Below are 55,670 nucleotides of genomic sequence, written 5' to 3'. Positions count from 1 at the left end.
AGATGTGCCCGGAACGCCCGGAAGTGTCGGTGGTGCCGTCTAGATTCACCGGTGTGGTGGCACAGCTGGTGAACCTGGTCTTCGACTCGGCCCTTCCCAGAGATCTGGCGGGTTTCTGGGAAGGGCTGTTCAGCTGGGACGCCCCGTTCCAACCGGCGTTCCGCTCCGAGGCGGGCCCCAAACGGGGCAAGAACCGGCTGCACCTGGATCTGGCGAGCCGTTCGCCCGGGCACCAGGCCGAGCTGGTGGACCGTGCGCTGTCCCTCGGCGCACGGCACATCGACATCGGCCAGGGCCCGCCGGAGGAGAAACGGGTGCCGTGGGTGGTGCTCGCGGACCCCGAGGGCAACGAGTTCTGCGTCCTCGAGCCACGCGAGCAGTACGAGGGCACCGGCGCGATCGCCTCGGTCGTCACCGACGCGCTCGATCCAGAGCGGCTCGCGCGGTTCTGGGCGGCCGCCCTGGGCTGGGAGGTAGGCGTCCGGGAGAAGACGATCGTCGGCCTGCGGCCACCGGACGGCCGCGGCCCGTGGATCGAGTTCCTCGCCACGCGAGAAGAGAAGCGGCACAGGAACAGGCTGCGGTTCGAGATCGCGCCCCGGCGGGCAAGGGCCGGGCGGCCGAGATCCGGCGCCTGCGGGAGCTGGGCGCGTCAGGGGAGCGTGGCGAAGCCATGGTGGATCCGGAGGGCAACGAGTTCAGCGTGCTTCCGCCCCGCTGAGTGTTTCGCCGGGGTTGCGCGGTGGCGTCGAACGCTGACGTGAGCGAAACACCCGCGCCGTTGGCAGGCAACAACCGGCCGGGACCGTGGAGTCATGGAGACCTATCGAGCCCGGCCCACCCTGGTCCATCCCCGCGAAGAGACCGCCGCCGCGTCGGCCTGGCGCGTCCGGATCCGCGTGGACGACCGCCCCGGCACACTGGCCAGGATCGCGATCCGGCTCGCCGACCTCGAATGCAACATCCTCGGGCTGTCGGTGCTCCCGGTCCCCGGCGGCGTGCTCGACGAGATCGTCCTGCGGCCGGCCACCGGTCTGCCTCGCCAGCTGCTCGTCGACGCGATCCGCGACGAAGGATGCGAATGCTCCGCCGTCATCGACGCGGATCTGGCCGAACTGGTCGACCCGGCCACCGCGACGCTCACCGCGGCCAAACGGGCCGTCGAGGAGCCCGGCGGCCTCGCGGAAGTGCTCCGCGGCGTCCTCGCGGCCGACGTCGTCACCAAGGTCCCGTCGATCGAAGCGAACCCGGCCCGCACGGAAGGCGGGCACCGCGCGGTGTTCCCGGCGGGGGACGGCGCCGCGTTCGTCGCGCGCCGCCGGTGGTCACCGTTCGTCGAACTGGAACTGAGCCGCGCCGTCGCGCTGACCGGCCTGATCGCCGCCGTCCGCGACAACGTGACCGGTCCGATCGTGCTCGACCGGGCCGACGGCGCCGCGATCGTCCTGCGCAAGGGTGTCCCCGGTGACGCGGAAGCGGTGTCCGCGCTGCACCAGAGATGCTCGATGACGACGCTCTTCCACCGCTACCACACCGGAATGCGCGCCGTGCCGCGTCGCTGGCTGCACCGGCTCCTGATGCCGCCGCGCGGGATCAGCCTGCTCGCGGTCTGCGGCCGGGACGTGATCGGTCTCGGCCAGCTGATCCCGTCCGCCGACGGCGGCGCGGCCGAAGTCTCGCTGCTGGTCGAGGATTCCTGGCAGCGCCAAGGCATCGGCACCGCTCTGCTGACCCGGCTCGCCACGCTCGCCATGGCCAAGGGAGAGCGCGAGCTCACCGCCGTCTGCCTGCCCGGCGACGACTCCCTCCATCGCACCGCCACCCGCGTGGGGCTCCGCCCCGAACGCGCCCCCGGCGACCCGGGCACCCTGCGCTTCCGGCTCCCCGACGCCCGCATTTAGTCCTCTGGATGCGGTAGTCCGGGATGCCAACCACCGCATTCAGAGGACGAAACGCGGGAGGGGGTCAGCGGTTCCAGAACCAGTCTTTGCCGCGGGCCTCGCCCAGCGCGCGCTTCTTGCGCTCGGGAGTGAGGCGCTCCAGGTACAGCTTGCCGTCGAGGTGATCGGTCTCGTGCTGCAAGCACTGGGCGAGCACGTCGACGCCCTCGACCTCGACCGGCTCGTTGCGCAGGTCGACACCGCGCACCACGGCGTGCTTCGCGCGGACGACCGGGAACCACAGCTCGGGCACCGACAGACAGCCCTCGCCGATCTCGTGCGTCTCTTCGGACAGCTCGACGATCTCGGGGTTGATCACGTACCCGCTCAGGCCCCCGACGTCGTAGCTGAACACCCGCAGCCCGACCCCGATCTGCGGCGCCGCGAGACCCGCGCGCCCGGCCGGTTTCACCCCGTCCATCAGATCGGTCACCAGCGACTCGATCTTCTTGTCGAATGTCGTGACCGGGTCGCATACGGTCTTGAGCACGGGATCCCCGAAATAGCGCAGGTCGCGCATCACCATGTTCGAACGTCCTTCTCCGCAGGTCTGAGCGGTGATTCTAGGCCCGCAGGCGCAGACCCTTGGGAGTCGCCCGGAAACCCGCCTCCTGGAGGACGGCCGAAAGCTCCGAGGTGAGCGCCACCTCGCCGTCGGCCTTCTGCACCGCGAGCTGCCCCAGCCAGCCTTCCCGCACCGCCGTGGACAGCGCCCGCGCGGCCGACCGCAGCGCCTCCTGGTCTTCGGTGAAGCTCAGCAGCGACCGGCCGCCGCGTTCGACGTACATCGCCGGGACGCCGTCCACGAGCACCGCCAGCGCACCCGCTTTCCTTGCCGGACGGTGCTTCGTGTCGCCCGTCGCGGCGGGCCACGGCAACGCGGCGCCGTAGGGCTGGGCCGGGTCGGCGGCGGCGAGGACGACGGCGCCTTCCGCGGTGGTGCGCTGGTTCCCGGACTGCGCGCGCAGCCTGTCGACGGCGCCCTTCGCCGCGAACTGCGCCGCGCCGAGCCCCTCGACCACGTACCCCCGGACGACCTGGCCCGAATCCTCCATGCCACGCAAAACCTTGTAGATCCCCGAAAAGCCGCCGGTCACGCGTTCGGTGTCGAGGGCGCCGCGGGTGAGGACGCCGTGCCGTTCCAGGAAGGCCTCCGTCCGCGCCAGCGCGCGCCTGGTCGGATCCGCCTCCCGCCCCGGGGTGAGTGCCCAGCGGCCGGCCACCGTCGGCGGACCGGTGCGCGAAGGCATCGCCGGGCGCCCGGCCCGAAGCCGCGCGTACCGGCCGCGAGGAGCCTGACGGCGTGGCTTGTGCGCCGCGCCGGAACCGGAGACCTGCGCCCGCAGCGGGCCCAGCGTGTCCCCGGTGACCAGGCCCGCCCACACGAGATCCCACAGCGCCGCCACGACTTCACCGTCGTTGGGCGGGGTTTCGACCAACGGCGACGCCCGGTCCACGAGCTGGCGGAAGAACTGCGCTCCACCCTCCAAAGTGGACAGAATGGCCTGATGGAGCGGGCCGGAGGGCAGATCGTCGTCGAGATCCGGCAACAGCAGATCGGCGACGTCCGTGGGCGCGAGCGCCAGCCAGCCGTCCCCGCCGGACAGGGAGCCGCAGCCGCACCAGGTGACCTCGCCAGCCGTGGTGAGTTCGTCCAGCAGCGACGGGGTGTAGCCGGGCAGCCTGCTCGGCAGGATCAGCGACTCGACGGCGCTCGCCGGGAGCGGGGCGCCGGCCAGTTGCTCGACCACGGACAGCACGTCGTCCGCCGTCGGCGCCGACCGTACTCGCGCCCCGATGCCGTGCCACGAGGGCAGGAATCGCCCCAGCGCGGCCGGTTCGACCGGCTCGACCTCGGCCCGCAGCCTGGCCAGCGACGCCCGCCGGAGCCTGCGCAGCACCGAAGCGTCGCAGAACTCCATCCCGACGCCGTGGGTCTCCGGATGCCCGACGGGGCTCAGCTCGCCCCGGACCAGCCTGCCCTGCGCGGTCAGCCTGTCCAGCACGCCGGTGACGACCGCCGTTCCGAGCCCGAACCGCTCGGCCGCCTGCCGGGCGCTGAACGGGCCGCGGCTGCGCGAATAGCGCGACAGCAGGTCGCCGACGGGATCCTCGACCGGCTCGGTGAACGCCTCCGGCACCCCGACCGGAAGCGCGGTGCCCAGCGCGTCCCGCACGCGGCCCGCGTCTTCGATGGCGATGAAGCGTTCTCCGCCGCCGATACGGACCCGGATCACCCGCCGCGCGGCCTCCAGCTCCTCCAGCCATTCCCGTTGGATGCCGCGCGCGGCGGCCTCCTCGATCGAGAGATCCCCGAGGAACCGCAACAAATCCGCGGCGTCCTCGGCGTTGCGGGCGTGCCTGTCCGGGTCGAGGCGTTGCAGGGAGCGCTCGACTTCGGCGACGACTTCGGCGTCCAGCAGCTCGCGGATCGCCTCGGTGCCGAGCAGTTCGGCCAGCAGCGTCGAATCCAGCGCCAGCGCCGCGGCGCGCCGTTCCGCGAGCGGGGCGTCCGTCTCGTACAGGAACATCCCGACGTAGCCGAACAGCAGGCTGCGCGCGAACGGGGACGCCGACGGTGTCTCGACCTCGACCAGTTTGACCTTGCGGGAGCGGACGTCGGACATCAGCTCGCGCAGCCCGCCGACGTCGTACACGTCCTGCAGGACTTCCCGCATCGCCTCCAGCACCACGGGAAACCGCTCGTACTTGGCCGCGACCGAAAGCAGCTGCGACGCGCGCTGCCGCTGCTGCCACAGCGGGGTGCGGCGGCGCGGATCCCGGCGGGGGAGCAGCAGCGACCGCGCCGCGCATTCCCGGAACCGCGCGGCGAACAACGCCGAACCGCCGACCTCGGCGACGATCAGCTGCTCGACCTCTTCCGGATCGAGCAGCACGTCCTCGACGCCGATGGTGACCTCGGCGCCGTCCATGTCGAGCGCCTCGGGCAGCCGCAGCACGATGCCGTCGTCGGAATGCGCGACCTGGGCGTCGACCCCGCGGTTCTCCCGCAGCCGGGCCGCGATCGCGAGTGCCCACGGCGCGTTGACCTGCGCGCCGAACGGCGAGTGCAGGATGACCCGCCAGTCGCCCAGCTCGTCGCGAAACCGTTCCAGCAGCACGGTTTTGTCGTTCGGCACATGTCGCGTGGCCGACTTCTGCTCCGCCAGGTACGCCAGCAGGTTGTCGCAGGCGTACTCGTCCAGCCCGGCGACGGCGGCGCGTTCCCTGGCCACCGACGGCTCCGAAGTGGACAGTTCACGGACGAACGCGCCCAGCGCCCGCCCCAGTTCCAGCGGGCGGCCGGGGGCGTCACCCTTCCAGAACGGCATGCGGGCGGGCTCGCCCGGCGCGGGGACCACGATCACGCGGTCGTGGGTGATGTCGGTGACCCGCCAAGAGGAGGTGCCGAGCAGGATCGTGTCCCCGACGCGGGACTCGTAGACCATCTCCTCGTCGAGCTCGCCCACCCGCGACCCGGGTTTGCCGTCGGAACCCGGCGTCATCACCGTGAACAGGCCGCGGTCGGGGATCGTGCCGCCGGAGGTCACCGCCAGCCGCTGCGACCCCGGACGGCCGTGCAGCTCGCCGGTGACCCTGTCCCAGGTGATCCGGGCGCGCAGCTCGCCGAACTCCTCGCTGGGGTACCGGCCGGCGAGCATGTCGAGCACGGCGAGCAACGCGTCGTCCGGAAGGGACGCGAACGGCGCCGCCCGGCGGGCGAGGGCGGCCAGCTCGTCGACCGTCCACGATTCGAGCGCCACCATCGCCACGACCTGCTGCGCCAGCACGTCCAGCGGGTTCCGCGGGTACCGCACCGCCTCGATCGCCCCGGACGCCATCCGTTCCGCGACCACCGCGCAGGAGACGAGGTCGCCCCGGAACTTCGGGAACATCACCCCGCTCGACACCGCGCCGACCTGGTGCCCGGCCCGGCCGACCCGCTGCAGTCCCGATGCGACCGTCGGCGGTGCCTCGATCTGCACGACGAGATCGACGGCGCCCATGTCGATGCCCAGCTCCAAAGAGGACGTCGCCACGACGCACGCCAGCCGCCCGGACTTGAGCTCCTCTTCCACATGGGTGCGCTGCTCGCGCGACATCGAGCCGTGGTGCGCCCGCGCGATCACCGGCGCCGCCCCGGTGGTGAGCCCGGACTGACCGATCGCCTCGGCCGGATACCGCTGATCCGGCTCCAGCTCGGCCTGCTCCGCGACGAGTTCGTTGAGCCGCGCGGTCATCCGCTCGGTGAGCCGCCGCGAGTTGGCGAACACGATCGTCGACCGGTGCGCCTGGATCAGTTCGAGGACGCGTTCCTCCACCGCGGGCCAGATCGACGGCCGCCGCGGCGCGCCGTCGATGTCCTCCAGCGACCCGGGCAAACGCGCGAGGCCGGCGTCGAGGTCTTCGTTCTGCTTCGGCCCTTGAGGACCGTCGAGATCGGACATGTCCTCGACCGGGACCTCGACGCGGACCTCGATCGTCTTCGCGAGCTTCGGCTGGACGATGGTGACCGGCCTGCCGCCCGCCAGGAAGGAGGCGACCTCGTCGATCGGCCGGACCGTCGCCGACAGCCCGATCCGCTGGGCGGGCTTTTCGAGAAGCGCGTCGAGCCGCTCCAGCGACAGGGCCAGATGCGCGCCGCGTTTGCCGCCCGCGACCGCGTGGACCTCGTCGATGATCACCGTCTCCACGCCGCGCAGCGAATCGCGGGCGGAGGAGGTGAGGATCAGGAACAGCGACTCCGGCGTGGTGACCAGCACGTCCGGCGGGGTCTTGCCGAACGAGCGCCGCTCGGCCGCGGTGGTGTCGCCCGTGCGCATGCCGACGCCGATGTCCGGCACCGGCAGCCCGAGCCGCCGCGACGCCTGCGAGATCCCCGCCAGCGGTGCCCGCAGGTTGCGCTGGACGTCGACCGCCAGCGCCTTCAGCGGGGAGACGTAGAGGACACGGCAGCGTTTCCTCGGCTCGGACGGCGGCGGCTCGACCGACAGCCTGTCCAGCGCCCAGAGGAACGCCGAGAGCGTTTTACCGGAGCCCGTGGGGGCCACGACCAGCGCGTGTTCCTTCGCGTGCGCGGCACGCCACGCGCCCTCCTGCGCGCGGGTGGGCGCGGCGAAGGCCCCGGTGAACCAGTCCCTGGTCGCGGGGGAGAAGAGGTCGAGTACGTGTGCCACGCCCTCCATACTGCGCCGGACCACCGACAGTTTCGCCCCGAGGCTGTGACGAGGCACCCGCTCGGGGACGAGTTCGGCGGGTTCCGCACGTGCGGTGACCTCGCTCATGGGAGCATCACCGCCAGCGCGACCGGATCAGTGCTGGGGCGGTCGCCGTTCGTCTGTGAAGGGGTATGAGCTGTGCGGATCCTGTCGGTGGACCTCGGGACGTCCAACACCGTGGCCGTCCTTTCGGCGCACGGGAGGCCTCCGCGCGTGGTCGAAGTCGACGGTTCGGCCAACATGCCGTCCGCGGTGTTCGCCACCGAGGACGGCACGATCATGGTCGGCCGCGACGCCGAACGCCGCGCCCGCCTCGACCCGACCCGCTTCGAGCCCAACCCCAAACGCCGCATCGACGAGCAGACGCTCCTGCTGGGCACCGACGTCATCCCGGTCAGCGAGGTGCTGGCCGCGATCCTGCGCCGCGTCCTCGACGAGACCACCCGCCAGCTCGGCGGGGACCTGCCCGACGAGGTCCGGCTCACCCACCCCGCGCAGTGGGGCCCGACCCGCCGCAACGTGCTGCTGTCCGCCGCCCGGCTCGCCGGGATGGGCGGCAACCTGGTGCTCGTGCCCGAGCCGGTCGCCGCGGCCGCGCACTTCGCGTCGTTCCCCGGCAAGACGCTCGCGCCCGGTCAGGCGCTCGCCGTGTACGACCTCGGTGCAGGCACCTTCGACGTCGCGATCGTCGGCGCGACCCCGAACGGCGGCTTCACCGTCGTCGCCGAAGACGGCCTCCCCGACCTCGGTGGTCTCGACGTCGACCAGGCGCTCCTGGTGCACGTCGGCCGCGAGGTCTCGCACAAGGATCCCCAGCGCTGGCAGCGGGTCCTGCGGCCCGAGTCCACTCCGGACCGTCGTACGCGGCGTGCGCTGCAAGAGGACGTGAAGGCGGCGAAGGAGGCCCTCTCGCGGCACCCGCAGACCGAGGTCCCGATGCCGGAGCCGTTCGAGGACGTCCTCGTCACGCGAGGAGAACTCGAAGCGCTGGTGCGGCCCTCGATGCTGCGCAGTGTCGAGCTGATGTCGCGGGTGGTCCGCTCGGCCGGGATGACCCCGGACCGGCTCGCCGGTATCTACCTGGTCGGCGGTTCGAGCCGTCTCCCGCTGGTCGGGAGCCTGATCGCGGAGAAGCTCGGCGTCGTCCCCGGCAGCCTGGACCAGCCCGAGACCGCGGTCGCGCTCGGCGCCCAGCACGTCGCCTCCGACGGCATCAGCTCGCGCACGCAGGGCGTCGAGGGGCAGGTCGCCGCGGGAACCGGCGCTCATCAGGTCGGGCCCGGTGCTTCGGGCCCGTACGCGCCGCCGCAGCAGCAGGTCGCGTCGATCCCGGGGTACTCGGGCGGCGGCCCCGGCCAATCCGGCGGTTTCCCCCAGTCGGGTTACCCGAACAGCGGTCCGCAGCAGGTTCAGCAGCCCGCGCCGACGAATTTCCCGACGTACTCGCTGGCCGGCCAGACCGCCGGTGACAAGGCGCCCGCGAGCAAGAAGAAGCCGCTGGTCATCGGTGCCATCGTGGCCGTCGTCGTGCTGCTCGCCGCCGGGCTCACCTACTTCCTGACGTCCTCGTCGGTGGCGACCTACACGGCCGAAGAGTGCAAGGCGCCCGGCGCGGCCGACGACAAGGGCCTCACCGGCTGCCTGCGCCAGCTTGCGGGGAAGATCGCCGACACCGGCGACTGCAAACCCGGGATGGGCAACGGGCCGGCGAAACCGGCGGAGGATCTCGGCGTGACGTCGACCTGCTCCGCCCCTGGCCGCGCCGGTACCCAGGTGACCTATCTGCAGAGCGACTCCGCGGACAAGCTCAAGGCCTACACCGACGGACTGCTCAAATCGGCCGGTGGGGACCGCACCGAGGCCAAGTGGGCAGGCAACGCCCTGGAGGGCCAGTACTCCTCGGCCGCCGGGCGGAACGCCGCCGTGCTGGTGTTCACCGTGACCGATCGGCCGCTGGTCGGCTTCATCTACCAGGTCCCGGCCGAGGGCCAGAACCCGACGCCGGGCGAACTGGCCGACTACTTCGAAAAGAGCGTCCAGCCGGGCGAATAGCCCCTGTTCGCGCGTGAAGGCCCCCTTCCCTCGGCTCAGCCGAGGGAAGGGGGCCTTCACGCGTTTCGTGCTCGAGGCGGGGCTAGACTTCTCCCGATGCGTATCACGGTCTTCCGGCGGCTGATGGCCGACGAATTCGGTCCCGGACGTGCGGAAACCCTCGCCAGGGATCACGTCTTCGGCGAACTCGGGGGCCGGACCGTCGAACAGGCCCTCGACGCGGGAACCTCGGCCAAGGACGTCTGGCGGGCGGTCTGCGAAGCCTTCGAGATCCCGCCCGAGCGGCGCTGACCTCGGCGAAAAGGCAAGAACCCTAGCGTGACGGCGTGTCGGTCGCGGCCTCGAACACACGTTCGTCTAGGGTGTTGTCCACAACGGGGTCAGCGATCCACAGCTTGGGCGCGAGGCCTGGAATTGTCGGTGGTCGCCCGTAGCGTCGGACCCGACAGCTCAGAACAGAACAAGCCCTACCCGGCTCAACCAACGAGGTGGACTCCATGGCACCAGCAGCACCCGACAAGGACAAGGCGCTCGAACTGGCCCTCGCCCAGATCGACAAGCAGTACGGCAAGGGCTCGGTCATGCGCCTCGGTGAAGAGGGCCGCGCGCCGATCGAGGTCATCCCCACCGGCGCCATCGCACTCGACGTCGCGCTCGGGATCGGCGGCCTTCCCCGCGGCCGGGTCATCGAGATCTACGGTCCGGAGTCCTCCGGTAAGACCACCGTCGCGCTCCACGCGGTCGCCAACGCGCAGAAGAACGGTGGCATCGCCGCGTTCATCGACGCGGAGCACGCGCTGGACCCGGAGTACGCCAAGAAGCTCGGCGTCGACACCGACGCGCTGCTGGTCTCCCAGCCGGACACCGGTGAGCAGGCGCTCGAGATCGCGGACATGCTGATCCGCTCCGGCGCGCTCGACATCCTGGTCATCGACTCGGTCGCCGCGCTCGTGCCGCGCGCCGAGATCGAGGGCGAGATGGGCGACAACCACGTCGGCCTCCAGGCCCGGCTGATGAGCCAGGCGCTGCGGAAGATGACCGGTGCGATGAACAACTCCGGCACCACCGCGATCTTCATCAACCAGCTGCGCGAGAAGATCGGCGTCATGTTCGGCTCCCCGGAGACCACGACCGGTGGTAAGGCGCTGAAGTTCTACGCCTCGGTCCGCCTGGACGTCCGCCGCATCGAGACGCTGAAGGACGGCGGCGAGCCCGTCGGCAACCGCACCCGCGTCAAGGTCGTCAAGAACAAGGTCGCCCCGCCCTTCAAGCAGGCCGAGTTCGACATCCTTTACGGCAAGGGTGTCTCCCGCGAGGGTTCGTTGATCGACATGGGCGTCGACCAGGGCATCCTGCGCAAGTCCGGCGCCTGGTACACCTACGAGGGCGACCAGCTGGGCCAGGGCAAGGAGAACGCCCGGAAGTTCCTGCTGGACAACCCGGACATCGCCAACGAGATCGAGAAGCGCATCAAGGAGAAGCTCGGCATCGGTGCCGCCGTCGACGCCGAAGCCGCTCCCGCGCCGGTCGACTTCTGAGTCCCGCACAGCCCCGCCAGGGGTGAAGTCACCGATCGATCGTTTCGACTGGAGTGATAGCTGAATGCGTGCGCCCAAAGTGGATCCGGCGGAGCTGCCGCCGGACGAGCGGAGGAAGAAGGCCAAGGAGATCTGCTTCGATCTCCTGGCCGCGCGCCCGCGTTCCACGGAGGAACTGCGTCAGGCCCTCAAGCGCAAGGGCTTCGACGAGGAGACGACGGAGACCCTGCTCGGTAAGCTGGACAAGGCAGGGCTCATCAACGACGCCGAGTTCGCCGAGATGTGGGTGCGTTCCCGCCATGCCAACATGGGCCTGGCACGGAACGCCCTCGTAGCCGAACTCAAACGCAAAGGAATCGATGGGGATATCGCCGTCCAGGCCGCCGAAGAGGTGGATCGAGAGGCAGAGGAGCAGCGCGCCCGAGAGCTGGTACGGAAGCGCATGCGCTCCTTGGGCAACGTCGACGAGCAGACGGCGATCCGCCGCCTGCTGGGCTTCCTCGCCCGCAAGGGCTATCCCCAGGGGCTGGCCTACACCGTGATCCGCGACGAACTCCGCGAGTTCGGCGCCGAGTCGGCGATGCTGGACGACGCCACCCTCGACTGAGGTCCATCACCCGAGCCGCTCACCGGCCGGCGGGCACACATACGTGCTCGCGGGCCGGTGTTTCGCGTTCCCGGACGGTGGTCGTGCGTGCCTTTCGGGTTATCGAGCGGTAAGGCAACCGTGCGTGGTGGAGTGGACGGCCCCGCGCTCGCGGCTCCGTCGGTGTTCGCGTCGCGAAAGCCACTTTCGGGACATCAGACGTCCCGAAAGTGGCTTTCGCGACACACCACCTTGCCTACCCTCAACAGAACTCCGAACGCCACGCACGATCTCGGTGGCTACGGGCTGCCCCCTGCTGTCATGGGGCAGCCTGGGCCCCGAGTGTCCCAATGTCGAATTCGAGACACCGAGCGCCTCGAATGCGACATTGGGAACCCTCCGCGTGGCCGCTGACCAGCGCCGATACGACCGATCAGGAATCGAGAAGCGCCGGAAGCCCGCCCGGAAATAGCGTTACCGGCATGAACTTCATCGACGCCATCACCCTCGAAGTGGCCGACACCGAGGCCGCCGAACGCTTCTACACCACCGCCTTCGGGCTCGGCTCCGAGCTGCGGCTGCGGGCTTCGCAGGAGCCGTCCACCGGCTTCCGCGGCTACACCCTCTCCCTCACGGTTTCCCAGCCCGCCAACACCGACGCGCTCATCGACACCGCCGTCGCCGCCGGGGCGACCGTCATCAAGCCCGCCACGAAGTCGATGTGGGGTTACGGCGGAACCGTGCGGGCTCCGGACGGCGCGATCTGGAAGATCGCCACCTCCGCGAAGAAGAACACCGCGCCGGCCGCCCGTGAATTCGACGCCATCGTGTTGCTGCTGGGCGTCGCCGACGTCGCCGCGAGCAAGAAGTTCTACGTCGAGCACGGCCTCGCCGTGGGCAAGAGCTTCGGCCGCGTGTACGTCGAGTTCGAATCCGGCTCGAGCCCCGTGAAGCTGGCGCTGTACAAGCGCAAGGCCCTGGCCAAGGACGCCGGCGTGTCCCCGGAGGGCACCGGCTCACACCGCATCGCCATCTGCGGCGCCGCCCCGTTCACCGACCTCGACGGGTTCGTCTGGGAGACCTCGGCTCTCGCCGCCCAGTCCTGATGTGCCACTACCGGATGCCCCCGCTCGCCGCCTACCAAGGAGAAACCGCCATGAGCACCACGTACGAAGGATTCACGGCCGAAGAGAAGGCCGCGATGAAGGAACACGCCCAGGACATGAAGAAGGCGGCCCGCCGCGGTTCCGCCGCCGACAAAGCGGCGGCGGCCGAGCAGGACGTGGTCGCGAAGATCGCCGAGATGCCCGATGACGACCGGGCGCTGGCCGAGCTGGTCCACACCGTCGTGAAGGCGAACGCCCCGATGCTCGCACCGAAACTCTGGTACGGCCAGCCCGCCTACGCGCTGGACGGCAAGATCGTCTGCTTCTTCCAGGCGGCGGCCAAGTTCAAGACGCGGTACGCGACGCTCGGCTTCAACGAGGCCGCCCGGCTGGACGACGGCGCGATGTGGGCGACGGCCTTCGCGCTGACCGGCGTCACCCCCGAGGTGGAACAGCGCATCGCCACCCTGGTGAAGCAAGCCGTCGGCTGACGGAGTGGCAGCCTGCTTTACCGCGTGATTGGCCACTCGCGGGACAGCGGAGAAACCCTAGGCTCGGTTGATCACTGGGAGGGCCACATGATCACCATCGAGCCGTTGAAGCCCGAAGACCGCGAAGCCTGGGAACACCTGTTCCGCGCGTACATCGCCTTCTACGAACGTGTCGCGCCCCAAGAGGTCTACGACCGAGCTTGGCGCGAATTCCAGGCGGGGGAGCGGATGCACGCGCTCGGCGCCCGCCTGGGCGGCGAGCTCGCCGGGATCACGCATTTCCTCATGCATCCCAGTACATCCGCGCTCACCGACGTCTGTTACCTGCAAGATCTGTTCACCGCGCCGGAAGCCCGGGGCAAGGGTGTCGCGCGGGCGCTGATCGAGGCCGTCGCGGACTGGGCGCGCGCCCGCGACTGCGGCAGGGTTTACTGGCACACCAAGGAATCCAACGCCACCGCGCGCCGCCTGTACGACCGGGTCGCGGTCAACCGGGGCTTCATCCAGTATCAGTTGCCACTGTGAAAACAGTGAGGGCCACTCGGCACGCCGGTGGCCCTCGCCGAGATCAGAGCTTCGAAGCCTCCGCCGCGAAGGCTTCGATCTTCCCGAAGTCCTTGGCCGCCAAGGCGTCCTTCGGCGTCAGCCACGATCCGCCGATGCAGCCCACATTGGACAGTGCGAGATAGTCCGGCGCGGTCTTCACGGTGATCCCGCCGGTCGGGCAGAACTTCAGCCCGGGCAGCGGCCCGCCGATCGATTTCAGGTACGCCACCCCGCCGCTGGCCTCGGCGGGGAAGAACTTCAGCGCGGTCAGCCCGCGTTCGGCCAGCCGCATCGCCTCCGAAACCGTGCTCGCGCCCGGCAGGAACGGCAGACCGGTGTCGAACGCGGCGTCCAGCACGGCGTCCGTGCAGCCCGGGGTCACCAGGAACTTCGCGCCGGCGTCGGCGGCCTGCTTGGCGTGCTCGGGCGCGGTGACCGTCCCGGCGCCGATGACGATCTCCGGGACCTCCGCGGCGATCCGCTCGATCGAAGCGAGTGCCGCCGGGGTGCGCAGGGTCAGCTCGATCACGCCGATCCCGCCCGCGAGCAGGGCCCGCGCGGTGGGCACGGCGTCGTCGGCGTCGTCGAGCACGACGACGGGCATCACGGGGGACAGGCCGAGCAGGTCGGCGCCGGTGGTCACTGGGTTACCTCCACAGGGGTCAACGTGTGCGCCGGAGCGCCGAAGTGTTCCGGCGTGAGCGGTCCGAACACGCTCGCGCCCTGATCGGCGGGGCCGACCGCGCGGCGCAGCGCCGCGAACAGCTCCCGGCCGGTGCCGGTCCAGGATGCCTCCGAAGGCGGGGAGTCCACCAGTTCACGGCGGGCGAGTTCTTCGTCACCCACGAGGACGTCGAGCGTCCCGGCCTTGGCGTCCAGGCGGACGACGTCGCCGTCGGCGATCCGCGCGATCGGGCCGCCCACGGCGGCTTCCGGCGTCACCTGGATCGCCGCCGGGATCTTGCCGGACGCGCCCGACATCCGGCCGTCGGTGAGCAACGCCACCTGGTGCCCGCGGTCCATCAGCACCCCGAGCGCCGGGGTGAGCCCGTGCAGCTCCGGCATCCCGTTGGCTTGCGGGCCCTGCTGCCGGATGACCACGACGACGTCGCGGTCCAGCTCGCCCGCCTCGAAAGCGTCCTTGAAGGACTTCTGGTCGGTGAACACCCGCGCCGGCGCCTGGACGATCCGGTGCTCCGGCGCCACCGCGGACACCTTGATCACCGCGCGGCCGAGGTTGCCCGCGACCATCCGCAGCCCGCCGTCGGCGGCGAACGGCCGCCACACGGGACGCAGCACGTCCTCGTCGAGGCTGCGCGTCGGGACGTCGCGCCAGACCAGCTCGCCCTCGGACAGGATCGGCTCCTGCCGGTAGCGGTGCAGCCCCGGCCCGGCGACGGTCTGGACGTCCTCGTGCAGCAGGCCCGCGTCGAGCAGCGTGCCGACCAGGAACTGGATGCCGCCGGCGGCGTGGAAGTGGTTGATGTCGGCGCTGCCGTTCGGGTACACGCGGGCCAGAAGGGGGATCACCGACGACAGGTCGGAGAAGTCGTCCCAGGTCAGCTGGATGCCCGCGGCGGCGGCGATCGCGACGAGGTGCATCGTGTGGTTGGTCGAACCGCCCGTGGCGAGCAGCGCGATGACACCGTTGACGACGGCCTTCTCGTCGATCACACGCGAGACCGGCGTGTACTCCTCGCCGCGCGAGAGCTTCACGACGCGACGTCCGGCCTCTTCGGTGAGCGCCTTCCGCAGCGGCGAGTTCGGCTGCACGAAGCTGGCGCCCGGCAGGTGCAGGCCCATCACCTCGACGACCATCTGGTTCGAGTTGGCCGTGCCGTAGAAGGTGCACGTGCCCGCCGAGTGGTACGAAGCCGCTTCGGCGTCCAAGAGGTCTTCGCGCGTCGCCTTGCCCTCGGCGTAGAGCTGCCGCACGCGCGCCTTCTCCTTGTTCGGCAGGCCCGAGTTCATCGGCCCGGCGGGCACCAGGATCGCCGGGAGATGCCCGAAGGACAGCGCGCCGATCAGCAGGCCGGGCACGATCTTGTCGCAGACGCCGAGCAGCAGCGCCGCGTCGAACATGTCGTGGGACAGCGCGATCGCGGTCGACATCGCGATCACCTCGCGGCTGAACAGCGACAGTTCCATCCCCGGACGGCCCTGGGTGACGCCGTCGCACATCGCGGGTACGCCGCCGGCGAACTGCGCCACCCCGCCCGCCTGGCGGACCGAGCCCTTCAGCATCGCGGGGTACTCCTGCATCGGCTGGTGCGCCGAAAGCATGTCGTTGTAGGACGAGACGATCGCGACGCCCGGCGCCCGCGCGGCGCGCAGTGCCGCTTTGTCGACACCTTCCATCGCGGCGAAGCCGTGGGCGAGGTTGCTGCAGTCGAGACCGCGCCGCACCGGCCCTTCCTCGTGGGCGGCGGCGACACGCTCGAGATGCGCGGCGCGGGTTTCGGCGCTGCGGGCGGCGATGCGTTCGGTGACTTCGGCGATGATGGGGTGGACGTTCGGGGCGGTGCTCATTGTCCGGCTCCGGATCACTGGTCGTGGTGGTCCGCGGGACGGCAACGCTGACGTCGCTGGGTCGTGACAGTGGCCACAGTAACCCAGGCGAAAGCCCGAATCAAAATCGATACAGAAGATCGACTCGCGTGACCTCCGTCACGTCATTAGGTTCCACTGTGCTACTTGTCACATTGCACAACGCGCGGCAGAGTCGAGACGGCGAGGAATCGCTGGCCTTCGAAGGCTCAAGCGGCCAACCGAACCGACCATCGGGAGGTACCGATGTCCACCACAGAGATCGCCGAGCTTCGGCGAGCCATCGGTCAGTTGAGGCAGTGCGTCGGCGCGCTGCGATCCCGATACGGCGACGCCTCGGCGGTACGGCGCCTGGCGAACGACGTCGAGCGCCTCGACATCGACGCGACCGACCTCGACACGACCCCGAACGCGGTACCCGCCCAGGCGAAGGCCGCCGACCGGGTCCAAGTTCCCGACACGCCCTACGACCCGGCGCTCTGGCAAGGCGCCGATGACGAAGGCGTCGGCGGCTACAAGCGCGACCAGCGGTGAGCGCCCCCGCCGGCAACGAGGCCGGACGGGGTACGGGGGTCCGCGCACCGTCGCGGGCCCGGATCGCCGAAAAAACGCTGCGCACCGACCGGTGGTGGCTGTCCCCGCTGCTGACCGTCCTCGGCCTCTCCGCCTTCATCATCTACGCGACGATCAGGTCCTTCGTGCGCACCGCCTACTGGGTGCCCGAGTACCACTACCTGACGCCGTTCTATTCGCCCTGCGTCTCGGAATCCTGCGTCGAAGGCTCCCGGCATTTCGGCGCCTGGTTCGGCGAACTGCCGGGGTTCATCCCGCTCGGCTTCCTTGTCCTGCCGTTCCTGCTGGGCTTCCGGTTGACCTGCTACTACTACCGCAAGGCCTACTACCGGGCCGTCTGGTTCTCGCCGCCCGCCTGCGCGGTCGCCGAACCGCACGCGAAGTACACCGGTGAGACGCGGCTGCCGCTGATCATCCAGAACGCCCACCGCTACTTCTTCTACGTGGCCGTGGTCGTCTCGCTGGTCAACACCTACGACGCGATCACCGCGTTCCACGGCAAGACCGGAGGATTCGGCTTCGGGCTCGGCAACATCGTGCTGCTCGGCAACGTGATCCTGTTGTGGGCGTACACGCTGTCGTGCCACTCGTGCCGCCACGTGACCGGCGGCAGGCTCAAGCACTTCTCCAAACATCCGGTGCGCTACTGGATCTGGACCCAGGTGACGAAGCTCAACACCCGGCACATGGCGCTGGCGTGGACGACGCTCGGCACGCTCATGCTGACCGACCTCTACGTGATGCTCGTGGCGAGCGGCGCGATTTCGGATCTGCGGTTCATCAACTAGCGGCGCGGGAATCTCCCGTCCCCGGCGACAAGCTTCGAGGTGGCTCTTTTCATGACCGAGGTCGAACGGCTCAACTACGACGTGGTGGTGATCGGTGCCGGCGGTGCCGGTCTCCGCGCGGTCATCGAAGCCCGTGAACGCGGCTTCAGCGTCGCGGTGGTGTGCAAATCGCTCTTCGGCAAGGCGCATACGGTGATGGCCGAAGGCGGTTGCGCGGCGTCGATGGGCAACGCGAACTCGAACGACAACTGGCAGGTGCACTTCCGCGACACCATGCGCGGCGGGAAGTTCCTCAACAACTGGCGGATGGCCGAACTCCACGCCAAGGAGGCGCCGGACCGGGTCTGGGAGCTGGAGACCTACGGCGCCCTGTTCGACCGCACCGCCGACGGCCGGATCAGCCAGCGCAACTTCGGCGGGCACACGTACCCGCGGCTCGCGCACGTCGGCGACCGCACCGGCCTCGAACTGATCCGCACGATGCAGCAGAAAATCGTTTCGCTGCAACAAGAGGACTTCAAGGAGACCGGTGACTACGAGGCGAGGATCAAGGTCTTCGCCGAATGCACGATCACCGAACTGCTGACCGACGATGGCCGGATCTCGGGCGCCTTCGGGTACTGGCGCGAGAGCGGCCGGTTCATCCTGTTCGAGTCGCCGGCGGTGGTGCTCGCCACCGGCGGCATCGGGAAGTCGTTCAAGGTCACCTCGAACTCGTGGGAGTACACCGGTGACGGCCACGCGCTGGCGTTGCGGGCCGGGGCGAAGCTCATCAACATGGAGTTCGTCCAGTTCCACCCGACAGGCATGGTCTGGCCGCCGAGTGTGAAGGGGATCCTGGTCACCGAAGGTGTCCGCGGTGACGGCGGGGTCCTCAAGAACACCGAGGACAAGCGGTTCATGTTCGAGTACGTCCCCGAGGTCTTCAAGGGGCAGTACGCGGACAGCGAGGAAGAAGCCGACCGCTGGTACACCGACGCCGACAACAACCGGCGCACCCCGGATCTGCTGCCGCGGGACGAGGTGGCACGCGCGATCAACTCCGAGGTCAAGGCCGGCCGGGGATCACCGCACGGCGGGGTCTTCCTCGACATCGCCAGCAGGCTGCCCGCGGAGGAGATCCGCAAGCGGCTGCCGTCGATGTACCACCAGTTCAAGGAACTCGCCGACGTCGACATCACCAAGGAGCCGATGGAAGTCGGCCCCACCTGTCACTACGTGATGGGCGGAATCGAGGTCGACCCGGATACCGCGTCGTCGAGCGTGCCGGGGCTGTTCGCCGCTGGGGAGTGCTCGGGCGGGATGCACGGCTCGAACCGGCTCGGCGGCAACTCGCTGTCGGATCTGCTGGTCTTCGGCCGTCGGGCGGGCCTCGGCGCCGCGTCCTACGTGTCGGAACTGAAGGACCGCCCCAAGGTCAGTCAGTCCGATGTGGACGCCGCCGCGGCGATGGCGCTCGCGCCGTTCGACCCGCCTGGTGACGGCGTCGAGGAGAATCCGTACAGCCTGCACACCGAGTTGCAGCAGTCGATGAACGATCTGGTCGGCATCATCCGCAAGGCGGAGGAGATCGAGCGGGCGCTGGAGAAGCTCGGGGAACTACGCGAGCGGATCAAGCGGGTCACCGTCGAAGGGCACCGGCAGTTCAACCCCGGCTGGCATCTCGCCGTCGACCTGCGGAACATGCTGATGGTCAGCGAATGCGTGGCGCGGGCCGCGCTGATGCGGACCGAGAGCCGGGGCGGGCACACGCGGGACGACCACCCGGGCATGGACGCCCAGTGGCGCAACAAACTCCTGGTCTGCTCGGCCACACCGGGCGACAACCCGGTGGTGCCGGAGATCGGCATCGAGGTCAAGGAACAGACCCCGCTGCGGCAGGACCTGCTGGAGCTTTTCGAACTGTCCGAGCTGGGGAAGTACTACACCGACGAAGAACTGGCCTCGCACCCCGGGAGTCCGGCATGAGCTACAAGGCGAGTTTCCGGGTCTGGCGCGGTGACGCCGATTCGGGTGAGCTGCAGGACTACAGCGTCGAGGTCAACGAGGGCGAGGTCGTCCTCGACATCATCCACCGGTTGCAGGCCACCCAGGCCTCGGATCTGGCGGTGCGGTGGAACTGCAAGGCGGGCAAATGCGGTTCGTGCTCGGCGGAGATCAACGGCAAACCGCGGCTGCTGTGCATGACCCGGATGTCGACCTTCACCGAGGACGAGGTCATCACCGTGACGCCGATGCGGACGTTCCCGGTGATCCGCGACCTGGTGACCGATGTGTCGTTCAACTACACGAAGGCCCGCGAAATCCCGTCGTTCACGCCGCCCCCTGACCTCAAGCCGGGGGAGTACCGGATGCAGCAGGTGGACGTCGAGCGCTCGCAGGAGTTCCGCAAGTGCATCGAGTGCTTCCTGTGCCAGAACACCTGCCACGTGGTGCGTGACCACGAGGAGAACAAGGAGGCCTTCGCCGGCCCCCGGTACCTGATGCGGATCGCCGAACTCGAAATGCACCCCCTCGACGTCGCCGATCGGCGTGACGAGGCGCAGGAGGAGCACGGGCTCGGGTACTGCAACATCACCAAGTGCTGCTCGGACGTGTGCCCGGAGGGCATCCACATCACCGACAACGCGCTGATCCCGATGAAGGAACGCGTTGCGGACCGGAAGTACGACCCCATCGTGTGGCTGGGGAACAAGCTGTTCCGGCGGGACAAGTAGTCAGCTCTCGTGAGTGGCGATTCGGGTTCTAACCCGAATCGCCACTCACGAGCTAAATCGGTTGCCGCCGCCCCTATGCCTGTCGCACACTTACCGCACACCGACCAAGGAGGCCACATGACGCGACGTTGTTACGCCATGTTCCCTGGTATGGAAGAGAAACACGGCTCCGCGCCGCCGTCCTAACAGGACGTCGCACACGTGGAGCCGCCCTTCGGGAAACCGAACCGGGCGGCTCTTTCTTTTCGGTGACCCTGATTTCTGGAACGAAGCAGTCCGGTGCGCGGCGCGCGCCGGACTGTGTTCCAGGCCAAGGCGCGTTGGTCCAGCGGAAGGGATACCGGGTTTTCACCCCGGTGACGTGGGTTCGACTCCCACACGCGCTACGCCCCGGCACGGCGGGGAAACCTGTTCCGTCGTACCGGTGCGGCGGTGTGGGGTCCGTGCGTCCCATACCGCCAGACGCGCACGGTCCGGCGACCGGCCGGGATTCATAGCCCCGGCCAGCCTGGCTCGACACCAGGGTGCGCGACTCAGCCCACTTTACGGGCAGTGTGCACGTCGCCGCTTTCGTGGCGGCGCAGGACGATGTCCTGGAAACCGTTGCCCCGCAGGCCTTCTTCCAGGTTGAGCCCGTTCGTGGCGACGACCACCAGCAGACCGCCCGTCACCAGGCTCGCGGCGACGCGACCGAGATGGGCGGGGGATTCCAGGAAGGCCAGGACGACGTCGAAGGTGCCCATCACCGGCAGCCTGGCGAGCTGGTGGACCTCGTACGAAATCCCGACGGGGTCGCGTTCCTCTTCGCGTTGCGCGACCGCGATCGACGTCTGGTCCGCGTCGACGCCGACCACGCGGCGAGCGCCTTTGCCGCGGAGCAGGCGGGGGTAGCGGCCATCGCCGCACCCGACGACCAGGACCGACCTGCCCGCCAGGTCCGGCAGCGCTTCGAGCAGCGTCGCGGCCTGGTCCGCCATACGGCCGACGTTAGCCGACCTTCTGCTACGTCAACACGCCCGATTGGCGGATTAAACTACGGGAGTTTGTCTCCTGTCGGTCGCGACGGGGAGAGGACTTACATACAGTCGGTCGGACAGTCGCAAGCCGGTCTCGCGACGATCGAGGCCAGCGCGTCTTCCGATGGTCGGTTGACCGGACACGCGGGTATCTCTCGTCGATGCGTCAAATCTTGGGAAGCTACACTGGAGTACCCAGAGTCTATTTATGGTTGCCGTCGAAGTAATAGGCATATTCTTCGAATAAATCTCATGAAGAGTGTTTTCAGTCATTTATTCGTTGTTATGGCGTGAACTTGGTGAGGGTGGTCGAAATTCTGTTCCGATGTCACCCGGTAGGACGCTTATGCGAGCACTCATCCTTGTAATATGCTGACGTTGTCGGTGGGGGATGCGGCGACATTTGATGCAGTGGTGAATGATTGCTATGCCCTGGCGAATATTCGAAGTTGCCTATTATTGGTGCACGCCTGAGGGTGAGGGGATGGTTAGGTTGCATAATCTTTTAAAAAGGGCTGCCATTGTGACGGTCGCAACCGCGGCTGCGTTGATTATCTCCGGTGGGACGGCGTTGGTCGGAGGATCGGGCTCAGTGGCGCTTGCGGCAGGACATGCGCCGAAATACCTTATGCCAGGCACCGTTAATGGTGGCCTTTACTCCAAGGTTAGCTATTGCCTGAACGTTGGAAGGGAGAATGTGGCGAGCGGCAACTATCTTGAGTATATCTGCCACTATGAGCCGTTCCAGGGGCAGCCGATGTGGCACCTCAATTTGCGGCCCAGGTAAATTGCCGCTCTGAAGGCAAATGTGCTTTCATTGGCCGCAGTCAGGATGTAAGCAGGAGCCAGGCTCCGGCAAGTCGAACAAGCGGAAGGCCCCTCGATGACCATCGAGGGGCCTTCCGGCGAAGCATGGCGCGCAGGCTATGCCTGCTTCAGGCAGAAGCTGCGGCTCCAAGCCCGGTCTCCTCGACCTTCTTTTCGTCCAGGTCGATGTGCTTCTTGCTGCGCCGGTTGCGCTTCTCCAGGTACGTCGCCAGCGCCGTCAGCAGCAGGCACAGGCAGATGTAGATACCGGTCGCGACCAGCGTCGACGGCACGATCGGCCTGCCGAATTCGCCCTGCGTGCCGATGTAGCGCGCGTAGTACAGCAGTTCCTGGAACGTGATGATGAAGCCCAGCGCGGTGTCCTTCAGGAGCACTACCAGCTGACTGATGATGGTCGGCAGCATCGCCCGGATCGCCTGCGGCAACAGGACGGTGAACATCACCTGGGTCTTGCGCATGCCCAGGGCGTACGCCGCCTCCGCCTGGCCCTTCGGCAGAGCCTCGATGCCCGCACGGAAGACCTCTGCGAGCACCGAGCCGTTGTACAGCGTCAGACCGAAGACGACACCGAGGAACGGGGTCATCGGGACGCCGACGGCCGGAAGACCGAAGTAGAACAGGAACATCAGGATCAGCGCTGGGATGGCGCGGAAGAACTCCACGATCGCGCCAGAGATGCGCCGGATCCAGGCATGGTCGGAGAGCCGTCCGGCCGCGAAGACCGCACCGAAGATCAGCGCGAGAACCGCTGCCGTCGCGAACGCGCGGAGCGTTTCCAGCACCGCGTTCAGCAGGTCGATCTGGACCTGCTGGTACTGCAGCCATTCCCACTTGCGCGCGTCGAACTGGCCGGTGTCGTAGAACCGGTAGACGACGAACGCGAGGAACGCGGCGATGGCGAGGACACCGATGCCCGCGTAGATCCGGTGGCGCATCCGGGCCTTGGGGCCAGGGACGTCGAACAGGACACTGCTCATCGGGCCACGCTCCAGCGCTTCTCCAGGCTCCGCTGGATGAGAGAAAGTACGGCGACGAGGATGATGAAGCCCAGGGCGACCCACAGCAGGCCGATCAACTGGTTGTCACCCCGCTCCGAGAGGTAGGACCGGATCGCGCCAGCCTCGGCGACCGAGAAGCCCGCGGCGATCGTGGTGTTCTTCAGCAACGCGATCAGGGTGCTGATCATCGGCGGCGCCACGGAGCGCAGCGCCTGGGGCAGGACGATCTGGCCGAGGATCTGGCCGAACGTCAGCCCGAGCGCGCGTCCGGCTTCGGCCTGGCCGACCGGGACCGTGTTGATGCCCGACCGGACGACCTCGCAGATGAACGCCGAGGTGTACACGGTCAGCGCGACGACCGCGGCGGTGAAGAAGCTGAGCTTGACGATGTCCAGCAACGGGTACGCGAACACGAAGAACGCGAACACCAGGGTCAGCGGGGTGTTGCGGATAAGGGTCACGTAGGTCGTTCCCGCGGCGCGGAACGCCAGGACCGGACTTACCCGCAGCATCGCCAGGATCGTGCCGAGGATCAGGCTGCCGACCGCCGACCAGAGGAACAGTTCGATCGTGGTGAGGAAGAACGGACCGTAGAGATCCAGGTTGTCGAGCAGGACGTTCATGGAGCCTTTCCCCGCTGCCGTCGACTGGAGGTGGGTGTGGAGCGGCCGGTGAACCCGTCACGGGTCCACCGGCCGCTGGTTACATCAGTACTTCTGCAGGGTGGGCTTCTGCGCCGCCGAACCCGACTTGCCAAGGGTGGCGTCGTAGATCTTCTGCCAGGTGCCGTCGTCCAGCGCCTTCTGCAGGGTGTCGTTGATCTTGTCGCGAAGGACCTTGTCGTCCTTGTTCAGGCCGATGCCGTACGGCTCCTTCGAGAAGGTCTTGCCGACGACCTTGAAGCTCTCGGAGTCCTCCGAAGCGAAGCCCTTCAGGATCGCGTCGTCGGTGGTGACCGCGTCGACCTCCTTGGTGCTGAGCTTCTCGACGCACTGCGAGTACTTCTGGAACTCGACGATGTTGCCGGGCTCGGTCAGGCCCTGGTCGCGGACGCGCTGGATCGGGGTCGAACCGGTGACCGAACAGACCTTCTTGCCCTTCAGGGTCTCCGGGCCGGTGATCGTCGACTCGTCCTTGCGCACCAGCAGGTCCTGGCCGGCCTCGAAGTACGGGCCGGCGAAGGAGATCTGGGCCTTGCGCTTTTCGGTGATGGTGTAGGTGCCGACGTAGTAGCTGACGTCACCGTTCACGATGGCCTGCTCACGGGCTCCGGAGTCGACCGTCTTGAAGGTGATCTTGTCCTCGCCGAAACCGAGGCTCGCGGCGACGAGCTTCGCGATCTCGATGTCGAAACCGGTGAACTTGCCGCTCGTCGGGTCCTTCTTGCCGAGACCGGGCTGGTCGTCCTTGACGCCCAGGGTCAGCTTGCCGTCGGCCTTGATCTTGGCGAAGACCGGGGAGCCCGCGAGGTCGACGTTCGACGCCACCGTGTACTGGGGCAGCTGAGCGCCGGCGTTCGCGCCGTCGGAGCTGCCGCCCGGCGAGCTGGGCGTGCCCTCCTTGCCACAAGCGGTCAGTGCGAGACTGCCGACGAGCAGTCCCACCGCAAGGGTGCGGATCCTCATGTGAACCTCTCCTGTTTCTTCCGTCGATGCGGCACGAGCCCGCGCCGCGGAAACGCTCAGTGGGTCAGGATCTTGCCGAGGAAGTCCTTGGCGCGATCCGTCTTCGGCTTGGTGAAGAACTCGTCCGGGGTGGAGTCCTCGACGATCTCGCCGTCGGACATGAACACCACCCGGTTCGCCGCGCGCCGCGCGAAGCCCATCTCGTGGGTGACGACGAGCATCGTCATCCCGTCCTTGGCGAGCGTGGTCATCACGTCGAGGACCTCCTGGACCATCTCCGGGTCCAGCGCCGAGGTCGGCTCGTCGAACAGCATCACCTTGGGGCGCATGGCCAGCGCGCGGGCGATCGCCACCCGCTGCTGCTGCCCGCCGGAAAGCTGCGCCGGGTACTTGCCTGCCTGGTTGGCGATGCCGACGCGTTCGAGCAGGTCCATCGCGGTCTTGCGGGCCTCGGCCGTGTTGACCTTGCGGACCTTCATCGGCGCGAGCATGACGTTCTCGAGGATCGTCTTGTGCGCGAACAGGTTGAACGACTGGAACACCATGCCGACGTCGGCACGCAGCGCGGCCAGCGCCTTTCCTTCGGCGGGCAGCGGAACGCCGTCCACCGCGATCTCACCGGAGTTGATGGGTTCCAGCCGGTTGATCGCCCGGCACAGCGTCGACTTGCCAGACCCGGACGGCCCGAGCACGACCACGACCTGCCCGCGCGGCACCTCGAGGTTGATCTCCTTGAGCACGTGCAGGTCGCCGAAGTACTTGTTCACGGCGGCCGCCTTGATCATCGGCGCCGCCACCTCCGCGGTCATCTGGCCTCCAGGAGCGTTCGTTTGCAGGGGACTGCGGGGTCAGGCACCACGCGATGGCGGAAACCTACTCCCGTCGGACCGCTTGTAAAGACGGCTTGACCAATACTTAGGGTTTCAAGTCCGTATCGTTCTCAAGCCACCGGACGGCCCCGGTCCACCTCCGTCCGGCGCTGATCAGCCTAGACAAAGCGGGGGTGTCTCGTAACCGGGGTCACACGAGATCTGTGACGCATCGTGACCATTACCGGGTGCAGTGGGTCCCTCACAGGTCCATCCGGCCCAGCGGTACGGGCAGCGCGAGAGGTGACTCACCCCATAGAGTCGTTCTTCAAGTCGTCGCGGTGGCGGTGACGGCGTGAAAGGGAAAACACGGGTGCGGGTACTGCTGGTGGAGGACGACGACCGGGTCGCGGGTGCCCTGACGCCCGCGCTGACCCGGCGCGGCCTGACGATCAAACGCCTCGCCTCCGGCGCCGGGGTGCTCGATCTGGTGCACGAGGTCGACGTCGTGCTGCTCGATCTCGGGCTCCCCGACATCGACGGGATCGTGCTGTGCCGCCGGATCCGCGCGGTCAGCGACGTCGCGGTGATCGTCGTTTCGGCGCGGGGCGAGGTCGACGACCGGATCCAGGGGCTGCGGTCCGGCGCCGACGACTACCTCGTCAAGCCCTACGACGTCGACGAACTGGTCGCCCGCGTCGAGGCCGTGCGCCGTCGCCGCGGGGAACGGCCCGCCGCGCCCGAACCGCCGGGCGTCATTCGGGCGGGTGACGTCTCGGTCGATATCGGGCGCCACGAGGTGCAGGTCGACGGACAGCCGGTTTCGTTGTCCCGCAAGGAATTCCAGGTGCTCGCGCTGGTGGTCACCGCCCGCGGCGCGGTCTGCGCCCGTGATCACGTGCTGAACGAGGTCTGGGGGCACCGCGGCCCGGCGGAGAGCCGGTCGCTCGACGTCCACGTCGCCACCCTGCGGACCAAACTGGGCAGGCCCGCGCTGATCGAGACCGTCCGCGGCGTCGGATACCGCCTCGGCGGCGCCTACGGTCCGGCGGAAGAGGGCTGAGCCGGTGCGCGTCCGGCTCCAGGCGATCGTGCTGACGCTGGTCGCGGCGCTCGTGTTCGGCCTCGGCATCCCGCTCGCGCTCAGCGTGGCGGCCAGTGTGCAGCTCGACCTCTTCCTCGACCGCCTCACCGACACCTCCCGGTTCGCGTCGCTGGCGCAGCGACCGCTGGTGGAGAACCGGCCGGACCTCATCGTGGACGAGCTCCACCGCTACACCGAGGTCTACGACGTGCCGGTGGCGATCGTCGACCAGGACGGCGAGGCCGTGGCCGGCGGGCCCGGCGAAGTGGGGATCGAGCTCAAGGACCCCGTCATCGCCTCCCATCTGCAGCAGGCGCTGGCCGGGCGGCGTTCGGAACCCGGGCCGCTGCTGATGCCGTGGAACACCGAGCCGCTGATCCTGGCCGAGCCGATCCTCATCGACGGCGAGGTGCGGGGCGCGGTCATCACCGTCTCCTCTACCGCCAAGGCCCGCACCGAACTGCTGTGGTGGTGGCTGCTCATCGCGGCGGGCGCGGTGCTGGCGTTCGGGCTCGCGCTGCTGGTCGCGGTGCCGGTGGTGCGCTGGATCCTGCGGCCGGTCCGGCGGCTCGACGACGCCACCGGCGAACTGGTCGCCTCCGTGGTCAGCGGCCGCGAGGTCAAACGGGTGGGGGAGACCGGCGGGCCGCCGGAACTGCGGCAGCTCGAACGGTCCTTCGACCGGATGGCCGCCAGCGTCGACGAGGCGCTGTCGGCGCAGCGCGCGTTCGTCGCCGACGCCTCCCATCAGCTGCGGAACCCGTTGACCGCGTTGAAGATCCGGCTCGGCAACCTCGACGGCCACGTCGACGACGACCTCGCCGCGGCCGACCTCGAAGCCGCCGTCGTCGACGCGCGACGGCTCAACCAGATCCTCGACGAACTCCTCTCGCTGGCCCGCGCCGAGGCCTCGGGCGGCGAACTGGTGCCGGTCGGTCTCGACGAGGTCGTCGGCGCCCGGGTCGCCGACTGGACGGTGGTCGGCGCGGCACGCGACATCACGCTGGTGGCGACCGGGCTGGGCGGCGGGCTGCGGGTGCTCACCCCGGCCCGCGGCCTCGAAGTGGTCCTCGACGCGCTGCTGGACAACGCGCTCAAGTTCACCGAGCCGGGCACCGAGGTGCGCGTGGACGTCACCACCGCGGACGGGAAGGTCGACATCGCCGTCCGCGACCACGGCCCCGGCCTGCGCGAAGACGAGCTGGACCGCGCGGCGGACCGGTTCTGGCGCAGCGCCGCGCATCAGAACGTGCCCGGATCCGGCCTCGGCCTGGCGATCGTCACCGAGATCCTGGCCCGATCGGACGGTTCGCTGCGGCTCGGTTCACCCGAAGGCGGGGGCCTTCAGGTGACCGTGACCCTGCCGGTCGTCAGTCCTTGAGCGATCTGAAGTAGCGCAGCGCGCCCGGGTGCAGCGGCAGTGGAGAGGTCTCGATCGCGGGGTGGATGTCGATCGACAACGCCGCGCCCGCCGCCTTGACCAGCTGGTCCCGCGCGTCGAACAGCCCGCGCACGAGCGCCTCGGCGACGTCGTCGCGCATCGACGTCGGCACCACCAGGAAGTTCGGCAGCACGAGCGTGGTCACCGGCGACGGCAGGTTGTAGGCCGTCACCGGGATCGTCGCCGTCCGGTACACCGGGCTGGTGGCGCGCAGCGCGTCGGCGAGATCGGTGATGTCGAGCAGCCGCAGGCCGACCGTGTGCACCTTCTCGGTGATCGACGGCGTCGGCAGGCCACCCGACCAGATGACGGCGTCGATCTGCCGGTTCTCCAGCGCGGGCAGCGCCTCGGGGAGACCGAGATTGCGCCGGTCGATCGCGCCGGTCAGCCCCGACGCCTTCAGCAGCTGCTTAGACAGGAACTCGACACCCGAATCCGGCGAACCGATCGCGACCTTGTGCCCGCGCAGCTGCGCGAACGACTTGATCGACGAGTCGGCGCGGACGATGACGTGCAGATAGTCGTCGTGCACCCGGGCCAGCGCGGCCAGCCCGGCGGTGTCGTCGGCGGCCACGTCGGCCGCCACGAACGCGACGTCGGCCTTCCCCGCCCGCACCCGTCCGACGTTGTCGGGCGAGCCCTGGGTCTCCTGGATCACCGGCCGCTCGGTGTCCAGTTGCGCGGCCCACGCGTCGGCCAGCGCCTCGGCCAGTTTGTCGTAGACGCCGCCGTTGAGCCCCGCCGCGATCCGCACCTTCGTCCCGGAGAGATCGGGCCCGCACCCGGTGACCAGGGCACAGACCACGGCGAGCACCACCGCGAGCACCCCTGGTCTCCTCATGAGGGTCGATCGTGCCATGGAACCCCGCCCGCGTACCCTCGAAGGCGAGATGAGCGCGCGCACTTACCAGATCCGCACCTTCGGCTGCCAGATGAACGTGCATGACTCCGAACGTCTTGCCGGGCAGCTCGAGGACGCCGGCTACGTTCCGGGTGACGGCGAGGCCACACCCGACCTGATCGTGTTCAACACCTGCGCGGTGCGGGAGAACGCGGACAACAAGCTGTACGGCACCCTCGGCCATCTGCGCCCGCAGAAGACGGCGAAGCCGGACATGCAGATCGCCGTCGGCGGCTGCCTCGCCCAGAAGGACCGCGGCGAGATCGTCAAGCGCGCGCCCTGGGTCGACGTCGTCTTCGGCACGCACAACATCGGTTCGCTGCCGACGCTGCTGGAGCGCGCGCGGCACAACGCCGAGGCCGAGGTCGAGATCCTCGAATCGCTCGAGACCTTCCCTTCGACGCTCCCGGCGAAGCGCGATTCGGCGTACGCGGGCTGGGTGTCGATCTCGGTCGGCTGCAACAACACCTGCACCTTCTGCATCGTCCCGGCGCTGCGCGGGAAGGAACGCGACCGCCGCCCCGGCGAGATCCTCGCCGAGGTCGAGGCGCTCGTCGCCGAAGGCGTACTGGAAGTGACCCTCCTGGGCCAGAACGTGAACTCCTACGGCGTCGAATTCGGCGACCGGCTCGCGTTCGGGAAGCTGCTGCGCGCCTGCGGTTCGGTGGACGGGCTGGAACGCGTCCGGTTCACCTCGCCGCATCCGGCTGCGTTCACCGAGGACGTCATCGACGCGATGGCCGAGACGCCGAACGTGTGCCACCAGCTGCACATGCCGCTGCAGTCCGGTTCGGACAAGGTGCTGCGCGAGATGAAGCGGTCCTACCGTTCCGCGCGCTACCTCAAGATCCTCGACCGCGTGCGCGAGTCGATGCCCGACGCCGCGATCACGACCGACATCATCGTCGGCTTCCCCGGCGAGACCGAGGAAGATTTCCAGGCGACGCTCGACGTCGTCGCGCAGGCGCGGTTCTCCAGCGCGTTCACCTTCCAGTACTCGATCCGGCCGGGCACGCCGGCCGCCGAGATGGACGGGCAGCTGCCGAAGGAGGTCGTGCAGGAGCGCTACGAACGGCTCGTGAAGCTGCAGAACGACATCTCCTGGGAAGAGAACAAGAAGATCGTCGGACGGCGCGTCGAGCTGCTGGTGGCTTCCGGTGAGGGCCGCAAGGACACCGAGACCCAGCGCATGAGCGGCCGCGCCCGGGACGGCAGGCTCGTCCACTTCACGCCGACCGGACCGCTCGTGGACCGTTCGGTACGGCCCGGCGACGTCGTCGAGACCGTGGTGACCTACGGCGCGCCGCACCATCTCGTCGCCGACGGCGACCTGCTGTCGCACCGCCGCACCAAGGCGGGCGACAACTCCGAGGCCGGGCTGCGGCCGAAGACCAACGGCGTGACGCTGGGCCTGCCGGGCTTCGGTGCCCCGGCCGTCACGCCGGAACCGGTGAGCGGGTGTGCACTGTGACCGAACCGAAGATCGACGAACTCGCCGCCGAGATCGACGAGGTCGGCGAACGTGCGGCCAAGACGATCGAACTGGGCAGGCGCGGGTTCACCATCGCCGTGCTGGTGTTCGTGCTGCTGGTCGCCCAGCTGCTGCCCTGGGTCGGCGAGCACGCCGGCTGGGAGGTGCTGCTCGGCAAGGGCGGCGGGATCCCGCAGTTGTTCGCCGCGACCTCCACCGGGGTCGGGGTGTTCGTCTCCGCCGTCACGCTGGTGACCCGGCGCTGGTGGCTGGCCTGGGTCTGCGCCGCGGGCGGCTGGTTCGCCTCCGTCGACGGAATGCTCGCGATCTGGTCCCAGCAGTCCTCGAACGCGACCGGCGCGGTCGGTGGCGGTCCGGGCTTCGGGCTGATCGTCGCCTGGATCGCCACCGTCGCGCTGGCCATCTACTGGATGCGGGCCGCGTTCTCGCGAAGCTAGCCGACCCGCAGGGTGAGGTTGCTGGACGTGTACGCGCTCGCGTAGAGCGTCGTTTCCGGGTGGTAGGCCCTCAGCGTGACCACCGCGCTGAAGGAGAAGCTCAGCTTCAGGGAGAACGTCGAGTTGGGCCGGCAGGTCGTGTCGGCGATGTTCACCCAGACACTGCCCTGAAGCTGCTGCACGATGATCGCTTCGAGGCTGTCCGTGCCGTCGGCGCCTTCCTGTGCCTGCAGAGTCCCCTTGAGGGTGACCTTCTCGTTGACCTTGACCTGCTTCTTGCTGAGCGAGGCGTCGAGCTTGACCTTCTTCTTACCGGCTTCGGAGGAGGCCGGGAGCGGTGCCGGGGAACCGGTCGCCGCCGCGGCCGGGGCGAGCCCGGCCACCAGAGCACAACTGATCGCCAGGGCGGCGAACGCCCGGCGTACTGGGGGAATCAGTGTCTGGTTCATGATCGAAGTCGACCACGGTTGAGCGCGGAGAGCGCTCGAATACGCGCGAACGTGCGACGCGTCCCTCCACAGTGGAGTGACCCGCCCAGTGTTGCGAAAGCCGCTTTCGCAACCTTCAACGTTGTGAAAGTGGCTTTCGCAACACGCCGCCCCCTCTCGCCAAGCGCGTGAAGGCCCCCTTCCCTCGGCTCAGCCGAGGGAAGGGGGCCTTCACGCGCTTTGAGACCTACCGGTCCGCGATGGCCGCTTCCGCCGCCTCGAGCCACTCACGCCACTGCGCGGCCTGCTCGTCCGCCTTCTTCGCGCGCCGCTCGTCGCCCGCCGCACGCGCCTTCGCCGCCTGCGACTCGAACTGCTCGACCCGCTCGCGGAACTGCGCCGCCCTGGCCTGCGCCTCCGGGTCGGTCCGGCGCCACTTGCTGTCCTCGGCCGCCTTGATCGCGTCCTGCACGGCCTTCAGCCGCCCGTCCAGTTCGCGGATGCGCTCGCGCGGGACCTTGCCGATCTCGTCCCACTGGTCCTGGATGCGCCGCATGTGCTGCTTCGCCGCGTCGAGGTTGGCCGCCGGGTCGATCTTCTCGGCCTCGACGAGCAGCTCTTCCTTCTGCTGCGCGTTGGTCGCGAATTCGGCGTCCCGCTCGGAGAACACCGCGGACCGCCGGGCGAAGAACTTGTCCTGCGCCGCGCGGAACCGCTGCCAGAGCGCCTCGTCGCTGTCCTTGGGGGCGCGGCCGGCGGCCTTCCACTCGGTCATCAGGTCCTTGTAGCGGCCCGCCGTCTCGCCCCAGTCCGACGACTCCGACAGCGCTTCGGCCTCGGCGATCAGCTCTTCCTTGCGGTGCTTGGCGCCCGCGCGCTGCTTGTCGAGCTCGGCGAAATGCGAGCCACGACGCCGGTTGAACGCCTCACGGGCCTTGGAGAACCGCTTCCACAGCTCGTCGTCGGTCTTGCGGTCGACCCCCTTGACGGTCTTCCACTCGTCCAGGATGGCGCGCAGCCGGTCGCCGGCGGCCTTCCACTGGGTCGACTCGGCGGCGAGCTTCTCGGCCTCGTCGGCGAGGGCCTGCTTGCGGACGACGGCGGCCGCGCGGGCCTCCTCGCGCTCCTGCTTGGCCGCGGCCAGTGCCTTCTCGGCGTGGGAGATGACCTGCTCGATGCGGCCGCTCAGCGCGGCGATGTCGCCGACGACGGCGGCTTCGGCCAGGCCGTCACGCAGCTGCGTGGCCGTCGCCAGGGCGTGCTTCGGATCGCCCGCGCCGGACTCCAGCCGCGTCTCCAGCAGCTCGACCTCGGTGCGCAGGTCGTCGAAGCGGCGCGCGTAATGGAGCAGGCCCTCGTCCGGGCTCCCGGCCTGCCAGACACCGACCGCGCGCTCGCCGTCGGGTGTGGTGACGTAGACCGTTCCTTCTTCGTCGACCCTGCCCCAAGCGGACGGGCTGGGCTCGGCGGGCGGCACGGGGGGTGCGGGGTGCCCGCCACCGAGCGCGTGCGGTACCGGGTGCGGTGCCGGGGTACCGGTGGACGTGTTCTCCTGGGCCATCGCAGGCTCCTTATCGCCTGTACGCCCGCTGGCGCGGGCGCCCCGCCTAGCGGCGGGGCCGGGTAATGCGTTGCCGTCTTGCTTCGGGGGCTTCAACCCCTTGCGGCATTCAAGCAGCTCAGCGTCCACCGTGGAACCGGATGAACCACCAGAGGGCAGTGATCCTACTTCCGGTGGACCCCCTGTGTCGGTCGGTTGCGGGCCCTCGTTGGCGGGGAAGGTAACGTCGGCGGCCGTGATCCGCCGTGTCGCCGTGCTCCCGCAACCCCCGCTGCTCATCCCCGAACTCGCCGCCGGAGCCGCGGACGAGTGCGCCGAGCTGCGCGAAGCCTGCCTCACCGCCGCGAGGCGCCTGACGGCCGTTTCGCCGGATTGGGTCGTCGTCGGCGCGGCCGCGGGGGCGCCCGAGGTGCCGGAGCACGCGAGCGGGTCTTTCCGAGGTTTCGGCGTCGACCTCGGAGTCTCACTCAGCCGGGTGACGGCACCCGAGACCGAGCTGCCGTTGCCCGCGCTCGTCGCCGGCTGGCTTCGTGAGCATTGCGGCGCGTCGTCCGCCCGAGTCCACCTCGTCGACCCCGCCGCCCCCTCCGACCAGTGCGAACAGTTCGCCCGCAGGCTGGGGGAGCACGCCGCGGTGCTCTTCCTCGGCGACGGTTCGAGCCGGCACGGCCCGCGTTCCCCCGGCGGCGAGGACGAGCGCGCGGGGGATTTCGACGCCGGGATCCGGGACGCGCTGGCCAAGGCCGACACGGGGGCGCTGTCCGCGCTCGACCCGGCCCTGGCGGCCGAACTCGGGGCGGGCGGCCGCGCGCCCTGGCAGGTTCTCGCCGGGCTCGCGGCGGACGGGGACTGGACCGCCGAGGTCCTCTACTCCGCCGCGCCGTTCGGCGTCGGCTACCACGTCGCGGTCTGGGACCACGCGTGATCCGGCCGGTCGCGGTCGTCGGGCCCACGGCGACCGGGAAGACCGCGCTGGCGGTCGAGCTGGCCCTCACCCTCGGGGGTGAGGTGGTCAACGCGGACGCGTTGCAGCTGTACCGCGGGATGGACATCGGGACGGCCAAGGCGACCCTCGAAGAGCGGCGGGGCGTGCCGCATCACCTGCTGGACGTCCTCGACGTCACCGAGACGGCGTCCGTCGCCGCGTACCAGCGCGACGCGCGTCAGCGCATCGAAGAACTCCTCGACGCCGGACGCGTGCCGATCCTCACCGGCGGGTCGGGTCTCTACGTCCAAGCCGTGCTCGACGACCTCAAGTTCCCGGGCACCGATCCGGAGGTGCGCGCCCGGCTGACCGCCGAGGCCGACGAAATCGGCGTCGCCGCGATGCACGCCCGGCTCACGGAACTCGACCCCGTGGCCGCCACCGCCATCCTGCCGACCAACAGCCGCCGGATCGTGCGCGCGCTGGAGGTCATCGAGATCACCGGCGAACCGTTCTCGGCGAACCTGCCGAAACCGGGGCCCGCGCGCTACGACACGGTCCTGATCGGCATCGACCGCGAGCCTGCCGAGCTCGACGCCCGCGTCGATCGTCGCGTGGAGCTCATGTTCGAAGGAGGACTCGTCGACGAGGTCCGGACGTTGCTGGGCCAGGGGCTTCGCGACGGGCTCACCGCATCGAGGGCGCTGGGCTACCAGCAGGTGATCGCCGCCATCGACGGCGACGGCGATTTCCAGGCCGCGTCCGAGGCCACCGCGCAGGCCACCCGGAGGTTCGTGCGGAGGCAACGTTCCTGGTTCCGGCGGGACAAGCGGATCCAGTGGTTCGACGGCGGTTCGGAGCGGCTGGCCGAGCGCGTCCTCGAAGCGACGGCCCAGTAATCTTGGGGCCATGGGCGGCATCGAATTCCTTAAGGGACACGGCACACAGAACGATTTCGTGCTGCTTCCCGACCCCGACGGCCGCCTCGAGCTGACCGAAGCGCGGGTGGCGGCGCTGTGCGACCGTCAGCGTGGTCTCGGCGCCGACGGTGTGCTCCGGATCGTGCGGTCGGCCGCACTGGGTGTCGAGTCCGGCGGCGAATGGTTCATGGACTACCGCAACGCCGACGGGTCCATCGCGGAGATGTGCGGCAACGGTGTCCGGGTCTTCGTCCGTCATCTGGTCGATTCCGGCCTCGTGTCCGAGCGCGACTTCGTCATCGGCACCCGCGCCGGCGACCGGCCGGTCCAGATGCACGCGGACGGATCGGTGACCGTGCAGATGGGGCCGGCGACGATCACCGGTACCTCGGTCACCGTGGTCGCGGGGCAGCCGTTCTCCGGTGTCGCGGTGAACGTCGGCAATCCGCACCTGGTGTCGGTCGTCGAGGACGACGTCGACGTGCTGGATCTGCGCGACCAGCCCGACTTCGACTCCGACGTGTTCCCGGAAGGCGTGAACCTCGAGTTCATCAACCTGCTGGGCGACGACGCGCTGAAGATGCGCGTCCACGAACGCGGCGTCGGCGAGACGCGGTCCTGCGGCACCGGCACGGTCGCCGCGGTCGCCGCCGCGCTGCACCTCGCCGGAACCGACACCGGTGAGGCGACCGTCGACATCCCCGGCGGTCGCGTGGTGGTCGAGGTCCACCGCGGTGGGTCCACGCTGACCGGACCGGCGGAGATCGTCGCGCGCGGCGAACTCGACGGAACCTGGTGGGCCGGGCTCGGTTAGCCGACCGCGATCGGCTCCCTGGGAAGGTCGCGAAGCTTCCGGATCGGCGAGAAGACCACCCACAGCATCGCGACCGCCTCTCCGGCCGCGGCGAACCACAGCGTTCCCCGGATCCCGATCGCCTCACCCAGCACGCCGCCGACCAGCCCGCCCAGCGGCAGCATGCCCCACACCACGAAGCGCACGCTGGCGTTCATGCGGCCGAGCAGCCGGTCCGGGCAGACGGCCTGCCGGTAGGACACCTGCGCGACGTTGTAGACGATGATCCCGAACCCCGCGATCGCCAGCGCCGCGGGGAACAGCACGATCCGCCAGCCCGGCGCGGCGAGCGGAAGCAGCAGCTGGAACGGCCAGGTGAGCAGCGGGACGAACCAGATCGAGCGGGCCTGCCCGATCCGCCGGGTGATGCGCCCGGCCAGGATCGCCCCGATGATCCCGCCCACGCCACCGGTCGCCAGCACGACGCCGACGACCGCCGGTGACAGGCCTAGTTCCCGGTTCAGGAACAGGATCTGCACGGCGGTGAAGGCGCCGTTGGCCAGATTGGCCGTCGCGGTGCAGGCGACGATCGCTCGCAGCGCGCTGTCGGTGAAGACGAACCGCAGTCCTTCGACGATCTGGGGGAGCAGCTTCGCGTCTTCCTGCTGCTCGGGAACCTCTTCGACGGTGCGGATCCGCAGCAGGCACAGCGCGGAGGTCAGGAAACCCACGCCGGTCATCAGCACGGCGTTGGCCGCGCCCGCCAGCTGCACGAGCCCGCCGCCGACCCCCGGCCCGGTCAGGAACGCGACCGACTGGCTGGCCTGGAGTTTCGCGTTGCCTTCGAGCAGGTGTTCCCGGCCGACCAGCGACGGCAGATACGACTGGTAGGCGACGTCGAAGAACACCGTCGCGACCCCGACGAGCGTGGCGACCACGATCAACTGCGTCAGCGACAGCACGCCTGCCCACCAGGCGATCGGAATGGTGAGCAACAGCGCGGCGCGGACGAAGTCGGCCCGCAGCATCAGCGCCCGCCGCCGCATGCGGTCCACCCACACCCCGGCCGGCAACCCGATGATCAGGAACGCGATCGTCTCGGCGGCGGTCAGCAGCCCCATCTCGAACGGCGTCGCGGCCAGCACGGTGGCCGCGAGCAGGGGGATCACGGTGTGGCCCGCGAAAGCACCCAGCTGACTGGCCGTGTCACCGGCCCAGAGCCGCCGGAAGTCGGCGTGGAAGAAGAGTGAGTCCTTGCGCACTCCGCCACCCTGTCGTGAGTGATTGGAAAGTGTCAATCACTTTTCGCTCTAGGCTGTCCCGGTGCCCACTCCACGACGCGCCGCCACCAAGGCCGAGATCGCCGCCATGGCCTCCGGAATAAGGCTGCGCATCATCCGGTTGACCTACTCGGAGGCGCTGACCAACAAGGAACTCGCCGAACGGCTCGATCGCGACCCCGCGACGACGCTGCACCACGTGCGCAAGCTCGTCGACACCGGGTTCCTCGAAGCGCTCCCGCCGAGACGCGGCACGCGCGGCGCGAAAGAAATTCCGTATCGCTCGACCGGGTTGTCCTGGCATCTTGATTCCCGCGACAAGGGGATCGATCAGGCGATCTTCGAGGCCTACCTGGCCGAGATCGCCGACGTGGGATTCGACGAGGTGCAGCAGACGCGCCTGGTCGTCCAGGTACCGGACGAGCAGATCGCCGAGTTCGAAACACGGCTGATGGAGCTCGTAGACGACTTCATCGCCCGGCCTGCCGACCCGGACGCGAAACGCACGGCCATCTACCTGTCGAAGTATCCCAGCAGGTAATGAATTCGGTCCCGCCGCCGAAACGTGGGACCATGGAGGCACGATGACGGAACTGACACACAACGATCTGAACGACATGGACCCATCGACCGGCGAACTGGAGCTCGAGGACCGCGCCTCGCTCCGCCGGGTAGCGGGCCTGTCCACCGAACTCGCGGATGTCACCGAGGTCGAATACCGGCAGCTGCGCCTGGAGCGCGTCGTTCTGGTCGGTGTGTGGACCGAGGGCAGTGCCCTCCAGTCCGAAGCCTCGCTCGCCGAACTCGCCCGGCTGGCCGAAACGGCCGGCTCCGAGGTGCTGGAAGGCCTGGTGCAGCGGCGGATCCGCCCGGATCCCGCCACCTACATCGGCTCGGGCAAGGTCAAGGAACTGCGCCAGATCGTGGCGGCCACCGGCGCCGACACGGTGATCTGCGACGGGGAGCTCTCGCCCGGCCAGCTGCGTCAGCTGGAGGAGAAGGTCAAGGTGAAGGTCATCGACCGCACCGCCCTGATCCTCGACATCTTCGCGCAGCACGCCCGCTCCAAGGAGGGCAAGGCGCAGGTCGAGCTGGCCCAGCTGCAGTACCTGATCCCGCGGCTCCGCGGGTGGGGTGCGGCGCTGTCCCGGCAGGCCGGTGGCCGCGCGGGTGGCGCCAACGGTGGTGTGGGTCTGCGTGGTCCTGGTGAGACGAAGCTCGAAACCGACCGGCGGCGGATCAACAAGCGCGTGTCGAAACTGCGCCGCGAGATCGCCGCGATGGACACCATCCGCGAGACCAAACGCGGTCGACGGGTGGCCAACGAGGTGCCGAGCGTCGCGATCGTCGGCTACACCAACGCCGGCAAGTCGAGCCTGCTCAACGCGCTGACCGGCGCCGGGGTGCTGGTGGAGGACGCGCTGTTCGCCACGCTGGACCCGACGACCCGGCGGGCGCAGACCCCCGACGGCCGCACCTACACGCTGACCGACACCGTCGGTTTCGTCCGGCACCTGCCGCACCAGCTGGTGGACGCGTTCCGCTCGACGCTGGAGGAGGCGGCGAGCGCCGACCTGCTCGTGCACGTCGTCGACGGTTCCGACCCGACGCCGGAAGAGCAGGTCAACGCGGTGCGTGAAGTGCTCGCCGAGATCACGAAGCGCCGTTCCGAGCCGCTCCCGCCGGAGCTGCTGGTGATCAACAAGGCCGACGCCGCCGACGAGGTGTCACTGGCCCGGTTGCGGCACCAGCTGGCCGGTTCGGTGCAGGTGTCGGCGCGGACCGGCACCGGGATCACGGAGCTGGCCGAGGTGATCGCGGAGCGGCTGCCGAGGCCGGAGGTCGTGGTCGAGGTGCTGATCCCGTACTCGCGAGGCGAACTCGTCTCCCGTGCCCACGCCGATGGCGAGGTGCTGGAGGAAGAGCACGTCGAGACCGGTACGCGCCTGGTCGTCCGCGGCAGGCCCGAACTGGCCGCGGCGCTGAGCGACTTCCAGACGAACTCGGCTCTGTAAGCAAGTACGTGAAGGCCCCCTTCATTGCGTTGGACGCAGTGAAGGGGGCCTTCACGTACCTAGTGCCTGCTCGGCGCTGAAAGTGGCCTTCGCGACATTCCGCCCCATCTCGGCATCCGCACCGAACTGCGCGCCGCCCCGGACGTCTCCGTAGTGTGGGGCTTCAGGGGTTCCACGGTTCGGAGGTGGATGTGCGGGGGATTGTCGCGGCCGCGGTCGTGCTGGTGGCGTTCATCGGCGGGACGGCTCCCGCCATGGCGCAGGAGGCCCCGGCGCCGCAGCCGGTGTGCAAGAACAGCGAATCCCGGCTCGGTGAACTGTCCGGGCTGGTCTCCGACGGCGACCACCTGTACGCCCTCAACGACGGCGGCACCAAGACGCAGGTCTTCGTCCTCGGCCGCGACTGCAAGGTCCAGAAGGTCATCTCGGCCGCGACGGACCCTTACGACCCCGAAGACCTCGCCCGCACCGCCGACGGCACCTTCTGGCTTTCCGACACCGGCGACAACCGCAAGAAGCGGGACACGGTCGCGCTGATCTCGCTGACCCCCCAGGGCAAGGCCACGCTGCACCGGCTCACCTACCCCGACGGGCAGCACGACGTCGAAGCGCTGATCATGGACCGCTCCGGCACGCCGTACCTGATCACCAAGGACGTCTTCGGCGACGCGAAGGTGTACCGGCCGACGGGACCGCTCGCCAGCCCCGGCCCGACCCCGCTGGAGAGCGTGGGGTCGTTGCAGATCAAGGAGACCTCGACGCCGGGCGGACCCGTCGGGTCGATCGGGTCGATGACGGTGACCGGCGCGGCCTCGATGGCCGACGGCTCGGTGGTCGCGTTGCGTACCTACACCGACGCCTACCTCTACGCCGTCACCGACGGAGACCTCAAGAGCGCGCTGCAGCGCGAACCCGTGCGCGTGCCCTTGCCGAACGAGAAGCAGGGCGAGGCGATCGCCTTCGATCCGGACGGGACGCTGCTGTCCGGCGGGGAGGGCGTCGGGGAGCAGATCCGTGCGGTGAAGGGCGCGGCCGCGCTCGCCGTGGAAGCGGCGAAATCCGAGGGCAGCACGTCGGGCGGGACCTCCGCGGCCGGTGGCTCTGGCCAGGGGTCCGGCTTCCCGTACGTGCAGGTCGGGATCGCCGCGGTCGTCGTGATCGGCGGCCTTCTGCTGGTCGGCAGGCTGCGCAAGCGGCGCGCCTGACCGGGTGGCCTGCCGAAGCTGCCGAGTCTGACCCGGGTCGGATGACCCGGGATCCCGGCGTGCTCCGGCTCCGGACTACAGCCTGCGAAGAACGGCGACGACCTTGCCGAGGATCGTGGCGTCGTCACCCGGGATGGGGTCGTACGCCTCGTTGTGCGGCATCAGCCAGATGTGGCCGTCCTTGCGCTTGAACGTCTTGACCGTCGCCTCGCCGTCGATCATCGCCGCGACGATCTCGCCCGGATCCGCCGTGGGCTGCTGGCGCACGACGACCCAGTCGCCATCGGTGATGGCGGCGTCGACCATCGAGTCACCGGTGACGCTCAGCAGGAAGAGCTCACCCTCGCCGACGATCTCCCGCGGCAGCGGGAAGACGTCTTCGATCGCCTGCTCCGCCAGCACCGGCCCACCGGCGGCGATCCGGCCGACGAGCGGCACGTACGCGGCCTTCGCGGCGGACTGGGGCTGCTCGACGTCGATGCCCATCGGGTTGTCGTCCGTCGTGGCGAGCACTCCCACCGCACGCGGGCGGTTGGGGTCGCGTCGCAGATAACCCTTGCGCTGCAGGGCCTGCAACTGGTGCGACACCGACGAAGTGGAGGTCAGCCCGACCGCCTCGCCGATCTCACGCACACTCGGCGGGTAGCCGAACCGGCTCACCCACAGTTTGATCACGTCGAGCACCTGCTGCTGCCGCACGGTCAGGGTCTCGTCCACCTCGTAGACCTCGGGCAAGGCGCGCACCTTACCCGAGCCCCTAGGCGCGTTCCCCGCCTTGCTCTCCTTAGCCACCGTATCGCTCCTTCATCTCTGCGTCGCCTCCCAGTACGTCCGGTCGCCCGGACCGACTTCGCGTGTCTTCGCCGGTGGCGGACGATCTTCCCGCCCACGGCACCGGCGGCGTCCGCGCAGCAGACGCCCTGGTCAACGACGTTAGCCCGCCGGGACGACGATTTCAAACATCTGTTCGATGGACACGCCGTGTCGCTCGATTTTTGTCGGTGGGAGGTGGTACACATTCGCACGAGCGTTCGATAGAACGCCTGTTCGATCTTGATCGCCGGGTCCCGGCCCGGCGCGAGCGCAGCAGGAGTTGCGAGGAGGTTCCGATGTCGATTCTGGCCGATCGAGGACTGGTGCGGCCCAGTTCCCCCAGGTCCGTTCCGGCAGGGGTGACCCGGCCCGTGCGGGTGGTGCGTGGCGGGCGTGCCGAGCCCTTGCGCCCGCCGACCAGGGCGCGGGTCGTGGCGGGCCGCCGTCTCGGTGTCGCCACCGCCTCCCCGGCGTGCCCGGCGCCGCGGCGGCTCCCGCTCAGGTGGCCGTCGCTCGCCGCGATGGCCCTTCTCGTCGCCGGAGTCGTCACCGGATTGGGTCTGTTCTTGGCCGGTGTTCCCGGCGCCGCGGTGCCCGAACGGACCACGACGGTGTCCGTTTCCACGGGGGACACCCTGACGGAGCTGGCGGCGCGTTTCGCGCCAGGAAGTGACACTGGCGCGGTCGTCGCCAAGATCAAGGAGCTCAACTCCCTGGAAGACGCCGTTCTCGTCCCCGGATTGCCGCTCACGGTGCCGGTCGCGGCCGAGGTGGCGGAAGGCGGGAGGTGATCCTCGTGCCGTTCTCACCCCTCGTGGGTGAGCTCCTCGTTCGTGTCTGACGGACCCGGTCGTCGCGCTTGCGCGCGCCCGGACCTCGCCCTAGTCTCCACCGCTATATGTAGTAGTTACATGGCTGTAGTTGGTCCATAGCTTGGGGTAGACTCGGTACCAGTTGTCCACAGCTGGCCGGTGTTCACCCACCGGATGTCCACAGATCGATCCACATGTCGATCTTTCGCCGTTGCGTGGCGGCGGAACGGGCGTCCATTCGGGACCGGCCGGCGCGGAGGGGAAGGTGATCGGCGGATGAGGTGCCCGTTCTGCCGGCATGCGGACTCTCGGGTCGTCGACTCCCGAGAGGTGGATGAGGGTCAGGCGATCCGGCGGAGGCGCTCGTGCGCCGCTTGCGGCCGGCGCTTCACCACTTCGGAGACGATGGTGCTCGCCGTCGTCAAACGATCCGGGGTCACCGAGCAGTTCAGCCGGGACAAGGTGGTCCGGGGGGTGCGCCGCGCCTGTCAGGGCAGGCCGGTCGACGACGACGCGCTGCAGCAGCTCGCGCAGCGGGTCGAGGAGTCGATCCGGTCGGCGGGGCTGGCGGAGATCCCGAGTCACGAGGTCGGCCTGGCGATCCTGGGCCCCCTGCGCGAACTCGACGGCGTCGCCTATCTCCGGTTCGCCAGTGTCTACCGCTCCTTCTCCTCGGTCGAGGACTTCGAGAAGGAGATCTCGGACCTTCGTGAGGCCATGGCTGCCACACCGGACGAGAGCGATCAAGACGCGAAAGACGGCTGATGCCGCCTCCCGCGTGGGAGTGAGGGAAAGACCCATGACCGAGACCGTGGGAACAGGCAACCCGGCGACAACGCGGACGAGCGGGAAGAAGAAGCAGGCCGGCGGGCTGACCGTGCGGCGTGTCTTCACCACCGAGGGCGTCCACCCGTACGACCAGGTCACCTGGGAGAACCGGGACGTCGTGATGACGAACTGGCGCGATGGGACGGTCAACTTCGAGCAGCGCGGTGTCGAGTTCCCCGGCTTCTGGTCGGTCAACGCGACGAACATCGTCACCAGCAAGTACTTCCGCGGCGCCGTCGGGACACCGCAGCGCGAGCAGAGCCTCAAGCAGCTGATCGACCGTGTCGTCCACGCCTACGTGAACGCCGGCCGCGAACACGGCTACTTCGCGAGCCCCGCCGACGCCGAGGTCTTCGAACACGAGCTGACCTGGATGCTGCTGCACCAGGTGTTCAGCTTCAACTCGCCGGTGTGGTTCAACGTCGGCACGTCGTCGAAGCAGCAGGTCTCGGCGTGCTTCATCCTTTCGGTCGACGACACCATGGAGTCGATCCTCAACTGGTACCGCGAAGAGGGCCTGATCTTCAAGGGCGGCTCCGGTGCCGGCCTGAACCTCTCCAGGATCCGTTCCTCGCGTGAGCTGCTGTCCTCCGGCGGCACCGCGTCCGGTCCGGTCTCCTTCATGCGCGGCGCAGACGCCTCCGCGGGCACCATCAAGTCCGGTGGCGCCACGCGGCGCGCGGCGAAGATGGTCGTGCTCGACGTCGACCACCCGGACGTCGAGGAGTTCGTGCAGACCAAGGCCCGCGAAGAGGAGAAGATCAAGGTCCTCCGCGACGCCGGGTTCGACATGGACCTCTCCGGCTCCGACATCGCCTCCGTCCAGTACCAGAACGCGAACAACTCGGTCCGCGTCTCCGACGAGTTCATGCAGGCCGTCGAGACCGAGGGCGACTTCGGCCTGCGGTCCCGCACGACCGGCGAGGTCATCGACCGGGTCGACGCCAAGAAGCTGTTCCGCACCATCGCGCAGGCCGCCTGGGAATGCGCCGATCCCGGCCTGCAGTACGACGACACGATCAACGATTGGCACACCTGCCCCGAATCGGGCCGGATCACCGCGTCCAACCCGTGCTCGGAGTACATGCACCTGGACAACTCCAGCTGCAACCTCGCCTCGCTGAACCTGCTCAAGTTCGCCACCGAGGACGGCGGTTTCGACGCGCCGCTGTTCGCGAAGGCCGTCGAGCTGGTCATCACCGCGATGGACATCTCGATCTGCTTCGCCGACTTCCCCACCGAGGCGATCGGCGACACCACCCGTAAGTTCCGCCAGCTGGGCATCGGCTACGCGAACCTCGGCGCCTTGCTGATGGCGCTCGGGCACGCGTACGACTCGGACGGCGGCCGCGCGCTCGCCGCCGCGATCACCTCGCTGATGACCGGCGTTTCGTACCGGCGTTCCGCCGAACTCGCCGCCGTCGTTGGGCCGTACGAGGGCTACGCGCGCAACGCCGAGGCGCACCAGCGGGTCATGCGCAAGCACGCCGCCGCCAACGAACTGGTGCGGACCTATCACTCCAACGACGCCGCGGTCCGCGCGCTCGCCACCCAGGAATGGAAGCGCGGCATCGAACTGGGCGAGACCAGCGGCTGGCGCAACGCACAGGCGTCGGTGCTCGCTCCCACCGGCACCATCGGCTTCATGATGGACTGCGACACGACCGGTATCGAGCCGGACTTCTCGCTCGTCAAGTTCAAGAAGCTGGTCGGCGGCGGTTCGATGCAGATCGTCAACCAGACCGTCCCGCGCGCCTTGGCCGCGCTCGGCTACCAGGGCGAGCAGATCGAGGCGATCGTCGAGTACATCGCCCAGCACGGCCACGTCGTCGACGCTCCCGGCCTGCGCCAGGAGCACTACGAGGTGTTCGACTGCGCGGTGGGGGAGCGGTCCATCGCGCCGATGGGCCACGTCCGGATGATGGCCGCGGTGCAGCCGTTCCTTTCCGGCGCGATCTCCAAGACGGTCAACATGCCGGAGTCGGCGACCGTCGAAGAGGTCGAGGAGATCTACTTCCAGGGCTGGAAGTACGGCCTCAAGGCGCTCGCGATCTACCGCGACAACTGCAAGGTCGGCCAGCCGCTGTCCACCGGCAAGAAGGAGAAGGCCGAGCCCGAGGCCGAAAAGGTCGTCGAGTACCGGCCGGTCCGCAAGCGCCTGCCGAAGAAGCGCCCGAGCCAGACGGTGTCGTTCACCGTCGGTGGTGCCGAGGGCTACCTGCACGCCGGTTCGTACCCGGACGACGGCCTCGGCGAGATCTTCGTGAAGCTCGGCAAGCAGGGATCGACCCTTTCGGGCGTGATGGACGCGTTCTCGATGTCGATCTCCGTCGGCCTGCAGCACGGGATCCCGCTGGAGTTCTACGTTTCGAAGTTCTCGAACCTGCGCTTCGAGCCCGCCGGCATGACCGACGACCCCGACATCCGCATTGCCACCAGCGTCATGGACTACCTGTTCCGCAGGCTGGCGCTGGACTACCTGCCCTACGAAAAGCGTTCGCAGCTCGGCATCTTCACCGCCGACGAGCGTTCGGCGCAGGTCGAGGCGAACTACGGCACGGCGCCCGCCGCCGAACCGGAGAACGTCGACCTCGACGCCCTTAGGTCCACTGTGGACTCTTCCTCCGCGGAGCCCGCCAAGGTGGCGCATTCGACGGCGGAACTGGTCGAACTGAACCTCGGCACCGCCTCCGACGCGCCGCTCTGCATGACCTGCGGCACCAAGATGCGGCCGGCCGGTTCGTGCTACGCCTGCGAAGGGTGCGGCGCCACTTCCGGCTGCAGCTAGCGCACAGCGAATGTCAGGAAAGGGTCGTTCAGGACGATATGTGTCCTGAACGACCCTTTCCTGACACTGGAGGCGATTGCGTGACCATCCCCGACCCGTTCGGCACGCTCAGGCAGGCGCTCTGGATCTGCGGCGGCCAGTGGGCGGGAAAGTCCACCGTGTCCAGGTTGCTGGCGCGCCGTCACGGCATCACCGTCTACCACTACGACTTCCACGATGCCCGCGCTCACCAAGATCGCCGCATCGCTCACCGCGTCCGTAATGGACTGCCCGCCGCGGATCCCGACCCGGAGACCGTCTGGGTGGACACCACTCCCGAACGGATGGCCGCCGAAACGATCGCCGGTTTCCCGCTGCGGTTCGAATGGGCGCTGGACGATCTGCGCGCGCTGGTCTCCGGGCGCCCGATCCTCGCCGAAGGCTGGGGGCTGCGCCCGGAATTGGTCGCGCCTCTCCTGGATTCACCACGGCGGATGATCGTGCTGGTCCCCACCGGCGATTTCCGTGAGCACCAGCTCCGCGTGCTGCCCCGGGCCGGCTCGGTGGCGCACCGGGTCAGCGACCCCGAACGCGCGCAGCGCAACAGGATCGAGCGGGACCGGCTCGTCGCCGACGACGCCGTCCGTACCGCGAAGGATCTCGGCATCCGGGTGCTGGAGATCGACGGCTCACGAGACGCCGAGGCGGTCGCGGACGTCGTCGCCGAGCACTTCGGTCCCTACCTGGCCTGAGCGAGATCGAGCACGAAGGTCGCCACCGCCAGCGCGAGGAATCCGCCGGGGAAGGCGATGTTGTAGAGGACGCGCGCCCGCACGTGAGTGATGACGGCACCGAGGTAGAACAGTACGAGCCCGGCGGCCGCCGCGGTCCCGATGTACGGCACCCCGAGCAGGCCGAGCAGCAGCCCGGCCGCGCCGGCGGCCTTCAATGAGGCCAGCGGCGGGATCCACGATTGCGGGACGTTGACCTCGGCGGAGTTCTTGAGGACGAACGGGACACGCGCGAAATCGGCGGCGGCGATCCCGGCGTTGATGGCGATCGTCGCGATGGCCACGATGAGGTATGCGGTGAACATGCTCCCTGGACGAGGCCCGCGCCCGGACTGTGACAGCGGTCAGGAACGCCAGCGGTCGAGCACCGTGTCGATGGCGGGGCGGATGCGGTCGCGGGCGGACTGCCGCTCCACACCCGCCATGAGGAGGTCGTCGTACTCGGTGTCCAGATGCCGGATCGAGGCGACGACGGCGAGGAACACCGCTCGCTCGGCCAGTTCCCGCCCGGCGGCCGACCGGCCCACCCGGCCACTGCCTCGCTGGCCGGCATGTTCGGCGATCGCGCGTGCCCGCTCCGGTGGACAGCCGGGGAACATCTCCGTGATCGCGGCGTGGAACCGGGCGGTGAACTCGACGTCCTCGTGGGCGCGGCGTTCGCGATCCCGGCCGCGGCGCCGTTCCCGGACGTCCTCGTCGGCGAGGCATTGTTCCTCGGCGTCGCGCAGCGCCGCTTCCTCGACCAGGAGTCCTTGCCGCTCACTGCGCTTCCGTGACCGGTTGAAGCGGACGACCACGGCGGAGAGGCGGCTCGCCTTCTTCGCCCGGCGGGTCAGGGCGGTGTCGCCGGCGGGCAGGAAGACCAGGTGACCGAGGTCGGCGCAGTCGAGGCAGTGCGGCTTTTCGTTCTCCATGAACAGCAGGTCGCCGGTGCCGCCGCAGTCGGCGCACGTCCAGTCCTTCAATGCCACGGAGACGACGAGGTCCGGTGCTTTTTGTTGCCGGGCGAGCACTTGCGCACGTTTTGCTTCGGACAGTCCCGGCATGAGCCACTGCGTCCGGAACAGCGGTTCGAGACCGGCCAGTCCGCCCGAAGTCACCCGGAGGGCCGCCCGGTCGCGGGTCGCGCCGACATGTTCGATCTCCGAGCTTTCGAGGGCCTTTTCCCGCGTCCATCGGTGAAGCGCGCCGAGGGCGAACTCCAGTTTCTCCGCGCTCACCGGCAAGGCGGTGGACAGGTCGGGGATCCGGCCCTGCTGCCAGCTTTTGAGCATGCTCTCCGGCAGCCAGCCGATTCCGTTCAGGACGTCGAGCGCGGTCACCGATTTCCGTTTGGACAACAGCTTTTCCGCCGTCTCCACGACGCGCTGTTCCAGTTTCGCCTCACCTTGCATCGCCGGGAATCGTAGCGATCAGGCGGTCTCGGTCCGCGCGCGGTACGCCCGGATCTTGGCGCGGTTGCCGCAGCGCTCCATCGAGCACCAGCGGCGGTTGCCCGAGCGGGAGGTGTCGAAGAACAGCAGGTGGCAGTCGTCGGCGGAGCATTCGCGGACACGGCCCGACCGCTCGCCCGCGACGAGGCCGATGGCGTCGCGGGCGACGGCGCCGAGGAGTTGTTTCCCGGTGACGGGCGGCGCCCAGGCGAGCCGCCGTGTCCCCGGGTCGACGAGCGGCCTCGGGGTCTCCGCGGTCCCGCTGTTCAGCAGGGAGAGGTCGTCCTCCGACGGCGTTTCGCCGCGGGCGAGGGCGGGTACGACGCGGTAGAGGGCGCCCCGGAGTTCCTTGAGCGCCGCGAGTTCGGCGGGCCGGATCCGGACGTCGGTCAGGGGAGCGGTCAGCGCCAGCCGGGAGCCGGTGAACCACTCGGCGAGGTCGGACGGCGTATGCGCGATTTCGTAGCGCTCGTACGGGCCGGGGCCGCCGGTCAGCATCAGTTCGAGGCTGAGGCTGCCCGGATCGAACCGGTACCGCTCACCCTGGGCATTGACGAGCAGTCTTGTTCCCGGAGTCATGTAACCACTATAGTCGGTTTCAGAAACCAGGTAAGACGGTTACGGCGGAGGCGTGATGATCGGCAAGACGAAGGACGCGGGCTGGGAGATCGGCGTGTCCAAGACGGTGGCGTATCCGCTGGAGCAGGTGTGGGAGTACCTCTCGGGTCCGGGCCTGGCGGCCTGGCTGGGTGACGTGCGGCTGGAGCCGGAGAAGGGCGCGCCGTACGAGACGGCCGACGGCACCGTCGGCGAGGTCCGCGGCTACCGCGAGCAGGAGAAGATCCGCCTCACCTGGCGTCCGAAGGACTGGGATCACGAGAGCACGGTCCAGGTGGGGCTCCGTCCGGCCGGGCCGGGCAAGACGGTCGTGGTCTTCCATCAGGAACGGCTCACCGGCCCGGAGGAGCGCGCCGCGCAGCGTGAGCACTGGCAGGCCGTGATGAAGCTGGTCGTCGACGGTCTCGCCGGCTGATCAGGAGAGCGTTCGCCGGGCGAGCTCGGCCAGGGTGTCGGTGATCCGTTCGGCGCTCAGGCCGAGTTCGCCTGTTTGGTGGAGAAAGACGTCCGCGGCGAGCGGCGCCAGCAGGATGTCGGCGAGCGCGTCCGGATCCTTCGCTTCCGCCTGCTCGGCGAGATGGCGGACATGGGTGCGCCACAGCCGGTACGGCCCGCTGGTGAAGCGCGAATGCCCGACCTCGGTGCCGAGGACGAGATGCGCGTGCCGGGCGAGCAGTCCGATCATCGCCGCGTAGAACGCGGCCAGCCGTTCGGCGGGCGGCGCGCCGGGTCCCACTGGGGGAGGGCCGGTCAGCAGTCGCTCCTGTAGTTCCCGCTCGTGCTCGTCCAACAGGGCGACGGCGATCGCCGAGCGGTCCGGGTAGCGGCGGTACAGCGTCGCCCGGCCGACCCCGGCGGCTTTGGCGATGTCCTCCATGGTGACGTCCGCGGCCGGGCGCGCCGCGAAGAGCTCTTCGGCGGCCTTCAGGATCTTCGCTCGGTTGCGGGCGGCGTCCGAGCGTTCCCGTCCCTGGCCGGTCGCGAGGAGATCTTCGGGCATGTCCGCAGCCTAGGGAATATCCGGACGCGGCGTCCACTTGTACCCGGCGAAGCAAGTGGACGCCGTGTCCACTTCATGGTCCGGGAGGCCACGATGAGCCACCTTCTCCACCTCGACTCCAGTGCCCGCAGCGCATCGTTCTCCCGCGAGCTGAGTGCTCGGTTCGCCGAGGTCTGGCGTGCCGCGAACCCGGGCGCCGGCTACACCTACCGTGACGTGGCCACCGATCCGGTGCCGCCGATCGGCCAGGCCTGGACCGAGATCTGCGACGCCCTCCTCCAGGCCGGGATCACCGACCCGGCCGGCTACGCCTCGGTGGTGAAGACGCCGGAGCAGCGCGAGGCCTGGGCGGTCATCGAGCCGCTGCTGGCCGAACTGCTCGCCGCCGACGTCGTGCTGATCGGCGCGCCGATGTACAACTTCTCGATCCCCGCGACGCTCAAGCTGTGGATCGATCAGGTCACGTTCCCGAAGATGTCCTTGGCGGGCAAGGCTTTCGTGGTCGCGGGAGCGCGCGGCGGTACCTACCTGCCCGGCACGCCGCGCGAGCCGTTCGACCACCACGAGCGCTACCTGCGCGACTTCTTCGCCGGGCACTACGACGTCCGGGACGTCACGTTCCTGAACTCCGAACTGACGAACGCCCTGGTCGACCCGGGGCTGAGCCCGCGGGATCCCGAGCGGATCGCGTCGCGGGAGCAGGCGCTCCTCGGCGCCGAAGAGGCCGGAAGGGAAGTCTGATGGGCTGGGGAATCCTGCTCCTGGCGGGAGCCGTCGAGGTCGCCTGGTCGCAGAGCATCAAGCCGACGGAGAACTTCACCCGGTTCTGGCCGACCGTGCTGTGCTTCGTGCTCGGCGTCGCCGCGGTCTACCTGCTTTCGAAGGCGATGGACTCGCTCCCGGTCGGTACCGCGTACGCCGTCTTCACCGGTATCGGCGCGGTGGGCGCGATCGTGTTCGGCATCGTGATCCACAAGGATCCGCTCAGCTTCGGCCGGTTCGCCGCGATGGCGCTGATCGTCGGCGGGGTCGTGCTGGCGAAGGTCGCGGAGTGACCCCGGGAAGGGGACTTTCCCGCCGGAAAGTCCCCTTCCCGGTGGGTCAGGCGAGCTTCTCCCACAGGAATTCGAGCATCAGCGCCCATTTGTGCGCCAGCTGCTCGTTGTCGGCCGCCGCGCCGTGGCCGCCCTCGATGTTCTCGTGGTACCGCACGTCGTGTCCCTGCTCCAGCATCCGCGCGACCATCTTGCGGGCATGCGCGGGATGCACGCGGTCGTCCCGCGTGGACGTGACGAACAGGACCGGCGGGTATTCGCCGTCACCGCGGACGTTCTGGTACGGCGAGTACTTCCCGATGAAGTCCCATTCCGCCGGGTCGTCGGGGTCGCCGTACTCGGCCATCCACGACGCGCCGGCGAGGAGCTTGTGGTACCGCTTCATGTCCAGCAGCGGCACCTGGCTCACGATCGCGCCGAACAGGTGCGGATAGCGCGTCAGCATGACACCCATCAGCAGCCCGCCGTTGCTGCCGCCCTGGATGCCGAGGCGCGCGGGTTCGCTGATGCCGCGCTCGACGAGGTCGGCGGCGACGGCCGAGAAGTCCTCGTACACCTTGTACCGCTTGGCTTTCGTCACCGAGGTGTGCCAGTCCGGCCCGTACTCGCCGCCGCCGCGGATGTTCGCGACGACGTACGTGCCGCCGCGCGAGAGCCAGCCGCGGCCGATGACGCCGCTGTAGCCGGGAGTCAGCGAGACCTCGAAGCCGCCGTAGCCGGTCAGCAGCGTCGGCCCGCCTTCGGCACCGGAGGGGCGGACGACGAAGTACGGGATCTTCGTGCCGTCTTCGGACGTCGCGAAGTACTGCGAGACCGTCATTCCTTCGCTGTCGAAGAAGGCGGGAGCGCGCTTGAGGACCTCGACGTCGCCCCCGACGTGCCCGTAGCTCAGCGTCGACGGCTGGGTGTAGCCGCTGGAGTCGAGCAGGTACTCGTCGCTGACGTCGGGGTCGGTGCCGGTGATCTGCGCGGTGCCCAGTTCCGGGGCGCCGGCGAGCGGCTGGGAGGCCCAGCCCACGGACGGCGTGAGCACACGCAGCTCGGTCCGGACGTCGGACAGGGTCGAGAGCAGCAGGTGGTTGTGCGTCCACACCCAGTACTCCAGGGACGTGTGCGCGTCCGGTGTGAACAGGGTCGTGAAAGTGCGCTCGCCCGCCATGAACGCGTCGAATCCGCAGGCGAGCAGAGCGCCGGAAGGGTACGTCGTGCCTTCGACGGTCCAGTCCGAGCGAAGCCGGATCAGCAGCCACTCGCGGTGCGAGGACGTCTGCGCGTCTTCGGGGACCTCGATACGGTCGAGCCCGGCGGCCGTCCGGACATACCTTTCCGTCCGGTAGAAGTCGATCGACCGGTAGACGAAGTCACGCTCCCAGCCTTCGGTCGGGTCGTGGTGGGCGGACACGGAGACGTCGTCCGTCTTGCCCTCGAAGACCACCGTCGCCTCTTCGAGCGGGGTGCCGCGCCGCCATTCCTTCGCCAGCCTCGGATAGCCCGAATCGGTCAGCGTCCCCGGACCGAAATCGGTGCCGACGTAGACGCGGTCGCGGTCGATCCAGCCGATCCTGGTCTTGGCCTCGGGTACGAAGAAGCCGTCTTCGACGAACCGGCGCTCGCCGAGGTCGAACTCGCGGACGACGGTCGCGTCGGCGCCGCCCCGTGACAGTTCGACCAGCGCGCGGTCGTAACCCGGGCGGAGGACGGCCGCGCCCTGCCACACCCAGTTCTCGCCCTCGGCCTCGGCCAGCGCGTCGACATCGAGGAGGAGCTCCCACTCCGGCGTGTCGAGCCGGTACTGCTCCAGGGTGGTGCGGCGCCACAGACCGCGGGGGTTGGCGGAGTCCTGCCAGAAGTTGTACAGGTATTCGCCGCGGCGCCGGATGTACGGGATGCGGTCGTCGGCGTCGAGGACCTCGCGGACCTCGTCACGGATCCCGGTGAACCGCTCGCCACCCGCCAGTTCCGCCAGCGCCTCCGCGTTGCGGGCTCGCACCCAATCCAGCGCCTTCTCGCCGGTCACGTCTTCCAGCCACAGGTACGGGTCCTCGTCGCTCATACCCACAGTCTCGCCGGGTGCCGTATCCCGGCGCCACCAGGTGTGGCATTCCGTATGCTGTGGACTCGCACGTTTGGGGGACAGCATGGACGGCACCGACGAGGTACCCAGACCGTTCGCGCCTTCGCCATCTCGCCGGAACCCTGGTGCCGCCGTGGTCGGTCTGCTCATCGTCGCCGCGCTGACCGGCACCGGGATGGCGATGGCGGGTGGACCGCGGACGGTCGTCGGCCAGGCCCTCCCGGTGCCCGGCGCGTACACCTCGGAAGGGGCCAAGGCGCCGGCCGGGAACGCGAAGCCCGCGCCCAAGGAGGTGCGGGAACTGGAGACGAACCCGCTGCTGGCGGACGGGGTCGCGCTGGGCGCGGTCACCTGCCGGCTGCCCGCGATCAGCCGCGAGCCCGCGAAACTGGAGACGTACTACAAGACGTTCGTGGCATGTCTCGCCGAAGCCTGGAAACCCGCACTGGACCAGGCGAACGAGCCCGCGCTGACGGTGACAGTGCAGGTGACGCTGCCCGAGACCAGCGCCTGCGGGAAGGCGCCGGGCGAGAACGAGGCCGTCGCCTACTACTGCGGTGGCGACACCACGATCTACGCGCCGACCCAGTGGATGCTGGGCGACGCCGGCCTCGAACGGTCCCGTCACCTCGCCACGATGGCCCACGAGTACGGGCACCACGTCCAGCGGTCCAGCGGGATCCTGTCGGCCGCCGCGGAGAAGATGTCGTCGCCGAACGAGGACAGCCCGGCCGACAAGGAACTGGTGCGCCGCATAGAACTGCAGGCGAACTGCTTCGGCGCGCTCGCCCTCGCCGCCGCCGCGGGGCGCGGGTCGATCAGCAGGGCGCTCGCCGACGCCGCCCTCGACGACTACGGCCGCGCCGACGACAGCGACACCCACGGCAGCCGTCGTAACCAGCTGAAATGGGCGAAGGCCGGGTACTCCGGGAAGACGACGTCAGCGTGCAACACGTGGGCGGCCCCGGCCTCGGACGTCAAATGACCGACGAGGTGATGGCCGAGATCAACGCCGGCCTCCAGGCGCACATCTCCGGTGACCGCGCCGGAGCGCGCGAGAAGTTCGCGGCGCTGTGGGAACGGATCGGCGAGGACGGCGACCCGCTGCACCGATGCGCGCTCGCGCACTACATGGCCGACGTCTGCGACGACCCGGCCGACGAACTCGCCTGGGATCTGCGCGCCCTCGCGGCGGCCGATTCGCTCACCGACGAACGCGCCAAGGAGTACCACGCGACGCTGGCCGTGCGCGGCTTCTACCCGTCGCTGCACCTCAACCTCGCCGAGGACTACCGCAAACTCGGTGATCACGAGTCCGCGAAGGCCCAGTGGGAGCTCGGGCGGGGCACCCTCGGCGCGCTCGGCGACGACCCGTACGGCACCGGGATCATCCAGGCGTACGACGCGCTCGCGGCCAGGCTCGGTCTCGAACCGGACTCTCCGGACTTTCGCGCAGGGCGGTGAAGCCATAACCTGGAGTGACTCAGGTCACCCATCCGGGAGGAGCGCGTATGCGGATTTCCGATCTGTTGCGGACCAAGGGGGCGGCCGTCGCGACCGTCTCGCCGGAGACGAACGTCACCGAACTGCTCGAAAGACTGGCGGAACACAACGTCGGCGCGCTGGTGGTCGTCGACGCCGACGGCGCGATCGTCGGAATCGTCTCCGAACGGGACGTGGTGCGACGGCTCAACGAGCGCGGACCCCAGCTGCTCGACGGATCGGTGTCCGCGATCATGACGAAGATGGTCGCGAGCTGCACCCCCGAGGACTCGGTCGATCAGCTTTCGGTCCTGATGACCGAACGCCGCATCCGGCACGTCCCGGTCGTGGTGGACGGCAGGCTCGCGGGGATCGTGAGCATCGGCGACGTCGTGAAGACCCGGATGGAGCAACTGGAGAAGAGCCAGGAACAGCTGGAGGCGTACATCTCGCAGGGCTGATCGGCTCGTGAGTGGTAAGGACGGTTCTAACCGTCCTTACCACTCACGAGGCGTCTGGGTTACTCCCGCCACCCCGACAGCTCGACGCCCTTCGCGACGTCCACCCGGTACCCGAGCGTCACGACACTCTTCGCGCCCGGAGCGAGCGTCAGCCGCCAGGTGAACTCGCCCAGCTCGGTCCGCTCCACCGGCTCCGGCGTGGTGCGTACGTCCCGGACGGTGATCGCGTCGTCCCGGGAGACCGGCGCCTGATCCAGCACGGTCACGACCGCTTCGCGCGGGCTGTGGTTGACGATCGTCGTGGTGTAGGCGGCTTCCCGCTTGCGGACCCCGGACAGCGTCGCCTTGCTCGCCGTGCGGTGCGTGAGCTCGCGCTCGACCCGGATCCGGTCGTCCACGCCGAGGGCGAGTTCGAGTTCCTCACCCGGCGCCCAGACGTCCAGCCGGGTGGTGCCGACGAACTCCGTCTCGTGGAACACCGACGCCTTCCCCGGCCGCAGCGTGTGCTCCGAAGTGTTGACCACGGTCGCCCGCAGGAACGCCTCCGGCGACACCACCGGAGCGGTGACGTAGCCCAGTTTCGCGGTCAGCTCCAGCTGTGCGAGCGTCGTGCGGTAACCCTGCGCCCCCGAGGGGACCGCCACCGGGCGGCCCGGCCGGTAGGTGACCGCGGTGGTGCCCTGTTCGACGGACGCGGTCCGCGCCGCCATCGCGGGCGCGCCGGGAGCCGGCATGCCCACGGACTCCGGGATCCCGCCGCCCGCGGGCGACGCGCCGCCGTACGCCATCCGTGCCATCGACGGCTTGTACTCCGGCACGCGGTCGAGGAACCACGGATCGAGTTCCGGCACCTCCACGGTGTTCGCCGGCCGCGCGGTGGAGAGGGCCAGTTCGCATTCCGGCCAGTCCTCGCCGGTGTGCTGGGTGATCCGCCCGTACCAGGTCAGCGAGACGTCCTCGCCGCGGACGCGCACGTCGTAACCCGGCTCCCAGCTCGCGTTCGCGACCACATAGGACAGTTCGAGGCCGATCTCCGCGCCGTTCTCCTGCGGCTCCAGCTCCACCGTGACCGTGGCGCTGTCCACTTCGGACGTTCCCTGTTTCGCCTCGATCTCGCGGTCGAGCGCCTTGAGGTCGTCACGAAGCCGGGCGAGGCGGATGCCGAGTTCGCGACGCTTTCCGAGCGCCTCGGCCAGCTGTGTGCCGAGCGCGTCGGTGACTTCGGCGACCCGGGGCGGTTCCGCCGTGCCCGCCGCGAGCGCCTTCGCGAAACTCTTGCCGCTGCGTGCCGCCAGCCCGGTCAGCAGATCGACCTTCGCCGTCTCCGCGGCGACGGCGTCCGCGACCTCGTCGACCACCGCCTGATCGGCGCGCCGCTGCTCGGTCAGGGCGCGCAGCGAGGCGTCCGCAGGCGCGGGATGGCGCTCGACGGCGACGTCGACCCCGGCGATAACCGCCGGTCCGGAACCGGTGACGCGGACCGAGTCGGTGTCCAGGTTCCACGGCAGGCCGGCGAAGGCGAAGCGCGTTTCGCCGTCGAGGGCAGCCGAAGCCCGCCTGGTGATCCGGGCGTGGTGCGGGTAGACGGTGACGGCGACGATCGGTGCTTCGAGAGTGCTCGGCATGCCTCCGACGTTAGTCTCTTGACACCCGTTCGGGTGGCCGGAAACCTCAG

The 55,670-nt window shown here is 69.1% G+C and carries 52 protein-coding genes, 1 tRNA gene and 1 pseudogene; 34 read left to right on the top strand and 20 right to left on the bottom strand.

Annotation, left to right across the window (positions count from 1 at the left end):
- Positions 1–53 precede the first annotated feature (53 nt).
- Both NQK81_RS10725 and NQK81_RS10720 read left to right on the top strand, forming a co-directional pair.
- Positions 54–721, top strand: a pseudogene (locus NQK81_RS10725) (VOC family protein).
- A gap of 94 nt (positions 722–815) precedes the next feature.
- Positions 816–1,901 (top strand): GNAT family N-acetyltransferase, encoded by a 1,086-nt coding sequence (locus NQK81_RS10720; RefSeq protein WP_257488056.1) that lies wholly within the window; start codon positions 816–818, stop codon positions 1,899–1,901.
- 64 nt (positions 1,902–1,965) lie between these two features.
- Here the strand turns inward: NQK81_RS10720 and def are convergent, their stop codons facing one another.
- Positions 1,966–2,466: a peptide deformylase gene (def, locus tag NQK81_RS10715; protein WP_037343240.1), complete on the bottom strand. Its 501-nt coding sequence runs from the start codon at positions 2,464–2,466 to the stop codon at positions 1,966–1,968.
- Between the two features lie 37 nt (positions 2,467–2,503).
- Complete coding sequence (locus NQK81_RS10710) at positions 2,504–7,126, bottom strand: ATP-dependent helicase (protein ID WP_257489735.1); 4,623 nt, start codon at positions 7,124–7,126, stop codon at positions 2,504–2,506.
- Between the two features lie 171 nt (positions 7,127–7,297).
- On the opposite strand from NQK81_RS10710, the gene NQK81_RS10705 reads away from it, so the two are divergent.
- The 7 genes from NQK81_RS10705 to NQK81_RS10675 all read left to right on the top strand — a co-directional run bounded on the left by NQK81_RS10705 (position 7,298) and on the right by NQK81_RS10675 (position 13,457).
- Positions 7,298–9,211 carry an Hsp70 family protein gene (locus NQK81_RS10705; protein WP_257488055.1) on the top strand — a complete coding sequence of 638 codons (1,914 nt, stop codon included), beginning with the start codon at positions 7,298–7,300 and terminating at the stop codon, positions 9,209–9,211.
- Between the two features lie 96 nt (positions 9,212–9,307).
- Positions 9,308–9,502 (top strand): DUF3046 domain-containing protein, encoded by a 195-nt coding sequence (locus tag NQK81_RS10700; RefSeq protein WP_126734939.1) that lies wholly within the window; start codon positions 9,308–9,310, stop codon positions 9,500–9,502.
- 206 nt (positions 9,503–9,708) lie between these two features.
- Entirely contained in the window at positions 9,709–10,749 is a 1,041-nt protein-coding gene (recA, locus tag NQK81_RS10695) for a recombinase RecA (protein ID WP_005164741.1), read from the top strand.
- Between the two features lie 79 nt (positions 10,750–10,828).
- Entirely contained in the window at positions 10,829–11,356 is a 528-nt protein-coding gene (locus tag NQK81_RS10690; protein WP_185927234.1) for a regulatory protein RecX, read from the top strand.
- 461 nt (positions 11,357–11,817) lie between these two features.
- Positions 11,818–12,441 carry a VOC family protein gene (locus NQK81_RS10685; RefSeq protein ID WP_257488054.1) on the top strand — a complete coding sequence of 208 codons (624 nt, stop codon included), beginning with the start codon at positions 11,818–11,820 and terminating at the stop codon, positions 12,439–12,441.
- Between the two features lie 50 nt (positions 12,442–12,491).
- Positions 12,492–12,932 (top strand): iron chaperone, encoded by a 441-nt coding sequence (locus tag NQK81_RS10680; protein ID WP_257488053.1) that lies wholly within the window; start codon positions 12,492–12,494, stop codon positions 12,930–12,932.
- An 87-nt stretch (positions 12,933–13,019) separates the two neighbouring features.
- Positions 13,020–13,457, top strand: coding sequence for a GNAT family N-acetyltransferase (locus tag NQK81_RS10675; protein ID WP_257488052.1), 438 nt, complete (start codon positions 13,020–13,022; stop codon positions 13,455–13,457).
- Positions 13,458–13,500: 43 nt separating this feature from the next.
- Here NQK81_RS10675 and eda read toward each other — a convergent pair whose 3' ends face one another.
- Entirely contained in the window at positions 13,501–14,121 is a 621-nt protein-coding gene (eda, locus tag NQK81_RS10670; RefSeq protein ID WP_192745576.1) for a bifunctional 4-hydroxy-2-oxoglutarate aldolase/2-dehydro-3-deoxy-phosphogluconate aldolase, read from the bottom strand.
- Positions 14,118–16,007, bottom strand: coding sequence for a phosphogluconate dehydratase (edd, locus tag NQK81_RS10665; protein ID WP_257488051.1), 1,890 nt, complete (start codon positions 16,005–16,007; stop codon positions 14,118–14,120). The genes eda and edd overlap by 4 nt, the downstream gene beginning before the upstream one ends.
- Positions 16,008–16,271: 264 nt before the next feature.
- Here edd and NQK81_RS10660 point away from each other — a divergent pair, with 264 nt between their 5' ends.
- From NQK81_RS10660 to NQK81_RS10640, 5 genes are all read left to right on the top strand, one after another.
- On the top strand, positions 16,272–16,559 hold the full coding sequence (locus tag NQK81_RS10660; protein WP_016332714.1) for an Rv0250c family protein: 288 nt from the start codon (positions 16,272–16,274) through the stop codon (positions 16,557–16,559).
- The gene (gene sdhC / locus NQK81_RS10655) at positions 16,556–17,386 is read left to right on the top strand and encodes a succinate dehydrogenase subunit SdhC (RefSeq protein WP_257488050.1); all 831 of its coding nucleotides are present in this window, start codon (positions 16,556–16,558) and stop codon (positions 17,384–17,386) included. Before NQK81_RS10660 ends, sdhC begins: the two co-directional genes overlap by 4 nt.
- A 51-nt stretch (positions 17,387–17,437) precedes the next feature.
- Positions 17,438–19,354, top strand: coding sequence for a fumarate reductase/succinate dehydrogenase flavoprotein subunit (locus tag NQK81_RS10650; RefSeq protein ID WP_257488049.1), 1,917 nt, complete (start codon positions 17,438–17,440; stop codon positions 19,352–19,354).
- Positions 19,351–20,103: a succinate dehydrogenase/fumarate reductase iron-sulfur subunit gene (locus NQK81_RS10645; protein WP_192745572.1), complete on the top strand. Its 753-nt coding sequence runs from the start codon at positions 19,351–19,353 to the stop codon at positions 20,101–20,103. Before NQK81_RS10650 ends, NQK81_RS10645 begins: the two co-directional genes overlap by 4 nt.
- Before the next feature lie 314 nt (positions 20,104–20,417).
- Positions 20,418–20,489 (top strand) — tRNA-Glu (locus tag NQK81_RS10640).
- Positions 20,490–20,636: 147 nt separating this feature from the next.
- Here the strand turns inward: NQK81_RS10640 and NQK81_RS10635 are convergent.
- From NQK81_RS10635 to NQK81_RS10615, 5 genes are all read right to left on the bottom strand, one after another.
- The gene (locus NQK81_RS10635) at positions 20,637–21,080 is read right to left on the bottom strand and encodes a class I SAM-dependent methyltransferase (protein ID WP_257488048.1); all 444 of its coding nucleotides are present in this window, start codon (positions 21,078–21,080) and stop codon (positions 20,637–20,639) included.
- A 974-nt stretch (positions 21,081–22,054) separates the two neighbouring features.
- On the bottom strand, positions 22,055–22,924 hold the full coding sequence (locus NQK81_RS10630; protein WP_257488047.1) for an amino acid ABC transporter permease: 870 nt from the start codon (positions 22,922–22,924) through the stop codon (positions 22,055–22,057).
- On the bottom strand, positions 22,921–23,568 hold the full coding sequence (locus NQK81_RS10625; protein ID WP_257488046.1) for an amino acid ABC transporter permease: 648 nt from the start codon (positions 23,566–23,568) through the stop codon (positions 22,921–22,923). Before NQK81_RS10625 ends, NQK81_RS10630 begins: the two co-directional genes overlap by 4 nt.
- A gap of 84 nt (positions 23,569–23,652) precedes the next feature.
- Positions 23,653–24,570, bottom strand: a complete 918-nt coding sequence (locus tag NQK81_RS10620) for a glutamate ABC transporter substrate-binding protein (protein WP_257488045.1) — start codon at positions 24,568–24,570, stop codon at positions 23,653–23,655.
- 56 nt (positions 24,571–24,626) lie between these two features.
- A complete protein-coding gene (locus NQK81_RS10615; RefSeq protein WP_199745481.1) occupies positions 24,627–25,355 on the bottom strand; it encodes an amino acid ABC transporter ATP-binding protein in 729 nt (242 codons plus the stop codon).
- A gap of 397 nt (positions 25,356–25,752) precedes the next feature.
- Between NQK81_RS10615 and NQK81_RS10610 the strand changes: the two genes are divergently transcribed.
- Together NQK81_RS10610 and NQK81_RS10605 are read left to right on the top strand one after the other, a co-directional pair.
- Positions 25,753–26,442 (top strand): response regulator transcription factor, encoded by a 690-nt coding sequence (locus tag NQK81_RS10610; protein WP_185927233.1) that lies wholly within the window; start codon positions 25,753–25,755, stop codon positions 26,440–26,442.
- A gap of 4 nt (positions 26,443–26,446) precedes the next feature.
- Entirely contained in the window at positions 26,447–27,844 is a 1,398-nt protein-coding gene (locus tag NQK81_RS10605) for a sensor histidine kinase (protein WP_257488044.1), read from the top strand.
- On the opposite strand, the gene NQK81_RS10600 is transcribed toward NQK81_RS10605, so the two are convergent.
- Positions 27,834–28,745 (bottom strand): TAXI family TRAP transporter solute-binding subunit, encoded by a 912-nt coding sequence (locus NQK81_RS10600; protein ID WP_257488043.1) that lies wholly within the window; start codon positions 28,743–28,745, stop codon positions 27,834–27,836. The two genes, NQK81_RS10605 and NQK81_RS10600, sit on opposite strands and share 11 nt — an antisense overlap.
- Positions 28,746–28,761: 16 nt before the next feature.
- Between NQK81_RS10600 and miaB the strand changes: the two genes are divergently transcribed.
- Both miaB and NQK81_RS10590 read left to right on the top strand, forming a co-directional pair.
- A complete protein-coding gene (miaB, locus tag NQK81_RS10595) occupies positions 28,762–30,276 on the top strand; it encodes a tRNA (N6-isopentenyl adenosine(37)-C2)-methylthiotransferase MiaB (protein WP_257489734.1) in 1,515 nt (504 codons plus the stop codon).
- A complete protein-coding gene (locus NQK81_RS10590) occupies positions 30,273–30,734 on the top strand; it encodes an Rv2732c family membrane protein (protein ID WP_126734924.1) in 462 nt (153 codons plus the stop codon). The genes miaB and NQK81_RS10590 overlap by 4 nt, the downstream gene beginning before the upstream one ends.
- Here NQK81_RS10590 and NQK81_RS10585 read toward each other — a convergent pair.
- Positions 30,731–31,183, bottom strand: coding sequence for a hypothetical protein (locus tag NQK81_RS10585; RefSeq protein WP_192745565.1), 453 nt, complete (start codon positions 31,181–31,183; stop codon positions 30,731–30,733). The genes NQK81_RS10590 and NQK81_RS10585 overlap by 4 nt on opposite strands.
- 226 nt (positions 31,184–31,409) lie before the next feature.
- A complete protein-coding gene (locus tag NQK81_RS10580; protein WP_192745564.1) occupies positions 31,410–32,723 on the bottom strand; it encodes a DUF349 domain-containing protein in 1,314 nt (437 codons plus the stop codon).
- A gap of 235 nt (positions 32,724–32,958) precedes the next feature.
- Here NQK81_RS10580 and NQK81_RS10575 point away from each other — a divergent pair, with 235 nt between their 5' ends.
- Genes NQK81_RS10575 through dapF form a run of 3 tightly spaced genes read left to right on the top strand, consistent with a single transcriptional unit; the run spans position 32,959 to position 35,382 of the window.
- Complete coding sequence (locus NQK81_RS10575) at positions 32,959–33,648, top strand: class III extradiol dioxygenase subunit B-like domain-containing protein (RefSeq protein ID WP_257488042.1); 690 nt, start codon at positions 32,959–32,961, stop codon at positions 33,646–33,648.
- Entirely contained in the window at positions 33,645–34,547 is a 903-nt protein-coding gene (gene miaA / locus NQK81_RS10570) for a tRNA (adenosine(37)-N6)-dimethylallyltransferase MiaA (RefSeq protein ID WP_257488041.1), read from the top strand. The genes NQK81_RS10575 and miaA overlap by 4 nt, the downstream gene beginning before the upstream one ends.
- 10 nt (positions 34,548–34,557) lie before the next feature.
- On the top strand, positions 34,558–35,382 hold the full coding sequence (dapF, locus tag NQK81_RS10565; protein ID WP_257488040.1) for a diaminopimelate epimerase: 825 nt from the start codon (positions 34,558–34,560) through the stop codon (positions 35,380–35,382).
- Here the strand turns inward: dapF and NQK81_RS10560 are convergent.
- Positions 35,379–36,623: an MFS transporter gene (locus NQK81_RS10560; RefSeq protein WP_257488039.1), complete on the bottom strand. Its 1,245-nt coding sequence runs from the start codon at positions 36,621–36,623 to the stop codon at positions 35,379–35,381. The two genes, dapF and NQK81_RS10560, sit on opposite strands and share 4 nt — an antisense overlap.
- 61 nt (positions 36,624–36,684) lie before the next feature.
- Here NQK81_RS10560 and NQK81_RS10555 point away from each other — a divergent pair, with 61 nt between their 5' ends.
- The 3 genes from NQK81_RS10555 to NQK81_RS10545 all read left to right on the top strand — a co-directional run bounded on the left by NQK81_RS10555 (position 36,685) and on the right by NQK81_RS10545 (position 39,861).
- Positions 36,685–37,182, top strand: coding sequence for an ArsR/SmtB family transcription factor (locus tag NQK81_RS10555; RefSeq protein WP_257488038.1), 498 nt, complete (start codon positions 36,685–36,687; stop codon positions 37,180–37,182).
- Positions 37,183–37,225: 43 nt separating this feature from the next.
- A complete protein-coding gene (hflX, locus tag NQK81_RS10550; protein ID WP_126734917.1) occupies positions 37,226–38,656 on the top strand; it encodes a GTPase HflX in 1,431 nt (476 codons plus the stop codon).
- Between the two features lie 191 nt (positions 38,657–38,847).
- Positions 38,848–39,861, top strand: a complete 1,014-nt coding sequence (locus tag NQK81_RS10545; RefSeq protein ID WP_257488037.1) for an SdiA-regulated/phytase-like domain-containing protein — start codon at positions 38,848–38,850, stop codon at positions 39,859–39,861.
- 75 nt (positions 39,862–39,936) lie between these two features.
- On the opposite strand, the gene lexA is transcribed toward NQK81_RS10545, so the two are convergent.
- Positions 39,937–40,653 (bottom strand): transcriptional repressor LexA, encoded by a 717-nt coding sequence (gene lexA / locus NQK81_RS10540; protein ID WP_126734914.1) that lies wholly within the window; start codon positions 40,651–40,653, stop codon positions 39,937–39,939.
- Positions 40,654–40,970: 317 nt separating this feature from the next.
- Here lexA and NQK81_RS10535 point away from each other — a divergent pair, with 317 nt between their 5' ends.
- The 4 genes from NQK81_RS10535 to NQK81_RS10520 all read left to right on the top strand — a co-directional run bounded on the left by NQK81_RS10535 (position 40,971) and on the right by NQK81_RS10520 (position 45,833).
- Entirely contained in the window at positions 40,971–41,465 is a 495-nt protein-coding gene (locus NQK81_RS10535; RefSeq protein WP_257488036.1) for a LysM peptidoglycan-binding domain-containing protein, read from the top strand.
- 297 nt (positions 41,466–41,762) lie between these two features.
- Positions 41,763–42,251, top strand: a complete 489-nt coding sequence (nrdR, locus tag NQK81_RS10530; protein WP_034311932.1) for a transcriptional regulator NrdR — start codon at positions 41,763–41,765, stop codon at positions 42,249–42,251.
- Between the two features lie 34 nt (positions 42,252–42,285).
- The gene (locus NQK81_RS10525; RefSeq protein ID WP_257488035.1) at positions 42,286–45,102 is read left to right on the top strand and encodes a vitamin B12-dependent ribonucleotide reductase; all 2,817 of its coding nucleotides are present in this window, start codon (positions 42,286–42,288) and stop codon (positions 45,100–45,102) included.
- Between the two features lie 80 nt (positions 45,103–45,182).
- Positions 45,183–45,833, top strand: coding sequence for a hypothetical protein (locus tag NQK81_RS10520; RefSeq protein ID WP_257488034.1), 651 nt, complete (start codon positions 45,183–45,185; stop codon positions 45,831–45,833).
- On the opposite strand, the gene NQK81_RS10515 is transcribed toward NQK81_RS10520, so the two are convergent.
- The 3 genes from NQK81_RS10515 to NQK81_RS10505 are packed head-to-tail and all read right to left on the bottom strand — an operon-like array spanning position 45,821 to position 47,884.
- Positions 45,821–46,177, bottom strand: coding sequence for a DoxX family protein (locus tag NQK81_RS10515; protein WP_257488033.1), 357 nt, complete (start codon positions 46,175–46,177; stop codon positions 45,821–45,823). The genes NQK81_RS10520 and NQK81_RS10515 overlap by 13 nt on opposite strands.
- Positions 46,178–46,216: 39 nt before the next feature.
- Positions 46,217–47,266, bottom strand: coding sequence for a DUF2293 domain-containing protein (locus NQK81_RS10510; protein WP_257488032.1), 1,050 nt, complete (start codon positions 47,264–47,266; stop codon positions 46,217–46,219).
- An 18-nt stretch (positions 47,267–47,284) separates the two neighbouring features.
- Positions 47,285–47,884: a CGNR zinc finger domain-containing protein gene (locus tag NQK81_RS10505; RefSeq protein WP_257488031.1), complete on the bottom strand. Its 600-nt coding sequence runs from the start codon at positions 47,882–47,884 to the stop codon at positions 47,285–47,287.
- Positions 47,885–47,939: 55 nt separating this feature from the next.
- On the opposite strand from NQK81_RS10505, the gene NQK81_RS10500 reads away from it, so the two are divergent.
- Positions 47,940–48,338 carry an SRPBCC family protein gene (locus NQK81_RS10500; protein ID WP_257488030.1) on the top strand — a complete coding sequence of 133 codons (399 nt, stop codon included), beginning with the start codon at positions 47,940–47,942 and terminating at the stop codon, positions 48,336–48,338.
- Here NQK81_RS10500 and NQK81_RS10495 read toward each other — a convergent pair whose 3' ends face one another.
- Complete coding sequence (locus tag NQK81_RS10495) at positions 48,339–48,923, bottom strand: TetR/AcrR family transcriptional regulator (protein WP_257488029.1); 585 nt, start codon at positions 48,921–48,923, stop codon at positions 48,339–48,341.
- 93 nt (positions 48,924–49,016) lie between these two features.
- Between NQK81_RS10495 and NQK81_RS10490 the strand changes: the two genes are divergently transcribed.
- Both NQK81_RS10490 and NQK81_RS10485 read left to right on the top strand, forming a co-directional pair.
- Positions 49,017–49,664 carry an FMN-dependent NADH-azoreductase gene (locus NQK81_RS10490; protein WP_257488028.1) on the top strand — a complete coding sequence of 216 codons (648 nt, stop codon included), beginning with the start codon at positions 49,017–49,019 and terminating at the stop codon, positions 49,662–49,664.
- The gene (locus NQK81_RS10485) at positions 49,664–49,978 is read left to right on the top strand and encodes a DMT family transporter (protein WP_126734905.1); all 315 of its coding nucleotides are present in this window, start codon (positions 49,664–49,666) and stop codon (positions 49,976–49,978) included. The genes NQK81_RS10490 and NQK81_RS10485 overlap by 1 nt, the downstream gene beginning before the upstream one ends.
- A 46-nt stretch (positions 49,979–50,024) precedes the next feature.
- Here NQK81_RS10485 and NQK81_RS10480 read toward each other — a convergent pair whose 3' ends face one another.
- The gene (locus NQK81_RS10480; protein WP_257488027.1) at positions 50,025–52,031 is read right to left on the bottom strand and encodes a prolyl oligopeptidase family serine peptidase; all 2,007 of its coding nucleotides are present in this window, start codon (positions 52,029–52,031) and stop codon (positions 50,025–50,027) included.
- Positions 52,032–52,116: 85 nt separating this feature from the next.
- Here NQK81_RS10480 and NQK81_RS10475 point away from each other — a divergent pair, with 85 nt between their 5' ends.
- Genes NQK81_RS10475 through NQK81_RS10465 form a run of 3 tightly spaced genes read left to right on the top strand, consistent with a single transcriptional unit; the run spans position 52,117 to position 53,995 of the window.
- Entirely contained in the window at positions 52,117–53,037 is a 921-nt protein-coding gene (locus tag NQK81_RS10475; protein WP_257488026.1) for a neutral zinc metallopeptidase, read from the top strand.
- On the top strand, positions 53,034–53,516 hold the full coding sequence (locus NQK81_RS10470) for a hypothetical protein (RefSeq protein ID WP_257488025.1): 483 nt from the start codon (positions 53,034–53,036) through the stop codon (positions 53,514–53,516). Before NQK81_RS10475 ends, NQK81_RS10470 begins: the two co-directional genes overlap by 4 nt.
- Before the next feature lie 47 nt (positions 53,517–53,563).
- The gene (locus NQK81_RS10465) at positions 53,564–53,995 is read left to right on the top strand and encodes a CBS domain-containing protein (protein ID WP_126734901.1); all 432 of its coding nucleotides are present in this window, start codon (positions 53,564–53,566) and stop codon (positions 53,993–53,995) included.
- 59 nt (positions 53,996–54,054) lie between these two features.
- On the opposite strand, the gene NQK81_RS10460 is transcribed toward NQK81_RS10465, so the two are convergent.
- Positions 54,055–55,620 (bottom strand): DUF4139 domain-containing protein, encoded by a 1,566-nt coding sequence (locus tag NQK81_RS10460; RefSeq protein WP_257488024.1) that lies wholly within the window; start codon positions 55,618–55,620, stop codon positions 54,055–54,057.
- Between the last annotated feature and the right edge of the window lie 50 nt (positions 55,621–55,670).

The sequence above is a fragment of the Amycolatopsis roodepoortensis genome (assembly GCF_024628825.1).
Taxonomy (GTDB): Bacteria; Actinomycetota; Actinomycetes; order Mycobacteriales; family Pseudonocardiaceae; genus Amycolatopsis; species Amycolatopsis roodepoortensis.
The sequence above is the reverse complement of the archived record's forward strand: the minus strand, read 5'-3'. Positions and strand labels throughout refer to the sequence as shown.

What these genes read in the sequence shown, in the direction of transcription:
- NQK81_RS10710 (WP_257489735.1), bottom strand. Translation starts at nt 7,126, where the DNA reads ATGGAGGGCGTGGCACACGTACTCGACCTCTTCTCCCCCGCGACCAGG.
- NQK81_RS10650 (WP_257488049.1), top strand. Translation starts at nt 17,438, where the DNA reads ATGACCGAGGTCGAACGGCTCAACTACGACGTGGTGGTGATCGGTGCC.
- NQK81_RS10535 (WP_257488036.1), top strand. Translation starts at nt 40,971, where the DNA reads ATGTCGATTCTGGCCGATCGAGGACTGGTGCGGCCCAGTTCCCCCAGG.
- NQK81_RS10465 (WP_126734901.1), top strand. Translation starts at nt 53,564, where the DNA reads ATGCGGATTTCCGATCTGTTGCGGACCAAGGGGGCGGCCGTCGCGACC.
- NQK81_RS10630 (WP_257488047.1), bottom strand. Translation starts at nt 22,924, where the DNA reads ATGAGCAGTGTCCTGTTCGACGTCCCTGGCCCCAAGGCCCGGATGCGC.
- NQK81_RS10515 (WP_257488033.1), bottom strand. Translation starts at nt 46,177, where the DNA reads ATGTTCACCGCATACCTCATCGTGGCCATCGCGACGATCGCCATCAAC.
- NQK81_RS10660 (WP_016332714.1), top strand. Translation starts at nt 16,272, where the DNA reads ATGTCCACCACAGAGATCGCCGAGCTTCGGCGAGCCATCGGTCAGTTG.
- NQK81_RS10700 (WP_126734939.1), top strand. Translation starts at nt 9,308, where the DNA reads ATGCGTATCACGGTCTTCCGGCGGCTGATGGCCGACGAATTCGGTCCC.
- NQK81_RS10490 (WP_257488028.1), top strand. Translation starts at nt 49,017, where the DNA reads ATGAGCCACCTTCTCCACCTCGACTCCAGTGCCCGCAGCGCATCGTTC.
- hflX (WP_126734917.1), top strand. Translation starts at nt 37,226, where the DNA reads ATGACGGAACTGACACACAACGATCTGAACGACATGGACCCATCGACC.
- NQK81_RS10495 (WP_257488029.1), bottom strand. Translation starts at nt 48,923, where the DNA reads ATGCCCGAAGATCTCCTCGCGACCGGCCAGGGACGGGAACGCTCGGAC.
- NQK81_RS10620 (WP_257488045.1), bottom strand. Translation starts at nt 24,570, where the DNA reads ATGAGGATCCGCACCCTTGCGGTGGGACTGCTCGTCGGCAGTCTCGCA.
- miaB (WP_257489734.1), top strand. Translation starts at nt 28,762, where the DNA reads ATGGAACCCCGCCCGCGTACCCTCGAAGGCGAGATGAGCGCGCGCACT.
- NQK81_RS10470 (WP_257488025.1), top strand. Translation starts at nt 53,034, where the DNA reads ATGACCGACGAGGTGATGGCCGAGATCAACGCCGGCCTCCAGGCGCAC.
- NQK81_RS10615 (WP_199745481.1), bottom strand. Translation starts at nt 25,355, where the DNA reads ATGATCAAGGCGGCCGCCGTGAACAAGTACTTCGGCGACCTGCACGTG.
- NQK81_RS10635 (WP_257488048.1), bottom strand. Translation starts at nt 21,080, where the DNA reads ATGGCGGACCAGGCCGCGACGCTGCTCGAAGCGCTGCCGGACCTGGCG.
- NQK81_RS10720 (WP_257488056.1), top strand. Translation starts at nt 816, where the DNA reads ATGGAGACCTATCGAGCCCGGCCCACCCTGGTCCATCCCCGCGAAGAG.
- edd (WP_257488051.1), bottom strand. Translation starts at nt 16,007, where the DNA reads ATGAGCACCGCCCCGAACGTCCACCCCATCATCGCCGAAGTCACCGAA.
- NQK81_RS10475 (WP_257488026.1), top strand. Translation starts at nt 52,117, where the DNA reads ATGGACGGCACCGACGAGGTACCCAGACCGTTCGCGCCTTCGCCATCT.
- nrdR (WP_034311932.1), top strand. Translation starts at nt 41,763, where the DNA reads ATGAGGTGCCCGTTCTGCCGGCATGCGGACTCTCGGGTCGTCGACTCC.
- NQK81_RS10600 (WP_257488043.1), bottom strand. Translation starts at nt 28,745, where the DNA reads ATGAGGAGACCAGGGGTGCTCGCGGTGGTGCTCGCCGTGGTCTGTGCC.
- NQK81_RS10675 (WP_257488052.1), top strand. Translation starts at nt 13,020, where the DNA reads ATGATCACCATCGAGCCGTTGAAGCCCGAAGACCGCGAAGCCTGGGAA.
- NQK81_RS10510 (WP_257488032.1), bottom strand. Translation starts at nt 47,266, where the DNA reads ATGCAAGGTGAGGCGAAACTGGAACAGCGCGTCGTGGAGACGGCGGAA.
- def (WP_037343240.1), bottom strand. Translation starts at nt 2,466, where the DNA reads ATGGTGATGCGCGACCTGCGCTATTTCGGGGATCCCGTGCTCAAGACC.
- NQK81_RS10480 (WP_257488027.1), bottom strand. Translation starts at nt 52,031, where the DNA reads ATGAGCGACGAGGACCCGTACCTGTGGCTGGAAGACGTGACCGGCGAG.
- NQK81_RS10585 (WP_192745565.1), bottom strand. Translation starts at nt 31,183, where the DNA reads ATGAACCAGACACTGATTCCCCCAGTACGCCGGGCGTTCGCCGCCCTG.
- NQK81_RS10500 (WP_257488030.1), top strand. Translation starts at nt 47,940, where the DNA reads ATGATCGGCAAGACGAAGGACGCGGGCTGGGAGATCGGCGTGTCCAAG.
- NQK81_RS10645 (WP_192745572.1), top strand. Translation starts at nt 19,351, where the DNA reads ATGAGCTACAAGGCGAGTTTCCGGGTCTGGCGCGGTGACGCCGATTCG.
- NQK81_RS10580 (WP_192745564.1), bottom strand. Translation starts at nt 32,723, where the DNA reads ATGGCCCAGGAGAACACGTCCACCGGTACCCCGGCACCGCACCCGGTA.
- NQK81_RS10685 (WP_257488054.1), top strand. Translation starts at nt 11,818, where the DNA reads ATGAACTTCATCGACGCCATCACCCTCGAAGTGGCCGACACCGAGGCC.
- NQK81_RS10505 (WP_257488031.1), bottom strand. Translation starts at nt 47,884, where the DNA reads ATGACTCCGGGAACAAGACTGCTCGTCAATGCCCAGGGTGAGCGGTAC.
- recA (WP_005164741.1), top strand. Translation starts at nt 9,709, where the DNA reads ATGGCACCAGCAGCACCCGACAAGGACAAGGCGCTCGAACTGGCCCTC.
- NQK81_RS10525 (WP_257488035.1), top strand. Translation starts at nt 42,286, where the DNA reads ATGACCGAGACCGTGGGAACAGGCAACCCGGCGACAACGCGGACGAGC.
- NQK81_RS10625 (WP_257488046.1), bottom strand. Translation starts at nt 23,568, where the DNA reads ATGAACGTCCTGCTCGACAACCTGGATCTCTACGGTCCGTTCTTCCTC.
- NQK81_RS10460 (WP_257488024.1), bottom strand. Translation starts at nt 55,620, where the DNA reads ATGCCGAGCACTCTCGAAGCACCGATCGTCGCCGTCACCGTCTACCCG.
- NQK81_RS10485 (WP_126734905.1), top strand. Translation starts at nt 49,664, where the DNA reads ATGGGCTGGGGAATCCTGCTCCTGGCGGGAGCCGTCGAGGTCGCCTGG.
- dapF (WP_257488040.1), top strand. Translation starts at nt 34,558, where the DNA reads ATGGGCGGCATCGAATTCCTTAAGGGACACGGCACACAGAACGATTTC.
- NQK81_RS10680 (WP_257488053.1), top strand. Translation starts at nt 12,492, where the DNA reads ATGAGCACCACGTACGAAGGATTCACGGCCGAAGAGAAGGCCGCGATG.